The following is a 57,671-nucleotide window of genomic DNA, read 5'->3' as shown; positions in this document are numbered from 1 at the left end:
CTGGACGAGACGGTGCGCCGGGCGCTACCGGGTCTGCTGGCGCCCGCGGCGCGGCTGCTCGATCTGGCCGGCCCCGATCCCGACGATCCGCCGGGGCTCGCCGGGCTCCTCGATCTGCTGGCCCACCCGGCGATGGTGCTGCGCAGCGGGCCGGGCACGCCGGAACCGGTCGTCGAGCATCTCAACGAGGCGGCGCTGCGCAGCAGCGACATGGTGCCGGACCCGGCCGGCCGCCCGCTGGCCCAGGTCTTCCCGTCCGTCCACGCCGATCTGGTGCGGCTGGTCGCGGACGCGCGCGAGCACGCGACCCCGCAGCGCACGGTCCAGCTGCCGCACGAACACCGGCCCGGCCGCCCGGCGCCCCTGCTCGACGTACGGGTGCTGCCGCTGTCCGCCGACCGGGCGCTCGTGCTCTGGGACGTCACCACGGACCCGGGCCCGGCGGTCGTACGGGTCGCGCGGCGGCTGGAGAACGTCGCGACGTTCGAGGACGACCTCAGCACCGGCGAGTCGCGGTGGAGCGACCAGGCGTACACGATCTTCGGCGTGCCACGGGGCGATACCCCGCTCCCGCTGCGCCGGCTGGGCGGACGGCTGCATCCCGAGGACGCGGTACGTCTCGAGGAGCTGCTCGGGGCGCTGAGGGAGCGTCTGGAGGGGGCGCACACTGTCGTACGGGTGACCCGCGACGACGGCGCGCTCAGGCATGTGCGGATCGCCGCCGAGCCCCTCCTGACCTGCGGCGTCCTCACCGGTATCACCGGCATCTACCAGGACGTGTCCGCCCAGCACCACACCGAGGTCGCGCTGAGCGCCACCTTCGACCAGCTGACGACCGTGCAGGCGGAGGCCGCGATCCGCCGCCGGCTGGTGCTGGAGCTGCAGCAGGCCATCGTCCCGGAGGTGCCGACCTTCGAGAAACTGCCGGGCCTGCAGGTCGCCGCGCGGTACCGGCCGGCGGCGGAGGAGTACCAGATCGGCGGCGACTGGTACGACGTGATGCCGCTGGAGGGCGGCGAGGTCCTGATGGCGGTCGGGGACATCGCGGGGCACGGCATCGACGCCGCGACCGGCATGATCGCGCTGCGCAACACACTGCGCGGACTGGCCGTCACGGGGCACTCCCCCGGCCGGCTCATGGCGTGGCTGAACGAGGTCACGCTGCACACCGACGGGCAGCCCACCGCGACGGCGGTGTGCGCGCTGTACGACCCGGACACGCGTTCGCTGCGCTGGGCCAGCGCGGGTCATCTGCCACTGCTCCTGCTGCGCGAGGGGCATGCGGAGCTGCTGGATCCGCCGCGGAACATCCTGCTGGGTGCCGTACCCGGCGCCGAGTACCAGGAGACGGTGACGCGGCTGCTCCCGGGGGACACACTGCTGCTCTACACGGACGGGTTCATCGAGTCGCACCACATGGGGCTGGACCAGAGCCTGGCGCTGCTGGGCCGGGAGGCGGAGCGGCTGGGCTCGGGCGAGATCGGCGAGCAGGCCGACCGGCTGCTCGGGGCCGTGACCGGCGACACGGACGACGACACCAGCCTTGTCGTGGTACGCGTGCTGTGACCCCGGTACGCGTGCTGTGACCCGGATCCGGCCCCACCGGCTCACCGGCTCACCGGCCCAGCCGGTTCCTCATCCTCGCCAGCAGGTCCCCCGCGTCCACGGGCTTCGACACATGATCGTCGGCGCCGGCGGCCAGCGTCTTGATCCGGTCGCCCGGCATGGCCTTGGCCGTGACCGCGATGACCGGCACATCGGCGTACCGCGGCATGCGCCGGATCGCGGCGGTCGCGGAGTACCCGTCCATGCCGGGCATCATCACGTCCATGATGATCAGGTCGACGTCGTCGTGCTCGGTCAGCAGCTCGATGCCGCGCCGGCCGTCCTCGGCGCGGAGCACGCGCATGCCGGCGCCTTCGAGGATCTCGGTGAGCGCGAAGACGTTGCGGGGATCGTCGTCCACGACGAGGACCAGGCGTCCGGCGAGCACGTCGTCGCCGGGCCGGCGGCCATCGGCTCTGCGCGCCCGTCCTTCGGTTCCGGCCTCGGACACGGCGACGGCGCCGCTGCTCACCGGCAGGAAGAGCGTGAAGCAGCTGCCCTCGCCGAGCGCGCTGTGCGCGGTGATCGCGCCGCCGAGGAGCTGGGCGACCTCGCGGCTGATGGACAGGCCGAGGCCGGTACCGCCGTAGCGGCGGGCCGTCGGCCCCTCGCCCTGCCGGAAGGCACCGAAGATGATCTCCAGATGCTCGTCGGCGATGCCGATACCGGTGTCGGTGACCCGGAACGCGATCGAGGGACGGCCGCGCAGGGCGGGCGTCAGCTCGTCGTCCGCGGCGTTCTCGACGCGCAGCTCGACCCAGCCCTGCTCGGTGAACTTGAGCGCGTTGGAGAGCAGGTTGCGCAATATCTGGCGCAGCCGCGACTCGTCGGTGGTGAGCTCGTCGGGCAGGTCGGGGGCCGTGACCACCCGCAGCTCCAGGCCGCGTTCGCTCGCCACCGGCTGGAAGGCCGCGTCGACGTAGTCCAGCAGCTGGTGCAGCGGGAAGGCGGCCGGGTGGACGGCCATCTTCCCGGCCTCGACCTTCGACAGATCGAGGATGTCGTTGATCAGCTGCAGCAGGTCGGAGCCCGCGGAGTGGATCACCTCGGCATAGTCGACCTGCTTCTCGGTGAGGTTGCCCTCGGGGTTCTGGGCGAGCAACTGGGCCAGTATCAGCAGGCTGTTGAGCGGTGTGCGCAGCTCGTGGCTCATGTTGGCCAGGAACTCCGACTTGTACATCGAGGTGCGGGAGAGCTGCTGGGCGCGGGTCTCGAGCTCCTGGCGGGCGCGTTCGATCTCGAGGTTCTTGGCCTCGATGTCGCGGTTGCGTTCCGCGAGGAGCGCCGCCTTCTCCTCCAGTTCGGCGTTGGAGCGCTGGAGCTCCTCCTGCCGCACGCTCAGTTCGGCGGTGAGCCGCTGGGACTGCTCGAGGAGTTCGTCGGTACGGGCGTGCGCGATGAGCGAGCTGACGTTGACGCCGAGGGTCTCGATGAACTGGTCGAGGAAATCGCGGTGGATGGCGGTGAAGGGGTGCAGCGACGCCAGCTCCAGGGCGCCGATGGCCTGGTCCTCGACGACGACGGGCAGGACGAGGAGCGCCGCCGGGTCGGCTTCGCCCACGCCGGAGGAGACGGTGGCGTAGCCGGGCGGTACGTCCTCGATCGCGATCGTGCGGCGGCTCAGCGTGGCCTGGCCGACCAGGGACTGGCCGAGGCGGAAGCTGCGGGGCGCGGTGTCGGGCGCTCCGTACGAGGCGATCATGTCGAGCCGGGTGCCTTCGGCGTCCGTCCGGGCGAGGAGGAAGGCTCCGTACTGCGCGGAGACCAGCGGCGGCACCTCGTCCATGATCAGCCGTGCCGCGGCGGTGACCTCGCGGGTGCCCTGGAGGAGTCCGGAGATCCGGGCGAGGTTGGTCTTGAGCCAGTCCTGCTCCTCGTTGGCGCGGGTGGTGGCGCGCAGGGACTCGACCATGGAGTTGATGTTGTCCTTGAGGTCGCCGACCTCGCCGGGCGCCTCGACCGTGATGGATCGCGTCAGGTCGCCCTGGGCGACCGCGCTGGTGACCTCGGCGATGGCGCGCACCTGGCGGGTGAGGTTGCCCGCGAGCTCGTTGACGTTCTGGGTGAGCCGCCGCCAGGTGCCGGAGACTCCCTCCACCTCGGCCTGGCCGCCGAGCCGGCCCTCGCGGCCGACCTCGCGGGCGACCCGCGTGACCTCGGCCGCGAAGGACGACAGCTGGTCGACCATCGTGTTGATGGTGGTCTTGAGCTCCAGGATCTCGCCGCGGGCGTCGACGTCGATCTTGCGGGTCAGATCGCCCCCGGCGACCGCGGTGGTCACCTGCGCGATGTTGCGCACCTGGTTGGTGAGGTTGTCCGCCATGGAGTTGACGTTGTCGGTCAGGTCCTGCCAGGTGCCCGACACACCCCGTACGGTGGCCTGTCCGCCGAGGTTGCCCTCGGTGCCGACGTCGCGGGCGACGCGGGTGACCTCCTCCGCGAACGACGACAGCTGGTCGACCATCGTGTTGATGGTCTCCTTGAGCTCGAGGATCTCGCCGCGGGCGTCCACGCGGATCTTCTGGGTGAGGTCGCCGCGGGCGACGGCGGTGGCGACCTTGGCGATCGAGCGCACCTGCGACGTCAGGTTGTCGGCCATCGTGTTGACGCCGGTGGTGAGCTCCTGCCAGACGCCGCCGGCCCTCGGCACCCGGGCGTGGCCCCCGAGGAGCCCCTGTCCGCCCACCTCGTTGGCCACGCGGGTGACCTCGGACGTGACCTGGGCCAGCTGGTCGATCATGCCGTTGTAGACGCCCGCGATCTCTCCGAGGAGCCCTTCGGCGTCGTCGGGCAGGCGCGTGCGGAAGTCGCCGTCCCGTACTGCGGTGAGCCCGGCGAGCAGTTTCCGGAGCCCCGCCTCGCTGAGCTGCACCGGCGGGCGCCCGGTGTCTTCGAGGGTGCGGACCGAAGGTGACTCTTTCATCGCTGACCTCGCGCTCTGCGGGCGTCCGGGCCCCGGGCCAGAGGAACCTCTCGCCGGGCGGGCGAGGGGCGGCCATGCCCCCACTGTCGCACGTGACCGTCCCGCATGGCGTGGTGCCCGGCACCTGCCTGACGGCGCCGGCAGGCCGCCTCCGGCACAGGCCTGTCGGACGGGCGGGCGCCACCCACGACGAGCGGTTCCGGCGGTGAGCCGCCAGACTCGAAGTGGCCCCCAAATGGAACAAATGCATCAAATCGCACCAAGCGGTAAAGTGCCGTGCGGGGAGCCCGACGGTCCGCCTCAGCGGGCAGCGCCCGCCATCCGTCGAAGGAGCGCCCATGTCCCCGCTCACTCGCCCCGTCCGCACCCATGGCACCGACCCCCCGGCCGCAGCCCCGCCCACGGCCCCGTCGGCGGCACCGCCGACGGCCGCGCGCTCGGCCCTGTCCGGGCTGCCGGAGATACCGGACCTGAGGACCATAGGCGCGATGGATGCGCGGGCACTGTCGTCCTCGCTCTTCAGACGGCTCCGGACGCTGGAGGAGGGCACACCCGATTACTCGTACGTGCGCAACACCCTCGTCGAGCTGAACCTCAGCCTGGTGAAGTACGCGGCGACCCGGTTCCGCAACCGCCGGGAGTCCATGGAGGACATCGTCCAGGTCGGGACGATCGGCCTGATCAAGGCCATAGACCGCTTCGACGTGCAGCGCGAGGTCGAGTTCCGGTCCTTCGCACTGCCCACGATCGTCGGCGAGATCAAGCGATTCTTCCGGGACACCAGCTGGGCGGTCCGGGTACCCCGCCGGCTGCAGGAGCTGAGGATCGACATCGCCAAGGCGGTCGACAGCCTGGAGCAGCAGCTGGGGCGCGCCCCGACGACGGCGGAGCTCGCCGAGGGCCTGGGCATCAGCGAGGACGAGCTCGAGGAGGGCCGCCAGGCCGCGAACGTCTACGCGGCACGCTCGCTCGACGCCCCGGTGGAGAGCGACGAGCCTCACGGCAGGGCCACCCCCCAGCTCGGCGAGGAGGACCCGGCACTCGACGTCGTCGAATGCCTGGAGTCGCTGAAGCCGCTGATAGCCACCCTCCCCGAGCGTGAGCGCCTGATCCTCTCCCTGCGGTTCTGCGACGAGCTCACCCAGTCGGAGATCGGCGCCCGCCTCGGCATCTCCCAGATGCACGTCTCGCGGCTGCTGGCCCGCACGCTGGACGTACTGCGGGCAGGCCTGCTGGAGGACCCCGAACCGGCCCTCGAGCCGCACGCCGCACAGGACGAGCACGCCGGACAGGGCGAGCCGGGTCCCGGCGGGGACACTCCCGGTGCAGCGGCCGCTACCGCGCCCCCGGCACCCGCGACGGGGCCCGCGGGACGCTGAGCGGCGGCGCCACCTCGATCCATACGGCCTTGCCGGCCCCCCGTCGCGTCGACCCCCAGGTGCGCGCCAGCCGCTCCACCACGACGAGTCCGTTGCCGCCGGGCTGCCCCGCGGGCCCCCGGGGGCGCGGACTCGGCGCTACGGGACTGGGGTCGGTGACCTCGATGCGCAGCCGTTCCGGGGTGCAGTTCAGCATCAGCTCCTGCGGCCCTCCGGCGTGCAGGCAGGCGTTGGTGACCAGCTCGGAGACGAGGAGCAGGACGTCGTCGACCACGGCCTGGCCGTCCTCGTCACCGGCGGGCAGCCACCGCCAGTCCAGGAGGCACTGACGGCAGAAGTCGCGGCACCGGCCGACCACGCCCCGGGTGCCGTACAGGGCGAGCCGGCGGGTCTGCCCCTGCGTGGGGAGTCCGTCGATCATGGCGCGCTCCGTCATAGCTGCGCTCCGTCACTCCTGCCTGCGCTCGTCACTCGCCGAGCTCCTTCGCTCGCCGGGTCTGGTCGCTCGCCGGCTCCGTCACTCCTGCGGCCGGCCGGTCAGCGCCTCGTCGAGGCTGTCGTACAGCCGGAAGACAGCGGCGGCTCCGGTGATGTCGAACATGCGGGCCACCGGCGGCCGAAGGGTTGCGAGCTCCAGTCCGACGCCGGCCTCCTGCGCGTCGAGCCGCCCGTGCAACAGCACGTTCAACCCCGTGGAGTCGCAGAACGTCAGGTCCTTGCAGTCCACCACGATGCGCGTGGCGGCCGTGCTCAGGCCCTCCGTCAGAGCGTCGCGCAGTACGCCGGCCGAGTCGTGGTCGAGCTCACCGCCGACAGCCAGGACCAGGGTGTCGCCCTCGACCCTGACATCGACGGTGAAACGTGCGCCGCCGGTCACTCCACCCTCCGGCTTCCCGTCAATCCCGGACATCATGCAGACTCTTTTCGTTTTGTCGGCGATGCAGTGAATGACCGTGCCTCACGGCTTCTGACACCTTCCGGTCGGGTTCCGGTCAGGCCGGAGACCCGGGCCAGAGCGCCAGTATGAGCATGACGGCACGCCCCCAAGGCAGCACGAGCAGTGAACCGGGATTTTTCGGGCACTCGGATGTCAGGAGGTGCCGACATGATCCCGCTTCTCGTGGTGCTGCTGGTCATCCTGATCCTCTTCGGAGCCGGATTCGCGGTGGACGTCCTCTGGTGGCTCGGGCTGGCCCTGCTGATCGTGTGGATCATCGGATTCTTCTCGACCCGTGCGGGCCCCGGAGGCGGGCGGACGCGCTGGTACCGGTGGTAGGGCGGGCAATCATGGCCATGACCGCCGCCCTCCCCGGCGTGTACGAGTCGTACTGGATGGCCTCGGCCGCGCTCCCTGCCCGTCCCCCGCTCACCGAGGACACGGAAGCGGACGTCGCCGTGGTCGGGGCCGGCATCGCCGGGCTCTGCACGGCCTGGGAACTGGCCCGCAAGGGGCGGAGCGTGGTGGTCCTGGAGGCGTCCCGGGCAGCCGCGGGGGTCACCGGGCACACGACGGCGAAACTGACGGCGCTGCACACCCTGGTGTACGACCGCCTGCGCCATGCCCGCGGCCCGGACGCCGCGCGCCTGTACGCGCGTTCGCAGTCCGACGCGATCGAGCACGCCGTGGCGGTCGCCGGCGAACTCGGCGCCGACTGCGATCTGGAGCGGGTCCCCGCGTTCACGTACTGCGCGGACCCGGAGCGGCTCGACGGGATACGGGCCGAGGCGGAGGCGGCACGCGAGGCGGGCCTCGAGGCGTCCTTCGTCACCGAGACCGGTCTGCCGTACCCCGTCGCGGGCGCGGTCAGGGTCGAGAACCAGGCGCAGTTCCATCCCCGCAGGTACCTGCTCGCGCTGGAGCGGGACCTCGAGGCACACGGCGGGAGGATCTACGAGGGCACCCGCGTCCTGCGTCTCGACGAGGGCGCGCCCTGCGTGCTCGGCACCGAGTCGGGGGCCAGGGTCAGCGCCTGGGACGTCGTCGTCGCCACCCACTACCCGGTCTTCGACCGGGCGTTGCTCTTCGGTCGCCTCTCCGTCCATCGCGATCTCGTCGTCGCCGGGCCCCTGGCGCCCGAGCGGGATCCGGGCGGCATGTACATCACGCAGGAGGAGAACACGCGTTCTGTGCGCACCGCCCCCCTTGGGGACGGACAGCGGCTGCTGATCGTCACCGGCGAGCTCGCCAGACCCGGGACGGGCGACACGGACCAGCGCTTTCGGAACCTGGCCGACTGGGCACAGGAGCGTTTCCCCGGTGTGGAGATCACTCACCGCTGGGCGGCACAGGACAGTGATCCCACGGACACCGTGGCGCTGGTCGGCCCCCTGCATCCCGGCGCCGCACACGTGCACGTGGCGACCGGGTTCGGCGGGTGGGGCATGAGCGGCGGCATCATGGCCGGCCGGCTCCTTGCGGACCTCATCACCGGTGAACGGCCGCCGTGGGCGGGACTGTACGACCCGCGCCGCATGCTGAGCCTGCTGCGCGAGGCACCGGCCTTCGTCCGCCACCAGCTGGAGACCGGCCGTCACTTCATCGGCGACCGGCTGCGGGCGGTGTCCGTAGAGTCCGTCGACGACATCGCTCCGGGCAGCGGGGCCGTGGTGCAGCACGGCGGGCGGCGCTCTGCCGTGTACCGCGACGAGGACGGGACGCTGCACGCCGTGTCCGCGCGCTGCACGCACCTCGGCTGCCTCGTGGACTTCAACTCGGCGGAACGGTCCTGGGACTGTCCCTGCCACGGATCGCGCTTCGGCATCGACGGCGAGGTGCTCCAGGGACCCGCGAACCGGCCGCTCGGCAGCCGCGAGGTGCCACCTTCCCGGCCGTGAACGACTCCCATGAACGACTCCCCGACGGCGTCGTGAACGGCCGGGCTTCTACGCTCGGTCGCTCCCGGCGGCTTGGCGGTGCCGGTGGTCCCGGTCGGTCCTGCCGCCGTCCTGAGCGATCTTGCCGTCCTGGGGGTCCTCGTCGCCCTTGCCGTCCCGGCCGTCGGCTCCCCTGCGCACCGGAAGCCCGAGCAGCAGCCCCAGGGTGATCCACACATAGGTGTTGCTGCCGAGGAAGCCGTCGATGCCGGACGCGCCGTCGTACCAGATCCACACCACGCTGCTGCACAGCACCACGTACACCGTGCCCGCCGTGGCGAGGAGCCGTCGGCGGGCGGGGGTGCCCGGGGCGTGGCGCAGTCCCGCGTCGGCGAGGACCGCGAAGGACGGCAGCAGCCAGACGAGGTGGTGCACCCAGGTGATCGGGCTGACCAGGCAGGCGGCGAGGCCGGTGAGGGCGAAGGCGGCCATGATGTCGCCGCCCGCGACGGCGCGGTACGCGCGCCAGGCCCATACGCACAGGACCGCCACCGCCGCCAACGCCCAGACGGCGCGGTCCGGTTCGGCCGGTGCGGCGAGCCGGGCGAGGACCCCCTGCAGCGACTGGTTGGACACATAGGCGAGCTGGCCGATGCGGTCGGTGTCGCGCAGCGCCTCGGTCCAGTAGAAGCGTGAGGCGCCGGGCGCGGCCCATGCGGCGAGCGCCGTCGCACCGGCGGCGACGGCCGTCGCGACGGCCGCGGCACGGGGCCGCCGCGCGAGCACCAGCAGGCCGATGAAGAGCGCGGGCGTGAGCTTCACGGCTGCCGCGAGGCCGATGCCGACGCCCGCCCACCGCGCCCAGCGCGCGCGTCGGCCGCCGCTCGACGCGCCCGTCAGCAGCCAGGCGTCGCCCAGCACGAGGGCCAGCAGCAGCAGATTGACCTGCCCGAAGCTGAACGTGTCCCGCACCGGCTCGAGCAGCGCCATCAGGCACCCGAGCACGGCGAACCCGAACCACCCGTACCCGCCGTGCCGCCGCAGTATCGGCGCCGCGAGTACGTACAGCACGGCCAGGGCCGCGGCGATGTTGAGCAGCAGCCCGAGGGCGATGGCGGTGCGCAGACCGAGCAGCGCCATGGGCAGCATGGCGACCGCCGCGAACGGCGGATAGGTGAAGCCGTACGTGGTGCCCGGGACCCGGTAGTCGTAGATGGTGCCGCCGTGGTGGACCCACTGGCCGACCGCGCCGTAGTACACGCGCAGGTCGAACCAGTCGCGGTGCAGGGGCACGGTGGCGAGGAAGACGCCGACGGCGGTGGCGAGCACCAGCACCAGCAGGCGGCGCCCGCTCTCGGTGCGCGGGGCTCGCAGGCCGAGGGCACCCCTTCCGCGGGCCGTCCCGGGGGTGTCGTGTCCGTGCGTGCTCATATCGACGGTTCCGGCTCCCGGTGCCCGGGCAGCCCGGCCGGCTGCCGTGCGGACTGGTGGACCTGCCAGAGGACGACCACCGCGAGCGCGCCCCCGGACACGGCCAGCGCCAGCTGCCCCCTGTCGACGGGGCCGCCGCCCGGCAGGGCCGCCAGCGCCAGCACCCCGCTGACGGCGGCCACCCGGCGCCGTACGGAACTGCTGGGCGCCGCAGCGGCGATGAGGAACAGCCCCCACAGGACGTACCAGGGCCGGATAGCGGGTCCGAGGACGGCGATGGCGGCCAGGCTGAGCCCGACGGCGTAGACGGGGGCGGGCCGCGGGCGGCGCAGCCATATGACGAGCAGGGCGATGAGGGTTGCCGCGATGCCGATCGCGTGCCAGGCCGGCGCGGCGAAGCGGGCGAGGTCGCTGCCGGCATGGTCCAGGAGGTCGCCGGTGAGGCGCCCGAGCACGGTGGTGAGGGCCCAGTTCTGCGCCGACACGGGGGTCTTCAGTGCGCCGATCCAGCCGTATCCCGTGCCGGCCACGGCCGTTGCCGCGACCGTGGTCGCGAGCGCGGCCGCCGCGGTGGTCGACGCGGCCCGCAGCACCCGGTGCCGCCCGGTGCGGCCGCGCACCCGCAGGGCGACGACGGCGAGCAGGCCGAGCGCCGCGGGGGCCTTGACCAGGGCGGCGAGCGTCACGAGTACGGCGCCCAGGATGTACCACCGGCCGCTGGCGGCGACGAGCCCGACGCCGAGCAGCCCCAGCATGACGGCGTCGTTGTGCGCCCCGGCCACCAGATGCAGCAGGACCAGCGGGTTGAGCGCGCCGAGCCACAGTGCGGCGGCCGGGTCGGTACCGCAGTGCCGGGCCAGCCTGGGCAGCGCCGCCGCCATCAGCGCCACACCGAGCAGCGCGACGAACCGCATGCCCATCACCCCGGCGGGCACCTCCGCGCGGGTGAGCACGGCCGTGACCTTGGCCAGGACGAGGAAGACGGGGCCGTAGGGCGCCCCGGTGTGCCGCCAGACGGGCGCCACCTCGGACACCAGCGGCCCGCCGAGCCGGGCGGGCCCGTACGCGTACACGTCGATGTGTGCGTCCACCATCGCGCCCTGCGCGAGATAGCTGTACACGTCCCGGCTGAACAGGGGCGGCGCCAGCACGAGCGGGGCGGCCCACAGGGCGAGCACCATCAGCAGCGCGCGGGGCGACGGCGGCTCGGGGCCGCGTACCTCACGCCCCATCAGCGCCCATGCGGCGATCAGCAGGACGACCCCGAAGTACACGCCGACCAGCCCCAGCGCCGCGCCGGCCGCCGAGAGCGACAGCGCGTCATGGACCGGCAGCGCCCCGGCCGTCTTGCCGCCGGCAGCGAGGGCGGTGGAACCGATCAGTCCCAGCAACCGGCAACGGCGGAAGTCGACGGAGGCGGGTAGGAGCGGCACCCGGGCAGCCTGACAACGGCGGGTGACCACGAGGCAGCGGGCGCCTCTCGGTTCGGCGGCTGCGAGGTGTCCGGCCTGTTACGGAGACGGAACCGGCCAGGAGAACACGGATCCGGCCGGGAGAACGCCGGACCGCGTGCGCGGAGGTCCCCGGACCGGATCACCAGAGGAGGTGGAGGGCCTCCGGCGAGCGGTGGATCATCGTCGGCCGCATGGTGACCGGCCGCTCCTCCGCGAGCCTCAGGTCCGGGAACCGGAGCGTGAACTGCTCGAGCGTGATGCGCACCTGTTCCCGGGCGAGCTGGGATCCCGGGCAGGCGTGCGCGCCGAGTCCGAAGGCGAGATGGCGTCCGGGTGTGCGCGTGATGTCGAAGACGTCGGGCCGCGCGTGCCGCTGCACGTCGCGGTTGGCGGAGCCGAAGGCCACGAACAGGGAGGTACCGGCGGGCAGTCGCGTCCCCGCCAGAGTGACCGGCCGTGTCGTGATCCGGCGGAAGCCCTGCAGCGCGGTGTCGTACCGCGCGGCCTCCTCGACGGCGGCCGGAATGCGCTCGGGCTCCGCACACAGCAGCCGCCACTGGTCCGGGTGGCGCAACAGGTGCAGCAACGCGGTGCCGATGAGGGCGGTGGTGGTGAGATGCCCGGCGAGCAGGAAGTTCTGCAGATGGGCAACGAGTTCGTGACGCTGGTCGAGGGTGAGTTCGCCAGGACGCGCGTCGGGGGCAACGGACGCTATGAGCTCGGAGGCCACGTCCTGCCGGGGGCCGGCGTGGCGGTCGCGCACGAAGGCGTCCAGCTTGTGCTGCATGGCGACCACGTCGCGGGCGGCGGCGACCTGTTCGTCCTCCGGGAGCGGCCGGAAGAGCAACTCCTCGGCGCGGTAGCCGCCGTGCACCACCGCCGGTACGTCCTCGGGTTCCAGGCCGACGATCCGGCCGATCACGTCCCCGGGCAGCCGCTGCGCGTACGCCGTCATCAGCTCGACGTGCCCGTCCTTGGCGAAGCCGTCGACGAGGGCGGCGGCGCGCTCGACGGCGTACGGCAGCACGGCCTCGACCCGCGCGGGCGACAGGCCCCGGGTGAGGGGCGCCCGCAGCTGCCGGTGCAGTTCTCCGTCCGCGGTGACGACGACGGGGCGGCCGCCGAAACCCCCGCCGAGCACGGCGAGCGCGGCGGGAGACGGCATGACGTCGGGGCGCAGGGCGTTGGCCGACGAGAAGTCGTCCGGCCGCAGCAGTACCTCCCGCACGTCCTCGTCGCGCGCGACGAGCCAGGAATCGAGCTCGGCGACATACGTGAGCCCCTCCGCCCGCCTCGCCCTCGCGTAACCCGGATACGGATCGCGCTGCAACACGTCGAGGCTCTCGTGCAGTTGACGGTCCACGGCTGTCCCTCCGGGTGCGAATACCAGTACGGGGGCGAACGGTCCGGGTCATCCTGCCCGGGGCGGCGCCTCGGCCGGAAGGCGGTATCCGGACGCCCGACGGGTGCGCCGACAGCCCCCGGGGGCTGTCGGCGCTCGCGGCGTTCCGGGTGTCACCGCGCCTACGATCGCGCAATGGCCCTCATCCGCATCGAACGGGTTTCGCCCCTCTCCGTCGCCGAGGCATGGCATCGCCTCACCGACTGGAGACGCCATGCGGACGTGGTCCCGCTGACCCGCGTCACCGTCACCACACCGCCGCCCACGCGCGACGGCACCGTCTTCGTGGCCCGCACCGGCATCGGGCCGGCTGCGTTCGACGACCCGATGGAGGTGACGCTCTGGGAGCCTCCGGACCCCGCCGAGCCCGGCCGGCCCGCCCGCTGCCGCCTGGACAAGCGCGGCACGTTCGTCACCGGCTGGGCCGAGATCGAGGTCCACCCGAGCGAGGCGGGCTCCCGGGTCGTGTGGCGCGAGGAACTGCGGGTGCGCCGGCTACCGCAGTTCCTCGACCCGCCGCTGGCCGCGTCCGCGCGCCTGCTGTTCGGCCGGGCGGCGGACGGCCTGCTGCGCCGCGCCTGAGTACGGAGGGAATCACGCCGTGCCGAGCACGGGGGGAATCACTTCTCCGACAGCAGCGGCGGATTCGCGAACTGAACCAGTTCCAGGGCCTGTTCGGGGAACCAGTCACCCGCGTTCGGGTCCACCATCCCGCGCTCCGGATCCTCCGGGCCTGCCGTCCCGCGCAGGCACAGGCCGTCCGACTCGCCCGGGATCTTGATCCACAGCCGGGCGTCCTGGAGGGGGTCGCCGGTGCGCAGTGTCGGGCGAGCGCCGAGGCCCCGGCCGGGCGGGTTGCACCAGTCCTGCGCGTCCGTGTACTTGCCGGCGGGCGGAGTCCACGCTCCTTGGCCGTTGCGGCTGGAGTCCGTGACGAAGTGCTTCATACGGGATGCGGGCGTGTCCACGTTCTCGTCGAGCCACGCCTCGGCGTCCGCGTGCGACCACCACTGGTTGGGGCACGCGGCGCTGTCGCCGCCCTCCGCGACATAGGCCAGGCAGGACGAGATCAGCTTGCCGTACCAGGAGTTGGCGTCTTCGCTGTTGTAGTTGGAGGCGTTGGTGAAGAAGCCGGTGGCACGCGTGACGCCGCCCTTGACCAGGCGCGGCACGATGGAGTTCACCGAGTGCCAGCCCGGGTGCCCGGTGTCCAGGTAGACGCGGGTGCCGGTCAGCGGCTCGAGCGTGTCGACCGCGTAGTTGACCTCGGCATACCGGGCGGCGGTCAGGGAGCCCTCCGCGTCGTCCTGGCCGCAGTCGGCGGGCAGCAGGGCCAGCGAGTCCGGCTCGAGGATCACGATGGCCTCGCGGCGGCCGATGCCGCGTGCGACCGCGTCGATCCATGCCTTGTACTCGGCGGTGTTCGCGGCCCCGCCCGCCGAGTAGTTGGCGCAGTCCCGTCCGGGGACGTTGTAGAGCGCGAACACGGGGGTGGCGTCGTCGCGGTCGGCGTCGCGCACGACGTCGCGGGCGAGCCCCTCCACCTCGGCCGGGCTCTGGTCCCCGAACCACACCGCCTGCGGCGTGCCGGCCATCGCCACGATACCCGCCGCCTCGCGGTCCCGGCCGGCGCGGACCAGGTCCAGGGCCTGGGCGTAGGCGTCGGGGTTGGCGTCGGGTACGTAGAGGTGGGGGCCCCGGGATTCGGCTGACTGTTCGGTCGCAGTGGTGGCCGATTCCGCCGCTGTGGCCGGTGCGGCGGCGACCGGTCCGGCGGTCAGCAGGGAGGCCACGACGACCGACAGGGCGGCCAGCGCGGCTGGGACGCATTTCGTGCGTCTGATGGGTCTCATGGGGACTCCTGGTTCGCAACAGGTCACGAGGGATTTATGGGAGCGCTCCCACACGAGGGTCAAGGGAAGGTCATGTTCGCGTCAATAGGCGTGCATCAACAGAAACGTGTGAGGTACACCGGCACAGGGCGGGAGAGGGGTCCGCCAGCCCTTCGCGAGGGACCCTACCGACGGCTCAGGCGACCGAACCCATGCGCCGCGCCGTCGCCTGTGGCCCGTCGCGGTGAATCGGCGCATGCGCCCCGGTCAGCGAAACACCGCTGCCGCCGCGCCGGTTCGCGACGATCTCCGAGGCGATGGACAGGGCGGTCTCCTCCGGCGTACGCGCGCCGAGATCCAGCCCTATGGGCGAGTGCAGGCGGGCGAGCTCGAGCTCGGTGACGCCGACCTCGCGCAGACGTTCATTGCGGTCGAGATGCGTACGCCGCGAGCCCATCGCGCCGACGTATGCGACCGGCAGGCGCAGCGCCAGTTGCAGCAGCGGGACGTCGAATTTCGCCTCATGGGTCAGTACGCACAGCACCGTACGGCCGTCGACCTGCGTCGACTCCAGGTACGTGTGAGGCCACTCGACGACGACCTCGTCGGCCTCCGGGAAGCGGGCCGGGGTGGCGAAGACCGGACGGGCGTCGCACACGGTCACGTGGTAGCCCAGGAACTTGCCGATACGGGCCAGCGCCGACGCGAAGTCGATGGCGCCGAACACGATCATCCGGGGCGGCGGAACGGACGACTCGACAAGCAGCGTGATCGGTGCTCCGCATCGAGAGCCCTGCTCTCCGATCTCCAGCGTGCCTGTGCGGCCCGCGTCGAGGCAGGCACGGGCCTCTTCGGCCGCGGTGCGGTCCAGCTCGGGGTGCCCGCCGAGCCCGCCCTGGTACGAGCCGTCGCCCCGGACGAGCAGGGCGCGGCCGAGGAGTCCGGCGGGCCCCTTGGCGACCCGGGCGACCGCCGCCACCTCTCCTGCCGCGGCGGCGGACAGCGCGGACGCGAACAGCTCCCGGGCGGGAGAGTCCGCGTGTACCGGGGTGACAAGGATGTCGATGACGCCGCCGCAGGTCAGGCCGACGGCGAAGGCGTCGGCGTCGCTGTAGCCGAAGCGCTCCAGGACGGTCTCGCCGTCCTGCAGTGCCCGTTGGCACAGCTCGTACACCGCACCCTCGACGCAGCCGCCGGAGACCGAGCCGATCGCCGTGCCGTCCGCGTCGACGGCGAGCGCGGCCCCTGGCTGGCGGGGGGCGCTGCCGCCGACGGCCACGACGGTGGCGACGGCGAAGTCGCGGCCCTGCGCGAGCCAGCGGTTCAGCTCCTCGGCGATGTCGAACATTCCGGTCTCCTGTTCCCATTGTGGGCAGGCGCCCCGCCCCACTGTTGTGGGCAGGCGCCCCGCCACCCACCCGTTGTGGGCAGGCGTTCCGCAGGGCTGGGGCACCTCCCAGCGGTAGCTGGGGGAGGGTGGGCACAACCCACGACGGCGGGTTCCCTTGGGATGTACAGGTGCCCCGCGTCGAGGTTGCCCAAGCGAGTGAGGCGTGACCCGCCGTCGGGGTGCCGCTGCGCCCACCCGTGCCGCCCCAGCGGCACGATTGCCCGCAGCGTGGGGGCCGGCGCGCCTACGCCATCCCCATCAGATGCTCCGGCCGAACCGGCGTCCGTTCAAGCGCCAGCCCCGTCGCCGCCCGGATCGCCGCCAGAACCGCCGGCGTCGACGACAGCGTCGGCGCCTCGCCGACACCCCGCAGCCCGTACGGCGCGTGGTCGTCGGCGAGCTCGAGCACGTCGACGGGGATGGTCGGGGTGTCGAGGATCGTGGGGATCAGGTAGTCCGTGAAGGAGGGGTTCCTGACCTTCGCGGTCCGCGGGTCGACGAGGATCTCCTCCATGACCGCCATACCCAGGCCCTGGGTGGTGCCACCCTGGATCTGGCCGACGACGGACAGCGGGTTGAGGGCCTTGCCGACGTCCTGGGCGCAGGCCAGTTCGATGACCTTGACGAGCCCCAGCTCCGTATCGACCTCGACGACCGCCCGGTGCGCCGCGAACGAGTACTGGACGTGTCCGAAGCCCTGCCCGGTGCGCGGGTCGAAGGGTTCGGTCGGCCGGTGCCGCCACACCTCCTCGACCTCGACGGCCTCGTCCTCCAGGACGTCCGCCAGATCGGCGAGCGCCTCGCCTCCGTCGGTGACGACCTTGCCGCTCTCCAGCAGGAGTTCGGCGGTGGCCCAGGCCGGGTGGTACGACCCGAACTTGCGGCGGCCGATCTCCAGGACCTTCTCGCGGACGAGCTCGCATGCGTATCTGACGGCGCCGCCGGTGACGTACGTCTGCCGGGACGCGGACGTCGAACCCGCGCTGCCCACCTGGGTGTCGGCCGGCTGGATCGTCACCTGGGTGACGCCCAGCTCGGTGCGGGCGATCTGCGCGTGGACGGTGACACCGCCCTGCCCGACCTCGGCCATCGCGGTGTGCACGGTGGCGACGGGCTCGCCGCCCACCACCTCCATGCGCACCCGCGCGGTGGAGTAGTCGTCGAAGCCCTCGGAGAAGCCGACGTTCTTGATGCCGACCGCGTAGCCGACGCCACGTACGACGCCTTCGCCGTGGGTCGTGTTGGACAGGCCGCCGGGCAGCTGGCGGACGTCGGCGCCCTCGGTGGTCTCCCACTGGCGCTCGGGCGGCATCGGCATCGCCTTGACGCGGCGCAGGAGCTCGGCGACGGGCGCCGGGGAGTCGACGACCTGCCCGGTCGGCATGACAGACCCCTGCTCCATGGCGTTCAGCTGCCTGAACTCCACCGGGTCCATGCCGAGCTTCGCCGCGAGCTTGTCCATCTGCGCCTCGTAGGCGAAGCACGCCTGGACCGCTCCGAAGCCGCGCATGGCGCCGCAGGGCGGGTTGTTGGTGTAGAGGGCGACGGTCTCGATGTCGACGTTGTCGACGACGTACGGGCCGGCGCCCAGCGAGGCCGCGTTGCCGACGACCGCCGGGGACGAGGAGGCGTAGGCGCCGCCGTCGAGGACGATGCGCGCCTTCAGGTGGGTCAGCTTGCCGTCGCGGGTGGCCCCGTGCTCGTACCAGAGCTTTGCCGGGTGGCGGTGGACATGCCCGAAGAAGGACTCGAACCGGTTGTAGACGATCTTGACCGGTTTGCCCGTGCGCAGTGCCAGCAGGCACGCGTGGATCTGCATCGACAGATCCTCACGGCCGCCGAACGCACCGCCGACGCCGGCCAGCGTCATGCGGACCTTGTCCTCGGGCAGACCGAGGACGGGCGCGATCTGGCGGAGGTCGGCGTGCAGCCACTGGGTGGCGATGTACAGGTCGACGCCGCCGTCCTCGGCGGGCACCGCTAGCCCGGACTCGGGTCCGAGGAAGGCCTGGTCCTGCATCCCGAAGACGTACTCGCCCGCCACGATCACGTCCGCACGCGCCCGGGCCGCCTCGACGTCGCCGCGCACGATCGGCTGGCGGTGGACGATGTTCGGGTGCGGGACGTGGGGCGCGTGGTGGTCGTCGCGGCCCGGGTGGAGCAGCGGCGCGTCGGGCGAAACGGCCGACGCCTCATCGGTGACGACGGGCAGCTCGCGGTACTCGACCCTGATCTTGGCGGCGGCCCGGCGCGCGGTCTCCGGATGGTCCGCGGCGACGATCGCGACCGGCTCGCCGTGGTGGCGTACGCGGCCGTCGGCGAGCACCGGGGTGTCCTGGATCTCCAGGCCGTAGTTCCGTACGTCCGTGGGCAGGTCGTCGTACGTCATGACGGCGTACACACCGGGCTGGGCGAGCGCCTGGCTCGTGTCGATCGACACGATCTCGGCGTGCGCGACCGGGGAGCGCAGAATGTGGCCCCACAACATGTCCTCGTGCCACATGTCGGAGGAGTACGCGAACTCGCCGGTGACCTTGAGGGTGCCGTCCGGACGGAGCGTGGACTCGCCGATGCCGCCCGTGGTCCGGGTGCCCTGCGTGAGGTTGGCGGGCGTACCGCTGGTTCCCATGGTCAGGCCCCCTCGGACTGCCGGGCGGCCGCGAGGCGGACCGCGTCCAGGATCTTCTCGTAGCCGGTGCAGCGACAGAGGTTGCCCGACAGCGCCTCGCGGATGTCCGCGTCGGACGGGTTCGGATTGCGCTCCAGCATCTCGTCGGCGGCGACCAGCAGCCCTGGCGTGCAGAAGCCGCACTGCACGGCGCCTGCGTCGATGAACGCCTGCTGGACGGGGGCGAGTTCCGCACCCTCGCCGGTCGCGGAGTCGGTCGGCCGGGCCTGCCACCGCCGGGCCGCGTCCAGTGACGTCCCGGGCGCACCGGACGTACCGCGGGAACCAGCACCCGTGGCAGGGCCGTCCCCGTCCGAGCGCTGCTTGGCGTGGTCGGCGAGCCCTTCGACCGTCACGACGTCCCGGCCCTCCACCTGCCCCGCCGCGACCAGGCACGCGCACACCGGCACCCCGTCCAGGCGGACCGTGCACGAACCGCACTCGCCCTGCTCGCAGGCGTTCTTGGAGCCGGGCAGGCCGAGACGCTCACGCAGCACGTACAGCAGGCTCTCGCCCTCCCACACGTCGTCGGCCTCCTGCCGGCGGCCGTTCACGCGAAACGTCACTCGCATCACGCAGCTCCCTCGGTTGTGCGGGCGGTGCCGCGGTACGACTCCCAGGTCCAGGTCAGGGTGCGGCGGGCCATGACGCCGACCGCGTGGCGGCGGTAGCTCGCGGTGCCGCGGACGTCGTCGATCGGGTTGCAGGCGGCCGCGCACAGGTCGGCGAACTGCTTGGCGACCGAGGGGGTGATGATCTTGCCGTTGTCCCAGAAGCCGCCCTCGTCGAGCGCCGCGTTCAGGAACTCCTCGGCGGCCTTGGCGCGGATGGGGGTGGGCGCGGCGGAGCCGATGCCCGTACGGACGGTCCTGGTCTCGGGGTGCAGCGCGAGGCCGAACGCGCACACGGCGATGACCATGGCGTTGCGCGTGCCGACCTTCGAGAACTGCTGCGGCCCGTCGGCCTTCCTGATGTGGATCGCCCGGATGAGCTCGTCGGGGGCGAGCGCGTTGCGCTTCACACCGGTGTAGAACTCGTCGATCGGGATCAGCCGGGAGCCGCGCACCGACTCGGCCTCGACCTCGGCGCCCGCGGCGAGCAGCGCCGGGTGCGCGTCTCCGGCGGGCGAGGCGGTGCCGAGGTTGCCGCCGACGCCGCCGCGATTGCGGATCTGCGGCGATGCCACCGTGTGCGAGGCGAGGGCCAGGCCCGGTAGCTCGGCCCGCAGGTGCTCCATGATCCGCGTGTACGGGACGGAGGCGCCGAGCCGTACGGTGTCCTCGCCGGTCTCCCACTCGCTCAGCTCGCCGATGCGGTTCAGGTCAAGCAGGTACTCGGGCCGCCGGTGGTCGAAGTTGATCTCGACCATCACGTCGGTGCCACCCGCGATCGGGACGGCCGTGGGGTGCTCCGCCTTCGCGGCGAGCGCCTCCTCCCAGCTCCCGGGGCGAAGGAAGTCCATGGTGGCTCTCTTCCACGAATCTACGAATCTACGAATCTACGAATCTACGAATGCAGCTCGTTCATGTGGTGTTCACGCGGATCAAGGTCAGTACACAGCGCTGTACTCCGCCGGGGTCAGTCACGGAAACCATGAAGGAGTTGGCTGACCAGAGCACCGCTCTTGTAGATTCGTATGAACGGCGATCCCCGGTAACGCCGTCGTCTTCGTCAGGAAACGACGACCACGACAACCCACCGGAACCGAACCACACGCACCATCGAGAAAGATCGGCGGCGACAAGGAACATGCGCCTGCGCGCACTGCTGGACACCGACGCGCTGGGGCTGCGGCTGCTCGGCGGCGAGAGCGAGCTCGACCGCACCGTACGCGGTGTGATGACCACGGACCTGCGGGACCCCAGCCGCTATCTCTCCGGTGGCGAGCTGGTGCTCACCGGCCTGGCGTGGCGGCGCGGCGCCGAGGACTCCGAGCCGTTCGTACGGATCCTCACCACCGCCGGCGTCGCGGCGCTGGCGGCCGGCGAGGCCGAGCTGGGCGCCGTCCCGGACGACCTCGTCGAGGCCTGCGCGCGCCACCGCCTGCCGCTCTTCTCGGTCAACGAGTCCGTGGCCTTCGCCACGATCACCGAGCACGTCGTACGCCAGGTCTCCGGCGAGCGCGCGGGCGACCTGGCGGCCGTGGTGGACCGGCACCGCCGTCTGATGACGCCGGGCCCCGGCGGCGGCGGCCCGAACGCGGTGCTCGACCTGCTCCGCTCCGACCTGGACCTGCGCGCCTGGGTGCTCTCGCCCACCGGGCGGGCGATCGCCGGCTCGGACAACGGCGGAGCGGCGTCCGCACCGGAGGTGCGCGCCAGGCTCGCGGCCGAGCACCTGGCCGCGGTCCGCACCGGGCGGCGGGGCCCCTACCGGGTGACGGTGGGCACCACGACGTACTCGCTGTTCCCCGTCGGGGGCTCGGGCCACCGCCCGACGACGGCCTCAGGCGCGGCGGGCTCGCGCGATGTGCGCGAGACCGTGCTGTCGGACTGGCTGCTCGCCGTCGAGGCCGATGCCGGGGACTGGCCCGATGAGCGGCTCGACCTGCTGCACGGCGTCACCCAGCTGATCGCGGTGGAGCGGGACCGGCGGGACGCGGCGCGCACGGTACGGCGCCGGCTCGCCCAGGAGGTCTTCGAGCTGGTGCAGGCCGGGGCGGCACCGGCCGAGATCGCGGCGCGCCTGCGCGTCGCCGCGCCCGTGCTGCTGCCCGGACTCGGCGTCGCGCCGCACTGGCAGGTGGTCGTGGCGGGTGTCGAGTGGGAGGGCGCTGACGTCGAGGGCGGCCCGGTCGCGCAGGCGCTGCTGGAGGAGATCCTCGTCGACCCCCTGTCGGCCGGGCCCGAGCCGTCCGACCGTATCGCCGTCGCGCACACGGGTACGGAGGCGATCGCGCTGGTGCCGCTGCCCTCGGTGGCCGCCGAGCACGACGACGGGGGTACCTCCCATGCCCTCAAGGCCATGGGGGAGGAGTCGGGGCTGGCCGCGGAGACTCTGCTGGAGGCCGTGCGGGAGCCGCTGACGGCGGGCCTCGCCGGCGACGGGCGGCTCACGCTCGGCGTCAGCGCCGCCGTGCACTCGGCGGAGGGGCTGCGCGGCGCCCTGGAGGAGGCCCGGCACGCCCGTCGTGTCGCGGCCGCCCGCCCCGGGCGAGTGTGCGCGGCCGGCCACCAGGAACTGGCATCCCACGTCCTCCTCCTGCCGTTCGTGCCGGACGACGTGCGCCGCGCGTTCACGGCCCGCCTGCTCGACCCGCTGCGCGACTACGACCGGCGCCACCGCGCGGAGCTCATCCCCACGCTGGAGGCGTTCCTCGACTGCGACGGCTCCTGGACCCGCTGCGCCACGCGTCTGCACCTGCACGTCAACACGCTGCGTTATCGGATAGGGCGAATCGAGCAGTTGACGGGGCGTGACCTGTCCCGCCTCGAGGACAAGTTGGACTTCTTCCTGGCGCTGCGCATGAGTTGAGGACGGAGAGTTGACGGGTACACGGTCCGACCGGTGCCCGTCAATCCACGACCGGCCCCCATACTTTGTGAAATCCTTCACCCACCCCCTTGGCCGGGCACTCGGATTCATGCTGAGATGCCGCCACGACTCAACAGCTCAATGGTGTGCTCGGGGAGGGCAACGTGGCGCATACCGCCATGTCTGGTATCGGAACGACTGCCGGGGACGATCCACTCCAGACCGCGGTATGGCGGCTGCGCTCACGCGCCTGCTGGACCGATGCGGCCGCACTGCTCGAACCACGCGCCGGTGACGACGTCGAAGCCGCGCTGCAGCGGGTCGCGCTCCTGGTGGAACAGTGCCTCTACACCGAGCAGGGGTGGGCCGAGGCCGAGGACGCACTGCGCACGGCGGAGGCGCTCGCCCGCGACGACGACGAGCGGGGGGCGGCCGCGTGCGAGCGCGGGCACCTCGCGTACGCCGCGACCCTGCTCGGCGTACGCGACCGGGCCGACGAGGCGCGGGCCGCGCTGGGGCGCGCCGCGGCGCTCATCGCCCCCGGCGCGCCGGCGCGGGCGCTCCTGGACTTCCGGCGCGGCCTGATCGCCGAGAACCTGGCGGGCTCCCCGCAGTCCGCCCGGGCCGCCTACCGCCGCGCCCATGCGGGGGCCACCGCGCACGGCGACACGCTGCTGCTCTCCTTCACCTGGCGCCATCTGGCCGGACTGGCCCTGCACGAAGGCGAACTGGCCGAGGCCCGCCACGGCTTCGCCGAGTCCCTCCGCATCCGCGAGGAACTCGGCTACCTGGTCGGCACGGCTCCCGCGCTCGCATCGCTGGCCGACGCGGAGACAGAACCGGAGGCCTCCCGGCTGCGCGCGGAGGCGAAGCGCCTCTTCCGGCTGCTCGGCGGCGTCCCGACCTGGCTGGCAGGCGGGCTGACGCCGCCGGCTCAATCGAGCCCGTCCGGCGCTTGAGGACGAGCCCGAAGGGCGATACGGGGGTTCAGGGGGCGGAGCCGCCTGGTTACGGGAAGGGGCGGGGTGGGGGAAATCACCCCCCTCAGGACCCACCCGCGAAATGCTCCCGCACCAGGGACTGGACCACGGCCAGGTCCTGTGCGACCAGAGCGTCAAGCAGAGCCGTATGCTCCGCCGCGTCGGCGACAAGATCGGCGCGGCCCCGCGGTGACCGGCCGTCCACCGACGGCCACTGGGCACGACGGTGCAGATCGTCAGCGATCTGCACCAGCTGGCGGTTGCCGGCCAGCGCGAGCACGGCCCGATGGAAGGCCCGGTCCGACTCCGCGTACCCGGCGAAGTTGCCACCGACCGCCGCCGCGACCGTCGCATCGGCCAGCGGACGCAACTCCGCCCAGCGCGCCGCAGGCACGGTCCGGGCGAGCCGCAGCATCACCGGCACCTCGATCAGGGCCCGGATCTCGGCGAGTTCGGCCAGTTCCTCGGCGGTACGCCGGGTGACGCGGAACCCCCGGTTCGGTACGACCTCCACGGCGCCCTCGAGAGCGAGCTGCTGCATCGCCTCGCGCACCGGAGTCGCGGAGACCCCGAAGCGCTCGCCGAGGACCGGCGCCGAGTAGACCTCGCCTGGGTTGAGGTCGCCCTCGACGAGGGCGGTGCGCAACGCGTCGAGAACCTGTCCGCGCACGGACGACCGCTGCACCACCCGCGGCGCGGGCGCGCCCACCGCGGAGGGGGCGTCCAGCGCCGTGCGGGGCGCGGGCATGGGCGGTTCGCTGTGCGTGTGTTCGCCTCGGGCCGCGTCGCCGTCCCCGGAGGGGCCGGGCTGCGCCGAGGCACGCGCTGTCGTCGCCTCATCGGTGAGGGGTCCACGCTCCGCCTGCCGGGGCGACGGGACGGCGGGGCGCCCGGATGAGATACCGGGGCCGGGCGGCAACGGAGCGGAGGACGCCGTCACGTGCTCCGTCGAGGGGGACGCCGTCGCGGCAGGCCAGGCCCTGGGCGCAGCCGTCCCCTGGGCGCCCTCGGCAGAGTCGGCGGACAACCCGGTGTGGTCATGCCTGTCGCGCGCGTCGGCCTGCTCCACGAGGTCCTCCTGTTCCTCTTCCTACGGGGCTCCGCTGATCCGGCCGGCCCAGGACGGGCCGATCCGGTCCCTCCGGGCCCGCCGGTACGTCTCCTGACAGAGCGAACGGAACGGGTAACACCCACGCACCTTAGGACGAGCGGGCGCCAGTTCAAACTGCGATCACATCGGGTAAGGTAAGGCTTACCTGCTAACGATCGATGTGGTGGTGCCCCGCATGTCTCTTGTCGCCCCGCCCGCACAGGCCGGAAGCACCTCTCACCGCGGCACCGTGCACCCGGCGCGTTCGGCCGTCGCCGATGCGTACGCCCGGCTGACCGAGGTCTTCCCAGGGCTGGAGATCAGGGAGCTGCGGCCGGACGAGCCGACCCCGCGGGACGGCGGCTGGGTGTCCGCCGCCCGGCTCGCGGAGGGCGGCGCCGCCCTCGACGACTACCTCGCCTGGGACAACGCCCAGGTCCTGCGGGACTACGGACAGCAGGCACGCCCGGACGTCGTCGCCAGCTTCGGGCTGCACCGTTACGCCTGGCCCGCCAGCCTGCTCGTCACCGTGCCGTGGTTCCTGCACCGCCGCGTGCCCCGCTACCCCGTCGAGCACGTCGCCTTCCAGCGCACCCTCGGCCGGATGGCCGTCCGGACCGGCGACTTCGCCTGCCTCCCCGGCGACCCGGCGGCCGCACTGCCCGGCGCCCGCGTCGTCCCGGACGAGGAGGCCCTGCGCGCCGAGGTGCGTGCGGCGGTCGCCGGGCATCTGGAGCCGGTGCTCGCGGGCTTCGGGCCGCGCATGCGCCGCCGGGGCCGTGCCCTGTGGGGCATGGCGACCGACGAGGTGGTCGAGGGCCTCTGGTACATCGGACATCTGCTCGGCGAGGAGCAGCGCGCCATGACGGAGCTGGAGCAGCTGCTGCCGGGTGCCACCAAGCCGTACGTGGGGTCGGCCGCGTTCCGGGAGCTGACCGGACCGAACGGCGAGCCGCTGCCGACCCGCGACCGCGCCAGCTGCTGCCTCTTCTACACGCTGCGCCCGGAGGACACCTGCGTCACATGCCCGCGCACCTGCGATGCGGACCGCATCAGCAGGCTGAGCGCCACGGCGACCAGCTGACGCCACCCGGACCCGCCCGCGAGCCCCGGCCCGCACGCCCGCACCGGCACAAGTCCACCCCCTACCGCAACCGGTTCTGGATGAACCACTCTTTCCGGTGGAGCCGATTCGAACTCAATTCCCTTGTTTCAAGCGGTAGTTCGAGGAGAACCTGGATCTTCGCGGCCCCTTGCCCACCAATGGCGTTCTCTTGCCTCGAAACCCTCTGAGGGTCATCGGGATTGAGCCACTATGGCGCCCGAAATGCCGTACCGCGATGCAAGGGACCCCAGATGAGACTGACCGACATATCGCTGGACTGGCTGCTTCCGGGCGCCGTACTGACCCTGGGCATGCTGGCGGCGGTGGCGGTGCTCGCGCGCAACAGGCGCGCCGGGGCGAACACGTCCGCCGACGACTCGTGGGAGCGCAGCGAGGAGCGCCGCAGGCGCAAGGAGGCCGTCTACGGCACCGCCTCCTATGTGCTGCTGTTCTGCTGCGCCGCAGTCGCCGCCGCCCTTTCCTTCCACGGCCTGGTCGGCTTCGGCCGGCAGAACCTGAACCTCACCGGCGGCTGGGAGTACCTGGTCCCGTTCGGTCTCGACGGTGCGGCGATGTTCTCCTCCGTTCTCGCGGTGCGCGAGGCCAGCCACGGCGACGCCGCGCTCGGTTCGCGTCTGCTCGTGTGGACGTTCGCGGGCGCGGCCGCCTGGTTCAACTGGGTGCACGCCCCGCGCGGCCTGGACCACGCGGGTGCGCCGCACTTCTTCGCGGGCATGTCGCTGTCGGCGGCCGTCCTGTTCGACCGCGCACTGAAGCAGACCCGCCGCGCGGCGCTGCGCGAACAGGGCCTGGTGCCGCGCCCGCTGCCGCAGATCCGGGTCGTACGGTGGCTGCGGGCACCCCGTGAGACCTTCGCCGCATGGTCGTTGATGCTGCTGGAAGGCGTACGCACCCTGGACGAGGCGGTCGACGAGGTGCGCGAGGACCGGCGGCAGAAGCAGCAGGAGCGGGTGCGGCGGCGCGATCAGGAGAAGCTGGACCGGGCGAGGTTCAGGGCGCTCAGCCGGGGGCCCCTGGGGCTGAGCGCGCGCGGCGGCCGCCAGGTCGAGCTGCAGGCGGGGTCCGCGGGCGGGGCGCCGGCCGAGGTCGGCGCGGAACCTGCCATATTCCCGCCGGAGCAACGGCCTTCGCCCATCCCCTCGCGGTCCTCCCTGCAGCCCGTCAGGAGCGGTACTGATCCGGTCACGGTCGACCTCACCGCCGAGGACGACACGATGACCCTGCCGCGGCTCGACTCCCTCGAGCGGAAGCTCAAGGATCTCGAGCAGCAGTTCGGCTGAGCGTCTGGGACGGCGGTGTCACGGCATCACACCGCACCGCCGTCCAGCTCGAACCACACCGCCTTCCCCACGCCGTGCCTGTGCACGCCCCACGCGTCCGCGAGGGACTCCACCAGTAAGAGCCCCCTGCCGTGCGTACTGGTACCGTCACCGGCCTCCGGCGCCCGCAGTTGGGGTATGCGCCCCACGAAGTCCCTGACCTCCACCCGGAGCCGTCGGCCGACGGTGGCGGTGAGCACCGCCTCATGATCGGTGTGGACCAGCGCGTTGGTGACGAGTTCGGTGGTGAGCAGTTCAGCGGTCTCCGATGTCCCCGGTCTTCCCCAGTGCCGCAGCAGCTCCCGCAGGGCGCGCCGCGCCTCGGGTACCGCTTTCAGGTCGGACCGTCCGATTCTGCGTCTGAGGAGTGTCTGCTCGTGCGGTCGCGTCGGATCCCCCGTCTCCCCGTCGGTCGCCGTCTCGGCCGTGCTCGTCGGGGAGGCCCCGGCCGCGCCGGGACCCCCCTCTCGTACCTGCCTCGTCATGACCCCCGCCCGTACGACAGCTGTCGGTTCCCTCCAGGTCGAACGCCTACACGGGAATGCATGCCCCACGGGACGGACGGCACGCATGTCCATGCGTCGATCACCTGCGAGCCACGGTGTCGGCCGCGCCACTCTTCACGCTCCGCGTTCATCGATGAGCGGGCGGGGCGCTCACCGACGTCCACGAGGGGGCCAGACTGCGCGACGAGAGCCCCGGCAGGTCAGTCCAGGGCTCTCAACGGCGTCATCACGTCGTCACCTCAGAGGCTCGCCTGATGCCCCGTATCCTCCAAGGCATCCTGTCCCGGGTCGATGTGATGTGGCGTCACGAATTGCACACTCAGTCGCCCAGCGACGTCACGGGCGCCTCTGTACGTCTCCCCCACCGTCACGCGCATGCCGACGTCCAGCAGCATCTTGCGGCATTCTTCGACGTCGCCCCGGGCTTTGGCCTGCCTCCAGGAGTCCGCGTACGTGACGCCTGTTCGAACCTCCTCCGTGCGGGCCGGGATGATCGGCTGCGCCTCCAGTCGCTCCAGCTTGTCCGAGCGGCCCTGAAGCTGCCTGGCGACGGCGTCAGCGGCTGGGCCCCGCAGAGTGGTCAACCGCGCGGCCAGGGCGTCGACATCGAACCTCAGCTCTTTGATTTCCGCCGTGTGGTCCACGCCTGGAATGGTGATGATCTCCACGAGCTCCATTGCCCCGAACATGTCTAGGAACTGCTCTTGGACGTACGCGTCTACGGGCTCCGCCGTGACATACGCGGGCTTCCCGCAGGTGCGTCCGTGGGCTCGCGCAGCGCACCGGTACTGGCGCTTAGCCACCTTCCGGTTGGGGCCGGGTGCCATCCAGCCTTGGTACAGCCTGCCTTCGCAGGTGCCGCAGAAGAGGATGCCTAGCAGCGGGTGAGCGTCGCTCTTGTTGCGCTCTCCGGCCGGCTCCCGGGTGTCCATCTCCGCCTGCAGGCGACGCCACGTCTCGTCGTCGACAAGCGGTTCCCCCGCCAAGACGGGCTCTCCCACCTCGTCACGGACCGGCTCACCATCGAGCATCATCCACCCGCGGAGCGACGGCTGGCGAAGCAGGGAGCTGACCATTCCGGGGTTCCAGCGCGCGTTGGGGTCTATCTCGCGGGGCGGAGTAGCCACCATACGTCGGTGATTGGCCGGAGTGAGGCCGGGATGGTTGTTGTTCAGCCACGCCGCAATTACGTGGTAGCTCTTCTTCTTCAGAACGAGCGACACCATGTCGTCAACGATGGCTGCCGTCTCGTCGTGGCGTCCCAGCCACCACCCTTCATTCTCTTCCGGATGCGGTACGGGAATACGTCCGAAGGGAACTCGTCCACCCGACCAACGGCCAACATTGCGAAGATATTCGGCAGCTCCGGACGTGCGCTCCTGGATTGCGAGTACCTCCATCTGCGCCGCGAACGCGAGGATCATCAGAATCAGTTCTGACATGGGCGACGTCATGTCGAGTTCCAGGCGCCCCCCGCCCGGTCCTTCGGCAAAGATCAGCCGCTTCTTATGGTCCCGTGCCCAGCCCGCAAGCCACGCCATATCCCGCATACTGCGAACAGCACGGTCCAGGCGCCACCATGCGATGGCGTCGTATTCGTCAGGGCGCTCCAGCCAAGGGCCAAGCCCCGGACGGTCTTTGGGCGCCACCTTTGCCGCACTGACGTCGAGGTCGTCAGCCCAGTCGATTACCGTCCCCCCGATCGCATCCGCCATGACGTTGATCGCAACCTCCTGCCGATCGAACGACGTTGACGTGTCGGTTAGCCGACTGAGGCGCCTAGCGCCCAGTACGCGAGTCTGCATAGCTGCGAGCGTACCTACGCAGGTATCCCATGCAGGCGTTTCATACTGGATCCATTCCTTGCCGCGCAGCGCTTGCCCGACCCGGGACTTGATCCTCTCGGCGCACTCCGTGACCTTCGCGTGCGTCGCGCCGCACACGGGCCGGGTTACGCCTCCCACACGGCGGCGGCCGTACGGTCATCGGCGTAGCCCTTCACCCTGACCTGGGTGTCGGCGAGGAACGCGGCGAGTCCCGGCGGTTCGCCGTCCGCCCAGCGCGCCCTGAGGTGTTCGGCGAGGCGGGGTTCCCCGCGCAGGGGTTCGGCGAGGCCTCCGGTGCACAGCAGCAGCGTGTCACCCGGGCGGGCTACGGAGGCGCGGAACCGGAAGGGTTCGCGGGGCGGCTCGGGCGGGCTGTCGTAGGGGCTCGGCGGGGTGGTGATGCCCAGGTCCATGGTGAGCCGGTCGCCGTCCGGGGTCTCGTGCGGTGCGTCGGCGGGCGACTGCGGGGACGGCGAACCTCCCCCGGACTCCGGCCGGGGGGACCCCCATCCGACCACGGCGGCGCCCGTCGTCTCCGTCTCGCCGACGTGCGGCTCGATGTCCTGCCACTCGCCGCCGCGCAGCCGGAACAGACCGCCGCCGCCGACACCGAAGAAGACGCGCGTACGGCACTCGGGGTCGGCCGGGATCAGCAGGCAGCGCAGCGTCGCCGCGTACTCCTCGGGCTGGAGTCCGAGTTCGGTCGCGCTGGCGCGGAGCTTGCCGAGGCTGCGGTCGATGAGCCGGTGCAGCCCCGACTTGAGGTCGCCGCGGCGGGCGGCCCGGATGTCCTCGGCGAGCCGGACGTGGCTGCGTCCCACAGCCCGCCCGATCCAGTGGCAGGCGTCGGCCGCGGCCCGGTGCGCACCCGGCGTGGCGCGCGCGCCGGTGGCCATCGCGATCAGCACGAGCGCGTTCTCGCCCGTACCGAAGCGGGCGGTGAGCAGCGAGTCGCGGCGCGGCTCGCCCCGGAAGCGCGCGGAGTCGCCGCGCACCGAGGCGGCGCGCAGCGTGGAAGAGCCGTACCGGGCGCCGTCCAGGACGGTGTCGGCGACGAGGTCGTCGAGGTCGTCCGGATCGGCGGGCGGCAGCGCGGTGGGCTCGGCCTCGTAGGTGGGCGGGCCGTCGCCCACGTGGATCACGGTGGGGGGCGGCCCGGCAGGGACGGTGCCGGAGACTTCGGGGGCCGGTACGGGGGCTTCGCGGGGCGGGGGCTGGTGCGGCAACCGCGGGGAACGTATGTACGAGGAAGTCGGTTGTGGGGGTCCCGGGTCGGGTCGCTCTCCGGGCATCCTGGCGGCGGGAACGGACGCCGCGGCCCCGGGCGGTGCCGTCTGCCGCCCCGCCGGGACGTCCTTCGGCTCCGGCCACCCGGCGCCGTCCTCCGCCGGTTGTGCCTCGGCGCCCGGTCCGCGCGCGTCGGACAACTCGTCCGGCAACTCGTCCGGCACGGTGGGCATCCACGGTGCGTCCGACGGCGTGCCGGACCCCACCGTGCCCGCCGCCGAGACGAAGCGGTCCTCGAGGGTGTCGGCCGCGGCCGTGGGGCCCGTGTCCCCGGTGGAGTCGTCGTACAACTGCCCCCACCAGTCGTCCTCGTGACCGGTGTGCCTCTCCCCCTGATGGCTCATGCCCTTATTGTCCACAGCACGGGCTGTACGAAAACGGGGCATCCGGAAAATCCCGTACGCCCCCTGGCGCAAAGCCGCCGGACGGCCCCACCCCCCACGGGAGAACCGCCCGGCGGCGCCGGTGTGACCTGGGGCTACCGCACGTCGTAGGCCCTGGTCACGATCTGGGTGACGGAATTGCCGTTGGCGTCCGTCAGTTCGGCCTTCAGGGTGACCGGCTTCCCTGATGCGCCCGCGTGATTCACGGTCGCGGTCCAGGTGCCGTCCTCCTCGGCGGTCTTCGCCTCGGTCCAGGTCTGGCCGCCGTCGTAGGAGTACGACAGCTCGGCCGACGTGATGGCCCCGGGCGTGTAGCCCGCGTGGCCGGTGACGCCGAGGGTGATCCGCTGGCCGTCCTCGGCCGGCAGCGTCTTCATGCCGTCCTCGGGCAGTTCGTAGCGCGGGAAGAGGATCGGCAGCCCCTGTGAGTAGACGCTCTCGTCGAGCTTCGAGCGGAACTCCCAGGTCGTCTGCGTCATGGTGGAGCGCTTCCAGACGCGGCCGGGGGTGCCGAACTTGGCCGTGGTCAGGGTCATTTCATACGCGGCCTCTTCGGCCGGGACCTGCCAGACACCGGACGGGAAGGGGCTTGCCTCGGCCTCCTCGCCGTCGATCCGCAGCCGGATCGACCCGACGTCGCCGAAGCTGCCCTGCAGACCGGCGTGCTCGCTGTCGCCCCAGAAGGCGGGCGCGATGCCGATCAGGTTGCCCTGGCGTTCGGCGGCGAGCTCCTGCTTCCCCGTGTCGTCGAGCGGCGCGGTGGGCGCGAGGACCCCGCCGTACCAGCTCTCGGTGCGGCGCTCCCCCGCCTCGTACGTGTGCTGCGTGCCCAGCATGAACTCGCCCCAGGGGAAGCTGCTGCACACATACTGCGAGAACGCGGTGTCCCCCGCCGTGTAGTACTCGGTACGCGTGCCGGGCACGGCGACCAGGTCGTACACCGGGGTCACGAGGACATCCGCGTCGGGGCGGTGCGCGGTGACACCGTCCAGGTAGTCCGTGGCGACGCCCATCGCGTGGTACGTGGCCTCGGTGCGGCCGAGCTTGGAGTCGCGCACCCGGTAGGTGCGGTCGGAGTTGAGAGGTGCTTCCTCGGGGAAGGCGAGGTTGTAGACGTACGGACTGGCCGCCGTGCCCTGCCACGTGACGGTGACCGGGCCGGAGGCCAGCCGTTCGAGCACGGCCTGGGCCTCGTCCGCCGGGAGCGCCAGGACGGGCAGGGCGCCGTTGGTGAAGCCGACGGACGGGTACCAGCGGACCGTGGAAGAGTGGTGTCCGATGACGGCGATGGCTCCGGCCGTCTTGGCGTTCTGCGCCTGCTGGTAGAGGTACGTGTCGTCGTCCGCCACCTCGACCAGCGCGATCTTGCCCTTGACGTTCGCGGCGGCGAACTCGGCCGCCGTGCCGCTGCCCGCATCGACGACCTCGGCCGAGCCGGTGCCGTCGAGGTTGACCGAGCCCGTGCTCGCGGTGACCGGGTGCAGCTCCGGGCCGCCCTCGATCGAGAAGGAGTCGATCTGCGGGGCGTAGCGGCGCCAGTAGCTGCCGAACTCGAAGTCGCCGTCGTGGGCGCGGCCTTCGACGGCTGCGTAGTAGCCCTTGACCTGCCGGCTGCCGCTCATGGAGCCGGCGTGCAGCCAGATGTCGTCCCAGGAGCGGGAGAAGGCGAGGGTGGCGGTGCGGTCCTCGGTCGGCTGGTCGGTCTGCACCGTCAGCCGGTGCGCCTCGCGGGCGTCGAGGACGACGGTGGTGTCCTTGGTCAGCTCGAACTGCGGACGGGCGAGGTAGGCGAGGGAGTTCACGAGGGTTCCGTCGCTGTCCGAGGTCGCGACGAAGGCGGAGAGGAAGTAGCTGCCGGGGCGGAGCTCGTACGTCTGGTCGGCGGCGCCCTCGTTGTAGCGGCGCTCGCCGGTGGCGTCGTCCGTGCCGATCACATCGAGGGACGAGACACCGGAGGCGGGTTCACCGAGCCGGTCCACGAGCTTGACGCGGAGGCTGACGGTCTCCGGCTGGACGTACAGCGAGAAGGGCGTGGAGACGGTGACACCGTCGGCCTCCGCGATCACCCGGCCGGTGACGTCCCCGTACTGGCTGCGCGCCAGGTGCGCGGACGGGTCCAGGGTCAGCGGGACCTTGACGGTCTCGCCGGCCGGCACGGTGACGGAGTGCTGCCCGAGCCTGGCCACGGACGAGGCGACCTTCGATCCGTCGTTGCCGGTGACTCCTGCGACGGAGAGGTCCAGGGTGACGGGCTCGTCCGAGGTGTTGGTGTAGGGGACGTCGACGGTGGTGCGGTCGCTGCTGCTCTGCGGCCAGTCGAACGTGCCGCCCTGGACGGCAGGGGCGCCGAGGACGGTCTGGTCGATGGCGGCCTTGACGTCGAGGCGTCCGCCGCCGGTCTCGCGTACGTCGCCGGGGATGCCGCTGTCGGCGGAGGAGACCAGCGCGGCCTTGAGCTGCTGCGGGCTCCAGTCGGGGTGGCGCTGCTTGAGGATCGCGGCGGCGCCCGCGACGTGCGGGGTCGCCATCGACGTACCGGACATCGACCGGTAGGCGTACACGCCGCGTCCGCCGGCCGCCGCCGCGGAGATGGCGACGCCGGGAGCGGCGATCTCGGGCTTGAGGGTGTGCGTGTACGGCGCCGGGCCGGGGCTGGAGAAGGAGGCGGTGGAGTCGTCGCGGTCGACGGCGCCGACGGTCAGCACACTGGGCGTGCAGCCGGGCGACGAGACCATGTTGAGGGCGGGGCCGGAGTTCCCGGCCGCCACCACGAACAACGTGTCGGAGCTGCTGGCGAGTTCCTCGGCCGCCATGCTCATCGGGTCCGTGCAGTCGGTGGGCTCGGAGCTGCCGAGGCTCATCGAGACGACGTCGGCCTTCTGGTCGACGGCCCACTGCATGCCGGCGATGATCCAGGACGTCTCGCCGTAGCCGTAGTCGTCGAGGACCTTCCCGGCGAGCAGCCGGGTGCCGGGCGCGACGCCCTTCTTCTTGCCGTCGCTCGCCGCGCCGGAGCCGCCCACCGTGGACGTGGTGTGGGTGCCGTGGCCCTGGAGGTCGTCGGTGGTGTCCGAGTCGGTGAAGTTCTTGGCCTCGGCGATACGGTTCTTCAGATCCGGGTGGTCCGCGTCGACCCCGGTGTCGAGGACGGCGACCGTCGTGCCCTCGCCGTCATAACCGGCGGCCCATGCCTCAGGAGCGTTGACCTGCTTCGTCGAGCGGTCGAGGGTGGCCTCCACCTTGGCGTCCAGCCACAGCTTCTTCAGGTCGCCGGCCGCGCGGGAGCGGGAGTTCGTGACGTCGGCCCAGAAGTCGGCCGCCTTCTCCTTGTCGGCCTTCAGCGCGACACCGCCGACTGCGGCCAGGACCCGCTTGCGCTCGGCGCCGCGCGGGGCCGCGGGCGCGCTGCGAGCGACGTCGACGGACGTGTCGTACGTCGCGATGAGCGGCACCTGGTCGGTGTGCGCGTCGTCGTAGCCCTGACGCACCAGGCCGGTGACATTGAAGAGCTGCTCGTCGGCCTTGCCGGAGGCGATCGCGGGGATGGCGGACTCGGGATAGACGTACAGGTCGTCGCCCGACTGGCGGGTCTGTACGAGGGGTTGGGTGCCGTCCTCGCGCGGCAGCACCGTGGCGGTGCTGCGGCCTTCCTTGTCCGTGATGACGACGACCCGGTCGCCGGTGACCAGGGTGACGGTGGCCTGTCGGGTCCCGTCACCCTGCCCTGCCGCCGCCGGGCTGCCGACCAGGGGTCTCGTCTCGTCGGCCGCGCCGTCCCGGGGTTGTGCCCCTGACGGTGCGACCGCCGTGACGGCCAGCACTGCGGTGATCGCCGCCGTCACTGCCGTACGCCGTATCGAGCGCATCGCTCTCCCAAATCTTCCGAATCCGCCCAGGTCAGGCATGTCAAATCCGCAATACACGGCGGGTGTTGGTACTGCGGTGGCGCCACCTTGGCAGAGGGACGGGTGGTGCGGCGATGATGTCCGTGGGCGGGTTTGCGCCGTGGCTGTTTCCCGCCACCGCGCCCGCCGGAGTCGATACCTGGGGAGGGGCATCGCCGCATGCTGGCTGTGATAGGTCTGGACGAGATGCACGAATCGGCGTACCGCGCACTCGTGTCGGTGGGGGCGGCCGAAGTGCCCGATCTCGCACGGCGGTTGACGCTGGGCGAGTACGACACGGAGCGCGCGCTGCGCCGCCTGGAGCGCCACGGCCTGGCCGCGCAGTCGTCGGCACGGCCGGGACGCTGGGTGGCGGCGCCACCCGGAGTCGCGCTCGGTGCGCTCCTCACCCAGCAGCGGCACGAACTGGAGAAGGCGGAGCTGGCGGCGGCGCTGCTCGCCGAGGAGTACCGCGCCCAGGCCGCCGAGCCCGCGGTGCACGATCTGGTGGAGGTGGTCATCGGCGCGGCGGCCGTATCGCAGCGCTTCCTGCAGTTGCAGCTCGGCGCGAGCGAGGAGGTCTGTGCGCTCGTGACCGGCAAACCGATCGCGGTCTCCGGCGTGGACAACGACGCGGAGGAACAGGCCGCCAACCGGGGTGTCTCCTACCGCGTGGTGATCGAGCGGGAGGTGCTGTCCCTGCCCACCGGGCTCACCGAGCTGTCAGCCGCGCTCGGCCGCGACGAGCAGGTACGGGTCGTGGAGGGGGTGCCGACGAAGCTGGTCATCGCCGACCGGTCGACCGCGATGGTGCCGCTCACCTCACGGGCCGCCGAGCCCGCCGCGGTCGTGGTCCACGCGAGCGGGCTGCTGGAGTCGCTGACCGGCCTGTTCGAGGTGGTGTGGCGGGAGGCGCTGCCGCTGCGCCTGGGCGAGGACGGCGAGGCGACCGAGGAGAAGCCGGACGCGCCCGACGGCACCGACCTGGAGATCCTCTCGCTGCTGCTGGCCGGACTGACCGATGCGAGCGTCGCCAAACAGCTCGACCTGGGCCTGCGCACGGTGCAGCGTCGGGTGAAGCGGCTGATGGAGCTGGCGGGCGTGACCACCCGGCTGCAGCTGGGCTGGCACGCGTACGAGCGGGGGTGGGTGGCACGGCATGCGCGGGTGACGCAGGACTGACCGGCGCCGACTGACCGGCGCTGACCGAAACCGACCGAATCGGCTCGGGTGCGGGATCACGCGGACGCGACACGACGAGCGAGACCTGCAGGTCCGTCCGGTCTCCGGCACGCTGGGCAGATGGGAGTCTGGGAGCTCCTGCTGGTCGGCGTCGTGATGCTGCTCGGCCTGTGGGGAGTGCTGGTGCCCGGGGTGCCGGGATCGTGGCTGGTGTGGGCCGCGTTGCTGTGGTGGGCGTTGCTGGATCCCACGGGCCTCGCCTGGGCCGTGCTCGTGGGCGCGACCCTGGTACTGCTGGTGTCCCAGGCCGTCCGCTGGCAGCTGCCGCCCCGCCGGCTCGTCCGGCGGGGCGGCACACACCGGATCGCGGTGTGGGCGGGGGCGGGAGCCCTCGTCGGGTTCGTCGTGGTGCCGGTGATCGGCGCCGTCCCCGGCTTCGTCGGCGGGATCTATCTGTCGGAGCGGCTGCGGCTCGGCCGGCACGGCGACGCACTGTCCGCCACGCGTACGGCGATGCGGTCGGGCGGCTGGAGCGTACTGACGGAACTCTTCGCGTGCCTGCTGATCCTGGGCGCGTGGATCGGGGCGGTCATCTGGGGCTGAGGCTCGGGGCGGTCGTCTGGGGCCGAGGGCTCGGGGCGTAGGTCCATGAGCCGATGCGGGGCCGCCTGGGCGCGTGTTTGGCTGAGGCCATGACCGAATTCAGCTTCAGCGAGGCCGAGCGCACGTATCTGCGGTCACAGCGGCTGGGCCGCATGGCCACGGTCGACCCCGGTGGGCAGCCGCAGGCGAACCCCGTCGGGTTCTTCCCCCAGGACGACGGCACGATCCTGATCGGCGGCTACGCAATGGGTACGACCAAGAAGTGGCGGAACCTGCAGGCGAACCCCAAGGTGGCACTCGTGGTCGACGACATCGCGAGCCTCAATCCGTGGCGCGTGCGGGGCGTGGAGATCCGGGGCGAGGCGGAGCTGCTGACGGGACCGCACCACCTGGGATCTCACCTCAGCGAGGAGCTCATCCGCATCCACCCGAAGAGGGTGCACAGCTGGGGGCTGGACGGACCGGCAGGCTGAGACGTGACCGCTGGGCCGCCGCCTGAGACGTGACCGTCACATACCGCTGCCCGTCAAGTCCCGCTCGGCCCCGAGGTGTTGGCAGGCGTACGTGCGCCATGGCCGCCATGCGTCCGGTACCGGCTCATCGGCCAGGGCCACGTCCGGGTCGCCGAGGGCGCGCATCCGGATGAGGGCGACGGTGCGGGCGTCCATGCCGGGCAGGGCGAGCAGCGCCCGGGCGGCGTCGTCCCGGTCGGCGCCGGCGTCGAGACGGACGGTTCCGTCGGCGAGGGCGGAGGCCAGCGCGCCCAGGGTGCCGCCCTCCGCCCCGGCGAGTACGCCCGGTTCGGGGAACACATGGGTGAGCGTGCCTGAGGGTGTGTCGAGCACCTTGCCGTACTGCTGCACGAGCCGCTCGGCCTCTCCCCGCCCGGCCAGCGTACGCACGGCGAACTCCGCGGGATCCGCGGCACCGGGCGAGCGCAGCCCCGGCCGCGCGGCGACCAGGGGGCCGAGCCGGGGGTCTGCGCCGAGCCGCTCGTCGACGGCGTACGGGTCGGCGTCCAGGTCGAACAGGCGCCGCAGCCGCTGCACGGCGGTGGTCAGATCCCGGAGGTCGGTCAGGTGCAGCCGCGCCGGGAGCCAGCCGCCGCGGGCGGCGACGGCCCTGCGCCCGGGGATCCTCTCGTCGACGGCCACGACGCCGGTGCCGTACGGCAGGCGCAGGGTGCGCCGGTAGACCCGCGCACCGGGGCTTCCCGAGACCTCCTCCACACCCGGGACAATCTCGCGTGCGAGCGTGTCGAACACGGCTCCTGCCTGGTACGGGCCGCGGTAGGCGAGCCGCAGTGGAACGCCCGCGGAGGGCGTGGCCGCCTGTCGTACGGATGTGCCGCGGCGGCGGCCCTCGGCACGCAGCTCGGTCGGTGTGGCGGCGTAGGCGCCGCGGATCGTGTCGTTGAACTGCCGGATGCTGGCGAAGCCCGCGGCGAAGGCGATCTCGGTGACCGGCAGCCCGGTGGTCTGGAGCAGGACCCGCGCCGTGTGCGCCCGCTGTGCGCGGGCGAGCGCGACGGGGCCCGCACCGACCTCGGCGGTGAGCTGGCGCTGCACCTGGCGGGCGCTGTAGCCGAGGTGCTCGGCGAGCCCGCCGACGCCCTCGCGGTCGACGACGCCGTCGGCGATCAGCCGCATCGCGCGGCCGACCACGTCGGCGCGCACGTTCCACTCGGCGGAGCCGGGCACCGCGTCCGGGCGGCAGCGTCTGCAGGCCCGGAATCCGGCGCTCTGGGCGGCGGCCGCGGTGGCGTAGAAGCGGACGTTCTGCCGCTTCGGCGTCACGGCGGGGCAGCTCGGGCGGCAGTAGATCCCGGTCGTCTCGACGGCGAAGAAGAACTCCCCGTCGAAGCGGCCGTCGCGGCTGCACACCGCCTCGTACCTGGTTTCTTCATCGGTCACGTCATCCAGTGTGGGGGCGGCCGGCCGCGGGCGGCTGGCGGGAATCGGACGTGACGTTCTGCCTCCCGGGGGCAGGGCGCGGACGGCGCGCCCTGCCCCCAGCGGCGAGGCTCAGCGCAGGCGCCCCCGCTTCGCCTCCATCGCCGCGCGCCCCTCCGCCCCCTTCCGTTTCCAGTCGCGGCGGATCTCGGCGCGCAGCCGTGCGTCCGTCCTGGCGGCGATGCGCTGGTTCTCGCGCAGCAGCTTGCGGTAGCTGTCGAGGCGGCGCTCGGACAGCGTGCCGTCCTCGAGGGCCGCGAGCACGGCGCAGCCGGGTTCGGCGATGTGCGCGCAGTCGTGGAACCGGCAGTTCCCGGCGAGTTCCTCGATCTCCGTGAACACCTGCCCGACGCCGGCCTCGGCGTCCCACAGGCCCACGCCGCGCAGCCCTGGTGTATCGATGAGGACCCCGCCGCCCGGCAGCACGAGCAGATTGCGGGTGGTCGTGGTGTGCCGGCCCTTGCCGTCGGCGTCGCGGATGGCCTGCACCTCCATCACGTCGTCGCCGAGGAGCGCGTTGGCGAGCGTCGACTTGCCCGCACCCGACTGCCCGAGCAGCACACTCGTGCCGCCCGAGACCACGGCGGCGAGCACCTCGACGCCGTCGCCGGTCGCGGAGCTGACCGGCAGCACCTGCACCCCCGGAGCGGTGGCCTCCACGTCCTGGACGAGATACGCGAGCGTCACCGGGTCCGGCACCAGGTCGGCCTTGGTGAGGACAACGAGGGGCTGGGCGCCGGACTCCCAGGAGAGTGCCGGCTCATGCAGCAGTGCCTCACCGCTCGAACAGGACATGGCAAGCGCCAGGAACCGCTCGATCCGCCCGAGGTCCAGTTCGGCCGCGAGCGACACGCAGATGATGTTGTGATCGATGTTGGTGGCCAGCACCTGGCCCTCGGACCGCTTCGACGACGTCGAGCGCACGAAGGCGGTGCGGCGCGGCAGCAGTGTCCGCACGTACCGCGGGTCGCTGCCTTCAGGGTCCACGGCGACCCAGTCCCCCGTGCACACCACCTTCATCGGGTCACGGGGAACGACGAACTCGGTGTCGGCGCGGACGATGCCGGCCGGGGTGACGACGTCGCACAGGCCACGGTCGACCCGCACGACACGACCGGGCAGGAGACCCTGCCCGGCATACGGAGCGAACTCCGCTTCCCATCCCTCGTCCCACCCGTAGGAGGCCAGAGGGTGCGACGAAGCGGAAGAAGCCGAAAGAGAAGAGAGATTCAAGGGAAACCCTTCACAGGGCGGCCCCGGCCGCGCGCACTCGCAGGCGCGAAGAAGACAGGAAAGATCAGCCGGAGACCACGGAGGTGGAGTGGATGAACTTCTGGTTGCGGGCAGCGCCCATCACAAAGACAGCCATCGGTCACACCTCCCGTTCCTCACTCGGCCGACTGCGGCGGCCAACAGCCGCCGCGAGAAAGCACGCCCAACATAGAGGCGCGCACGCTCAGGCGCCACCGCATTTCCGTCCGTGTCGCCTGCACGGCCTCGCCTGCGGGCGATGTCGTACCGGGCACGGAATGATTGCGGCTTGGGCTTCCCGGCACGATGGCGCCAGGGCTGCGCCAGCATGACGGCCCATGAGCAGAGACCGCTACGTCGACTTCCTGCGCGCGTGGGCGATCATGCTGGTGGTCCTCGGCCACTGGCTGATCACAGCCCTGGTCCGGGAGCCCGGTGGAAAGATCGCCGCCCCGGAGCTGTTGGCGACCGTTCCCTGGACCCAGTGGTTGACCCTCGCGTTCCAGATCATGCCGCTGTTCTTCTTGGCCGGGGGCCATGGCGCGGGCGGTTCCTGGTCGCGCGCCATGGCGGCTGGGGATACGGCCGCCGGGTGGCTGGGGCGGCGGGCGCTGCGGCTGCTTCTTCCGGCGGGCGTCTACAGCGGTCTGGTGCTTCTCGCCGTCGGTATCTGTTCGGTGGCCGGCGTGGACGCGGGCACGCTTGCGCTGGTGGGATGGGCGATGGCGATGCAGTTCTGGTTCCTTCCGGTGTATCTGCTGCTCAGCGCCCTGACGCCGCCGCTGTATGCGGCGCACCGGCGCTGGGGACTCCTCGCCCCGCTGTCGACGGGGGCATGTGCCCTGGCAGTCGACGTGCTCGTGGTGACGGTGCACGCGCCGTATGTCGGACTGCTCAACTACGTGCTCGTGTGGGGTGTCGCCTATCAACTGGGCTTCTGCTGGCGGGACGGTCTGCTGACCAGGCGTCGGCTCGTGCCGCTGGTGATGGCGGCGGGCGGCGGGGCGGCCTTTGCCGCGCTCGTGGCCCTGGGGCCGTTCCCGGTCAGCCTGATCCTGGTAACCGGGCAAACTCCCAGCAACACCAATCCGCCGTCGGCTGCGATGCTGGCGTGGGTTGTGGCCCAGGTCGGGCTGTGCCTCCTCGCCGCGCCGCCGGTGCGGCAACTGCTGGACCGGGATCGGGTATGGCGCGTGGTCCACCCCGTGAGCGCGGCCGGCATGACGCTGTATCTGTGGCACATGCTGCCGGTGCTGGCCGTCGCCGCCGCGTTCTACCTGACCGGCCTCGCGCCCGAGCCGGCCCTCGGGTCCGCTGCATGGTGGGGGCTGCGAGTGCCGTGGCTGCTGGTGCTCGGCGTCGTCCTGGCCGGCGTCGTGTCCGCGCTCGGGCCACTGGAACGCGGGCTGGTCGTGCTGTACGAACGGACCAGCCCGAACGCCGGCCTGCGCCACGCCTGGCCGCTGTGGCTCGGCCTGGCCATGAACGTCGCCGCTCTGGGCCGCTTGGCCGTGCAGGGCTTCGCGCCGGGCGGCCGGCTCCCCGTGCTGCCGGCGATCGGCCTGGCGCTGGGCACGGCGCTGGTGATGCTTACTCGGTGGACGGCGGCACGCCGGCTCGAGCAGCCCGAGGCGGTTCGGGCTCCGGACCGTGTGTGAAGGCGGCCAGTCGAACGTCACGTCCTCACGGAGGAGGGGCAGCGACCGCCGTCGGACACCTGGACGACGGACTCGACATGCCGCTCCGTAGCGATGGTGTCGCCGTCGGCCACGGTGATCGGGGACGCCTCGACGGTCACGTCCTTGCTGATCACCAGCTCGATGCACGGCTGTCGGAGATGTTCATGGCCGTGGACGAGCGCTCGACACCCGGTTGACCCGGCTGCGGCCTGGGAACAGCGGAAACGTGTGTCAGAGTGGAGGAGTGAGACAGGAGAGGGTGCCTGTCATGTCCACATATTTCGAACCTCGCAGTTCGGCCACGGCCCACTCCGTCACCGTCTACCGACGGAACGAAGAGTACGCGGACCTGTTCGACCAAGCCCCGGTGATCTTCGCTGCGCTCAGTGGCCCGAGACATCTGCTGGAGGCGGCGAACTCAGCGTTCTTCGAGACTGTCGGGTGCGACCGCGGCCGCGTCGGCGAGCCGATCGCAGAGGTGGTTCCGGAACTGGCTCCGCAGGGTGTCCTCGACCGGTTCGATGAGGTCTACCGCACCGGCGTCGCCTACCGGGCCCGAGACGGGCGGCTCCTGCTGGGCGGGCCGGACAGGCAGCGGGAAGGGTTCTTCGATTTCACCTACGAGCCCCGCCGGGATGCGGTCGGCCGGACAGACGGGGTCGTGGTGATCGCGGTCGAGACCACCGCTTACCACCACGCCCATCTACTGGCCGCCGAGCAGCGCGTGCTGCTGGAGCAGATCGCACGCGACGCCCCGCTGGACGAGATCCTTTTCCGCATGGCCACGGCCATCGAGGCACTCTCCCCGGACATGATCGTCTCGGTACTGCTCGTCGACGCCGACGGACAGCGCCTGCGGCACGGCACCGCCCCGCGCCTGCCCGACTTCTACAACGAGGCGATCGACGGGACGCCCATCGCTGAGGGCGCCGGCTCGTGCGGCACGGCCGCCTACCGGCGCCGGCCGGTGACCGTCACCGACATCGCCACCGATCCCCTGTGGCAGGACTACCGCGAATTGGCGTCGCGGGCCGGGGTAGCGGCGTGCTGGTCCACGCCGATCCAGGACGCGGACGGCCGGCTGCTGGGCACCTTCGCGATGTACCACCGCACCCCCAAGGCTCCCGCGGACAACGATGTGGCGCTCAGCGCGGCGTTCGCCCGCATTGCCGCACTGGCCGTCGAACGCCACTCCGCGGTGGAGGCGAGCCACGCCGCCCAGGAGCGCGAGAGGGCAGCCCATGAGGATCTGGCGTTCCTGCTGGAAGCCAGCACCGCCATCACACGCGAGACACACTATTCCGACAGCTTGCAGCGCATGGCGCGACTGACCGTTCCGGCTCTGGCGCCGCTGTGTTCCGTCCACGTGGTCGAGCACGGCCGGGCGCAGCGTATCGCCATCGCTGCGTCGACCAGGGACGGGGAAGAGCTCCTCTCTTCCCGCGCACTGCGTGACGAGGTCGACGCCGCGGTTGCCCGCGTACTGACCTCCGGCACCACCGAGACCGCCCACACCGGCGGCCGCCGCGAGCAGCTCGGCGTCACAGGTTACGTGTGCGTGCCACTGGCCATCCGGGGCCGCGCCTTCGGTGTGCTGACTCTCCTGGCCACCGACCTGCCCCTGGGCGACCGCACGACCGCCCTGGCGCAGGAACTCGCCCGCCGGGCTGCTTCGAGTGCCGACAACGCCCACCAGTTCACCGACCGCGTCCGGCTGGCCCGCGATCTGCAGGCATGCCTGCTGCCTCCCGAATTGCCCAGGATTCCCGGCGCCACCCTGGCGGCCTCGTACCATCCGGCAGGTGCAGGACTCGACGTCGGCGGCGACTTCTACGACGTCTTCCCGCTGCCCGACGACCGCTGGGCGCTCATGATCGGCGATGTGTCCGGGCGCGGCGCGCTGGCCGCCACGACCACCGGCATCGTCCGCCACACCGCACGCGCCGCCGCCCGTCTCCTGAACGACCCGGCGGCGGTGGTCGCCGCCATCAACGACGCGTTGATGGGGAGCACCGCCGATGAGGACCAGTTCGTTTCGCTCGCTTACGGTGAGCTGCGGCACACCCCGTCCCACCTCGCGCTGAACCTGATCCGAGCCGGCCACGTCCCGCCGCTCGTGCGCCGCACCGACGGCACGGTCATGGAACTCGCCGAACCAGGCCTGCTGTTGGGCATCAATCCCGACCCCGGCTTCTGTCCGTGCGGCATCGAACTGCACCCTGGCGACAGCCTGGTCCTGGTCACCGACGGCATCACCGAGGCTCGTTCGGCCGACGGCGAGTTCTTCGGAGAGGACCGCTTGGCCGACGCGCTTGCCGCCGTCCGGACCACCACGCCCACCGCCGCCGCCCTCATCGAGTCCGTCACCGCCGCAGTCACCACGTTCGCAGGCAATGCCACCCTCGACGACCAGGCCGCACTGGTTGTCACCGCCACCTGATGGTCCATCGAGGTCCAGGGCGATGCCGACGAGCTGTTTGTGGGACGGCATCACGGTGTCGCGCCCACTGAGGCCCTCGAGGCCGCGCTCACAGGGCCGCACCGGCCCTGATGAGCAAGACCCCACATGCCGTGGATCGGTTCGCCGAGAAACGGCACTCCGGCTACGGGGCGGACGCCGGGAACTACGAGGCGTTCTCGGCCTCGGCTCGCCCTCACCGCATGGCGGCTGCTCGACGACTGAGGAAGATCCGCCTGGTCACGACCGTGTGGCGGTTCCGCACCCCGCGTCGCCGGCCTCCCGCATGCGCGCGTCCATCGACGTGCTCCGGTCGTACGGGTCGACCTCGCGGCCGTCTCCCGAACCGGTGGCCGCTCGTTCGGCGCCGAACTCGGGGGTGAGGTAGCCGGTGAAGGTGTCGCAGCCGCCGTTGGTGATGTCCGCCTTGTAGGAGACGAGGGAGAACGTCCCCGGCTCGATGACCACCTTCGCCGGATCGTCCCAGCTCATCACGACCTCGCGGCGCACGATGGTGCGCACGACCTCGTCGCTTCCCGCCGCAGCGCGGACGACCGGATAGACGTAGGTGACATCGGTGGTCACCTCGACCGCACCGCGCGTACCTTCCTGGAACGTGATCCGTCCTCGTGTCTTGATCACGTCCCCGGCAGGCCGCACCTTCGTCTTCTCGAACCGGCTGAACAGCAGCAGCGGATCGTTCTCGCGGCTGGGCGTGCGGAACGCGGTGGCCAGGTAGTCCTGGACATCCTGCTGATGCGGATTGAGCAACGCGATCGCCGTCTTCGGCCGCTCCCCGCGCAGCACACCGGAATCCAGACTGGACGCGGCAAGAAAGTCCCGCGTCCGGTCGAGCGCCTGCGCGACCTGCTGCTTGCTCATCCAGCCGGTCGCCCGTGCCTCGGGCACGTGGATCCCTGCCGTCCCGTCGCTCCACCGCTCCGCGGGCGAGCCCCTGAACGGCTTCTCGACCGTGGGCAGTTGGGACGCCTCCGTCGCCGGCGGCTGATCCGGGCGTTCCGACTCCGCGGCGAGCGGCGTACTCTCGCCGCCTCCGCCTCCGAACCAGCCGGCCACCCGCCCCGGATCCAGCGCCACGACCAGCAAGCCGACCGCGACCAGCAGACCGACCACGTACCAGCCCTTGCCCCGTCGCCGCCGGGCCGGCTGGTACGTCCGCCACCCCTCCGGCGGGCCGGTCTCCTCCCGCAGCCGCCGCGCCACCATCCGGGCCCGCGCCGACGGCTCCTCGGGCGCGCCCCGAGTCCCGGCCCCGGCCTCCTTCAGGAAGCGCTCCCACTCCTCGTCCGATATGGAGGCCCCACCGTCGCCCACGTTGCGCTCCCGTCCCTTCTCAGGTAACCGGCCCCTCCCCAGGGCCGGTTGTTGTCCGTGCATCCTGCATCATCACAAGCTCAGCAGCACCATCAGGGGACCCAGGTCCCGGTATGACCTGCCCGGGAACCCCGCCGGCTCAGCGCGTCACACCGGTCATCCGCCGGAACCGTCCCGGGTCGGGGTGACCGTCCCCAACGGGCGTGCGAGGCCCCTGCCCTTGGCCGGGCGCGAGGCAGCGGAGCGCGCCTGGAGGCGTTCACGGTCGGTGTCCGGGAAGGACGCGGTCAGCAGCGGCCCGTCCAGCGTCGGCCGGTCGACAACGCCGCCATTGCGGTAGACCACGAAGTCGTCGGGCAGCAGGCCCCCGCCCTTGTCGCGGTAGGGCACGTCGTCGGACTGCACCATCCCGGCCGTGCCGTACACCCCGAGGAGGGGGACTTTAGACCATGTGGACACGGTCTTGGCCAGTTGGCCCTTCTGCTGGTTGCGTGCCAGGCCGGTGGTCAGGCCGGGTCACGTACCAATTACCTCGTCGGCGCTATGCGGCTCTGTGCGCGGCTGCTGGTTGAGCTTGTGGCGCTCGATGGAGGATCGCCGGTAGACCTCCTTACGGGCCCGCATGATGTTGCCCAGGGGGGCGTGCTCGGCGGTGACCCGCCAGGGCGTGAAGGACAGTGAGTCCATCCTCTCCAGATTCTCCGGACCGGAGATGTCCTGCTGCGGCAGCCGCAGCTTGGCCACGGTGACGGACGGCGAGAGCTGCTCGGGCCACTCCACGGTGGTGTCCTCCACCGGCATCCGCTCCAGGTCGGTGCAGAGCTGTACCTGGATGTCGAAGGCGTAGGGCCGCTCCTGCAGCTCGGCCTGCAGGGCCGGTCGGAACACCTCCGCCGCCGAGGCCGGGTCGATGTCGCGCCGGACCACCGCGGCGGCGGAGAGCGGATCGGGGGTGATGCGTACCTTGGCGATGTAGTCCCCGTGCCGGACGGCGCCCATCGTCCAGTAGCTCGACAGCAGCACGTTTGCCGGAGGGGTCTTCGACAGGCGCAGGAAGGCCAGGAACTCGTCCCACGCCCAGTTGTCCTGGTCCAGCGTTCCCTTTCCGGTCACGAATTCGGTGAAGAAACGATGTGCGCCGGGTCGGCCCTGGGAGAAGTAGGCCGGCGCGTTCAGGAACAGTTCCTGGATGAACAGGTAGTGCTCGACTGTGTTGCAGAAGAAGATCGGTCCGTTGATGTTGGCGTAGTCGAATGTGCCCGTGTCCGGTTCGTCTTCCAACAGGGTCGGGCCGGGGATGTCGAACATCTTCAGGGCCAGTCCGGTGGCGGCGCCCAGTCGCGCGTCGGCTCCGGCGTGGGGCGAGCCGTTGGAGAAGCGGATGAGCGCGTCGTGGGTTCCCGGGGTCGCGTAGATGCCTTGGGCGTATTCGGGGGGCAGCCCGGCCAGAATCTCCACTTCCCCTCGGGCCAGCCCGTAGCCCTTGGCATGGGCGTCGCGAAGGGCCCGTCCGGTGCCACCGGCCTCGACCGACTCGGCGATGTAGCTCTCGGTTTTTTCGATCACCGTCTGCACGTGGCGGTCGAAGTCCGGGTCGTCGTCTTCGACGTCAGGCGTGTAGCGGACGAACTGTGCTGCCATGACTTCGACCTCTCCTCGGAGAGCGTGATCAGACCTCAGGGGTGGGAATCGCCGTCAGTCCTCCAGTTCGGCAAGCCAGCGCAAGGCACGCAGCCCCGGCACGAAGCAATACTCACCGCCCCGGGTGACCACGAAGCTGGGCAGGTTCTGCAGGCGACGCCGGACCGGCTTCTCCGGGATGGTGACGCTGCCTGTTCCGCCGTGATGCCCGGCTACCGGGTCCTTCTCGCCGGGGTAGCCGATGAAGTTGCCGTCGTTGACCCACTCGGCCTTGATGAACTCGAACTGCCGTTCCAGATGGGCTCCGAGGAAGACTCCGACCAGGCCCCGGTCGGCGCCGTCGTCCTCCAGCACACCCTCGGGCAGCGGCGGGCCGTAGGTGGTGCCACGGCGGATGAGGCGGTGCATCCGTGCGTCGCCGATGATGGTGGCATCGCGGGGGTTGGTGCGCCGGATGTGCGCACCGGCGGGACACCGGTACCCCCGATCGTCGTTCGCCCGGTACAGGAAGTTGTTGACGCGGTGCGGATCGGCCGCCAGCTCCGGATCATCGCGCTCCGGCGTCAGCGTCAGCGGTGCTCCGCTGGGCCAGCGCCCGACCATCTTGGCCGCCAGGAGGGCCTCCTCCTCGGCGCTGGAGGTGTTCGCGCGCAGGTACTGCCGCCAGGCCGCCACGTTGGTGTGGATCTTGCGAACGGCCGCGTAGGTCCCGTTGTGCCCCAGCACATCGGGGCTGGGCATGGGCGGCAGGCTGCCGGTTTCGTCGGGGTAGCCGAGGATGAACTCGCCGGCCTTGATGGGGGCTTCCTGCGGGTTGGAGCCGGGCAGTCCGACGCCCTCGATGTTCGGATGGCTGATGCCGTCACGGAAGCCGAAGGTGGTACGCCCGGTCGGGAGCTGGCGGACCTCCTGCTGCCAGATCACCTGGACACCGGGCGTGTCCTCGTAGGCGACACGGGCCCGCTCCAGCTCCTTGTCCAGCTGCGCCGTATCCGAGGAGAGGGCGCTCAACGCGATGTGGACATCGCCCGTTCCGAACGGTGCCTCCCAGTGGGCCGGTGCACTCTCGCCCACGTCGCCGATCAGCTCCGCCCGAGCGGCCATGCCCTCACGAAACGCCCGCGGGAAGCTGTCCAGCGACTCCTGGGGGACCCCCAGGGCCCTCAGCCCCTGGTAGGTGAGCGCCACAGCCACCCAGGCATCCTGGCTCCGGTCCGCGCTGGGCAGGCCACCCGAGGTCACCGGGAGGAGCCGGCGCAGCAGGGCGCGGCCGGCGTGGCGGTCGTCGACGCGCAGGAAGACGAACTTTCCCTCGTAGGGCACGGGCCGTGGACGCAGGGCCCCGCTCTGGACGTCGTCGATCTCGACGCGCACGCCGGCCGCGCTGCTGCTGTCCGCGGTGTTCATGATCGCTTGTGCCTCCACATCGGTCTCTGCCTGGACAGCCCTGCAATGGCCGATTCGCACCAGCCGACGCGGTCCACCGATGGTGGGTGGGCTCCGAGGGTTGGCTGTGTCCGGGTTCTAGGCCGAGGCTTCCTCCAGCAGCTTCTGGAAGGCCGGCGTGGCCACCAACTCCGCGTTGGCCGGGTTCTCCAGCGCCGCCCGGAACTCGGGGGTGTCCAGCACCTCCTGGAACGCGTCATCCACGCGCTGGTCCTTGTAGATCTGCTGAACGGTCAGGTCGGGATAGGCGCTGACGAAGACGCCCGCGGGCTCCTGGTGGGCGACGAACCAGTCCTTCACCGCTGGATCGGTGACGCCGGGGAACCCTTCGCTGTGCGAGAAGACCTTGTCGAAGCGGGCCCCGACCACCGTCTGGGCGAAGTCGTCGATGTACGTGTCCCAGGAGCCGTCGAAGACGCTGGCGAACATGAACCGGGTGTCATTGTCGAAGATCACGTGCCGTGCATCATGCAGGGTGCCGATCTGGCGCACCGCTGCATGGACGCGTTCGTCGTCCGCCGCGGCGGAGAGCATGGCGAGATCCTCACGCAGTGCGTCGGCCTCGCCCGGCTTGATCTTGGTAAAGACGGTGAACTCGCTGCAGACCCCATCCGACCTGCCCGGGCGCTCGGGGTGAGCTGATTGGGCTGCACCTGTCGTCGCAGTCATCGTGAGATTCTCCTGCCACGGATCGGTGCGAGGGTCGCCAGGCGCCCGAACATGGGGCACCATCGCCCTCACATATCAATCCTCACTGCGGATGCACTGCCTCGCATCCCGGGCCCTGGGCATTGTGGTCACCTGAGGCGGATTCCCGGGAAACTCCGGCACTGCGGGGTCCAGCCCGATCCCTCCCGTCCCGAGAAGCTCCCGAGGACAGATCCGGCCGGGCGCAGGACGATGGAAACGGTGGGACGTGCCGAGTACGTCGTCGTCGCCATTCTCGGGCAGCCACTTCCGCACGGCCGTGAAGACAGTGGCGCAGCCGATCGCACACCAACCCGTTGCGCCGTCGAGGCGGTCGGGGCAGCCTCTCGCGCCAAGCCCTACTCAACTGGATCGCCACCCTGACTCCACACGGAGGCAACCATGGGCGCAGTTCTCGGTGACGTACTGGGTTTCGCGGCCGCCGTCGCGGTCAGCCCGCTCCCCATCATCGCCATCATCCTCATACTCGCCACGCCTCGGGGACGTCTCAACGGAGTCCTCTTCACCGTCGGCTGGATTGTGGGACTCTCGGCACTGGGCGCGGTGATGTTGGCGATCGCTTCCCCCGCAGGTGCCTCCGCCCACAATCACCCGGCCACCTGGGTGGGAGCCCTCAAGCTGGCCCTGGGCGTGTTTCTCGTTCTCTTCGGCGCCCGGCAATGGCACCGGCGCCCGAAGGACTCCTCGCAAGCCCAGCTGCCGAAGTGGATGGGCGCGATCGACCGTCTCACGCCGGTCAAGGTCTTCGCACTCGGACTGGCCCTGGCCGCGCTCAACGCCAAGAACGCCCCCCTCACCATCGCCGCGGGCGCCGCGATCGGCTCAGCCGGAATACCGGTCGGACAGCAGATCGCATCGCTGGCGATCTTCGTCCTCATCGCCACCCTCGGCCTGCTGGCCCCACTGGGAGTCTTCCTCCTCGGGGGAGAGCGAGCCAAGACCACGCTCGGCAACTGGAAAGACTGGGCCGCGCGACACAACGTCGCCGTCATGGCGGTCCTGTTCTTCGTCCTCGGGTTGAAACTGCTCGGAGACGGCATAGGCATCCTCACCTCCTGACAGGTTCACCCACGCCTGACGGTGTGGTCCGAAACCTCGGTAATGCGGTTCCATCCGGCGGATACGGAGAGGTCCTCGTCGACCGCGATGCCGTCGCTTCCGGCGTGGCGGCTGGCGGCTGGCGGCTGGCGGCTGGCGGCTGGCGGCCAGCCTTGGCCACCTTGCGACATGTGCTGCGGCTGGTACACCCACGCCATCGTCACCGTGCTACCCAAGGGTGCGCGGCAGCGGTACGCCGGAGCGATCGGGGCGATGCGGCCGGCCGATGGACAGGCCGAGTGGGAGGCGGCACGCCCGAACGCCGGAACGGCGAAGCTCCGCGGACTGCCACACTCAGGCGGTTAGCATCACGGCATGATCACGGCCCGGCCGCCATTCGGAGCACGACGCACCTGCCGCCGTGCGGGTGCGCTGCGCCTGTGCTGGCTGGGCGTGCTGCTCCTCGGCGTGCTCTATGCCCACGGCATCGGTGTGGAGGGCGGGTCGGGGCACCTCTCCCCCGAGACGGTGACCTCGTCGGTCGCCGTCGCCCGGACCGTCGACCGGACCCCGTCGCCGGGTGTCGCATCCGCCCACGACGCCGATGCGGCCGGTGAGGATGCGTCCGGTGACGATGCGTCCGGTGACCCCGACGGCACGGGCCACCGTCACGGCGAGGGTTCTTCGCATCCGGGAGGCGAGTGCCTCTCGGTGCAGCCGCAGGACGGTCCGTGCCTCGCCGCTCCCGCCATGTCCTGCACCCTGGACTCGGCCGCGGCGCACGGCCGGCGGGCCACGAGCGGTACCGGGTTGCCCGACGGTGCCTGGCGGGGCTCCCACGGTCCGCCGTGTTCAGGTGGGACGGCAGTCCTCCGGATCTAGATCCGACGGCTTCCCCTGCCCGTACGACCGTTGCTCACCCGTACGACCGCCGACGCACCCGTACGGCCTCGACACCCGAGCCCTCCCTCTTCCCGCACCACCCGCGGACCGTCGCACGAGCCGCAGCCGTGTGAAGAGGCGGCTTGCCCTGCCCTCAGGCGCCCTCAGGCGCCCCAGGTGCCCTCAGCCCAGCCGCAATTCCCGCAGCGCCATCGCGTCTGCCGACGAGAGCGAAACGATGCACTCTCTGATCACCACCGCCGTAGAACCGGCATCCGCAGACCCCGCACCCACAGACCCCGCACCCGTAGACCCCACCGCCCCGGCCTCAACCGATGCGAACCGCGCCGCCGTCGGACGGATGTCGAGCGCGGCCTTCGCGCACACCACCCCCTCCTCCCTCGTCGGAAACACCCCCCTCCTCCGTATCGCCCGGCCGTTCGTCCCGGACGGCCACGGTTTCTGGGCGAAGCTCGAGGGCTTCAACCCGGGAGGGATGAAGGACCGTGCCGCACTGCACATGGTGGAACGCGCCCGTGCCCGCGGCGACCTGCGGCCGGGCTGCCGGATCGTCGAGTCGACCAGCGGCACGCTGGGGCTCGGCCTTGCCCTGGCCGGCATGGTCCACGGACATCCCGTCACCCTCGTCACCGATCCCGGTCTCGAACCGCCCATGACGCGGCTGCTCAACGCCTACGGTGCCGAGGTCGACCTCGTCGCCGAGCCCCATCCGAAGGGCGGGTGGCAGCGAGCCCGCCTCGACCGGGTGGCCGAACTCCTCGCCGAACACCCCGGTTCCTGGTGCCCCGACCAGTACAACAACCCTGACAACAGGGCCGCGTACACCTCCCTGGCCCTCGAACTCGCCGCCCAGCTAGGCCATATCGACGTCCTCGTGTGCAGCGTCGGCACCGGCGGCCACTCGGCCGGGCTCTCGCGGGTGCTGCGACAGCTCTACCCGGGCCTGCGCGTCATCGGCGTCGACACCGTCGGCTCGACGATCTTCGGCCAGCCCGCGCGGCCACGCCTGATGCGCGGCCTGGGGTCGAGCATCCATCCCCGCAACGTCGCCTACGGGATCTTCAGCGAGGTGCACTGGGTCGCGCCCGCCGAGGCCGTCTGGGCCTGCCGCCGGCTGGCCGCCGCGCACTACGCCACCGGCGGCTGGAGCGTCGGTGCGGTCGCCCTCGTGGCCGGCTGGGCGGCCCGGACCCTGCCGGCCGGCACCCGGGTCGCGGCCGTCTTCCCGGACGGGCCGGAGCGTTATCTCTCGACGGTGTACGACGACGAGTACTGCGCGGCACACGGGCTGCTCGGGGCCGCGCCCGCCCCGGAACCCGACGAGATTCCCCGGACCGACGGCCACGAGGTCACCCGCTGGACCCGGTGCGCGACGGTCGTCGACCCACTGTCGGTCACCGCCTCCGACGCGGCCCCGGATGCCGAGGGGGCCAAGTGAAAGTGACGCTCCAGCAGTTCAGGACGTACGAGCGCAGTGTGCGGCTGCTGATGGTGAATCAGTTCACGATCAATCTGGGCTTCTACATGCTGATGCCCTATCTGGCCGCGCATCTGTCGGGCTCGCTCGGTCTCGCCGGATGGGCCGTCGGACTGGTCCTCGGCGTACGGAACTTCACACAGCAGGGGATGTTCCTGGCGGGCGGGGCCCTGGCCGACCGGCTCGGGTACAAGCCCATGATCGTCGCCGGGTGCGTGCTGCGTACGGCCGCGTTCGCGGCACTGGGGCTCGTGCACTCGCTGCCCGCCCTGGTGGGGGCCTGCGCGGCAACCGGGCTGGCCGGGGCGCTGTTCAACCCGGCGGTCAGGGCCTACGTGGCGGCGGACGCCGGCGGGCGGCGGGTGGAGGCCTTCGCACTCTTCAACGTCTTCTACCAGGCCGGGATCCTCGTCGGACCGCTGGTCGGCATGGCGCTGACGGCGGTGGACTTCCGCGCCACCTGCCTCGTGGCCTCGGGCGTCTTCGCGCTGCTGAGCGTCGTCCAGATCAGGGAACTGCCGCCGCGAAGGGCCGCGGACGGCCGCAGTACGCAGAGCGGCACCACGCACAACGGGAGCGCGAAGGATGTGGTCGACGCCCCGGCGGCGGCCGGCATGGCTGCTCAGGTGCGGACCGTGGTGTCCAACCGGCCCTTCCTCCTCTTCTCGGCCGCCATGATCGGCTCGTATGTCCTCTCCTTCCAGGTGTATCTCGCGCTGCCCCTGGAGGCCCGCCGGCTCGGTGGCGACGGCGCTGCCGGTACGGCGGCCACGGCACTGCTGTTCGCGGTGTCGGGGCTCAGCACCATCCTGTTCCAGACCCGGGTGACGGCGTGGTGCAGGCAGCGGACGGACCCCGGGCGGGCCCTGGCATGGGGCCTCGCCACGATGGGCGCGGCGTTCCTGCCCCTGCTGGTGGTGGCGCCGCTGCCCGTGCCGGACTCCGTCCCGGGGCGGTGGCTGCTGGCGAGCGTGCCGCCGTCACTGTCGGCCCTGCTGCTGGCCCTCGGCACGATGATCGCGTACCCGTTCGAGATGGACACCATCGTCCGTCTCTCCGGGGACCGTCTCGTCGCCACCCACTACGGGCTCTACAACACCATCTGCGGAATCGGCATCACCCTCGGCAACCTGCTGACCGGCGCCGCGCTGGACGGGGCCCGCGCGGCGGGCCTCCCGGCGCTGCCCTGGCTCGTGCTGTTCGCGCTCGGCGTCGCGTGCGCGGGGGGCCTGCACGGCCTGCACCGCAGCGGCCGGCTCGCCGCGCACGCCCGTCGCGAGGCGGTCACCGTGTAGACCGCTGGGCCCTGTCGGTGCTACGCCGAGATGCTGTCCATGAAGGAACTCACGGAGAACACCGCGCGCCCCGGCCCGGCGGGACCGTAGCCGGGCGGGGGCGTCAGGCCGTACTCCTCCATCGTCGCGGCGTACGCCTCCAGCAGGCGGATGTGGTACTCGAGCGGCGCGCCCTGCGGGTTGGCCTTGCCCAGCGGGGTCGTCGGCTCGGGGCACCACGTGGTGAACCGGGGGGTGATGCCGTGCGACATGAAGAAGCGCAGGCCCTCGGTGGTGGAGGCGATGGCCTCGTCGACCGTGGTGAAGCCGAACGGCTCGGCCATCTCCACGCCCGCCACGAAGTTGGGGATGACGTTGCGGGCGCCGAAGACGTCGGCGGAGTCCAGGATGCGGCGGTGCCACTCGTCGCGGCCGATGTAGCGCTCCTTGCCCGGGCAGTACAGCTCGAACAGGCGGCGGTCCCACACCTCGAAGTTGGGGTGGTAGATCTGCACGCCGTAGTCCTTGAAGCGCTGGACGTCGGCCTTCGGCAGGGCCTGGGCGACGACCTTGCCGATCCAGCGGCCGGGGAAGCGCTCCTCGATGGCCTTGGCGTAGTGCCCGTAGAAGTCGGCCTCGTCACGCCCGCCGATGTGCGAGGTGATGGCGCCTCCGGTGAGGGTGTACGCCGTGGAGGCCTTGGCCGTGTCGTACTTGTCGATGATGGCCAGCGCCTCCAGTACCTCCTCGACGTCCTTCACGCCGGTGTAGGGGCGGCCGGCCGCCTTGTGCTGGCGCCAGTTGTGGTTGATGTCGCAGTACTGGCACTCCTCCTTGGCGCCGAAGTACTGGCAGACCCGGAAGACCGTCAGATAGATGAGGTAGCCCCACTGGATGGTGGGGGCGACCTCCATGACGGACTTGCCGTTCTCGAGGGTGTGCCGGTAGTAGTCCGGCATCGGCGGCAGCCCGACGTCGGCGATCCGCGCTCCGTCGAGGTAGAGGCCGAGCATCCCGTCGTCGTCCGCCGCGACACGGTACGGCGACGCAGGGTTCACCCGTACCGACACCACCGTGCGGCGCAGGTCGTACGGGCCGCCCGTGAGGACGATCTCCTCGGGCGGGCGGCGCAGCGCGGCGGCGCCCAGCTCGGGCAGCGTGCCGTGGTCGAAGGAGAAGATGAAGTACGACTTCGGCTTGACGTCGCCGGACGCCTCGTTTGCCGTGTCGCTGAGCGCGGACTCGTCGAAGGCGATGCCGCCGCGGAGCAGGTCCTCCTTGAAGACGGCCTCCCGCGGCACGTGCGGAAACCGGTCCAGCAGGTCCTCGACCAGCGCGGTGCGGCTGTCGGCGGTACGGCTGCCCATGTCTCTCCTCAGCTCGTGAGTCCCCGTCTGCTCGGGTCCTCACGTTACGCGGCGGCGGCCCGGGGGCGTCGTCAGGGGTTCTTCGCCGGCACACCGGGAGGAGAGGTTCGAGCGCCCCTGGGCGACGATCCGCTCGTGGTGTGCGGTGGCGTGGCGCAGGGCTCGGCACGCCGGCACCAGGCGGCTGACGGCTGACGGCTGACGGCTGACGGCTGACGGCTGACGGCTGACGGCTGACGGCTGACGGCTGACGGCTCGTCATCTCGGCGCATCGAATCCACGCATGAGAGCTTCTGCGCCTCTATCAGAAACGCGGTAAGAAAGAAAGGACCGGCGATCCTCCGCCGTGTCGCCACATCTGGGGACGGCATCAGCTGACCGTCTTTCACCGCCTACGAGGCACCCGGATTACATGAGGGGCTGACCGGGAGAGTGACAGTTCGGGGCGAGTCACCCAGGCAGTCCAAAATACAATCGGACACCCCCGATTTTGCTGGCCCTTGACGGGAGACCAGGCAATGAGAAGGGCGCGTGACACGCCCTCAACATGCGTCCGGTCGGCCCTTTCCTGATCACACCTTGGCCCTGCCCGAGATGACAGCCAAAAACGCGCTCAGTACGTTCATTCACGGGTCGGCTTTTCTCGCCGATGCCGACATCTCTGAGATCAAGGAGAAAGCGAAATGAAGAAGCGCACCGTCGCCGTGACAACCGCCGCCGTTGGCGTCGCGGCCCTGACGCTGACCGGAATGACCTACGCCTCCGCCACCGGTACTCCCCAGGCCGCCCCGCAGGCCGCGCCCGTCTCCGCCCCCGTCTCCGCCCCCTTCGGCGGCGACACCGGCGGGAAGGGCGGGGAAGGGAAGGGCGAGGAAGAGGGGAAGGAGTACGGCAACAAGGGCGGCTACGAGAACAAGGGCGGCTACGAGAACAAGGGTGGCTACGAGAACAAGGGCCACGGCAAGAAGGAGAAGCGCCGCGAGAAGGGCAAGATCATCGTCAACGGGCAGAAGTACCCGGCCCACAAGTGGCAGTGCACCCCCGTCACCAGCGTCCAGGTCCACGGCCACAAGCACGACGGCCCCGTCGCCGCCAAGACCTTCAACGTCGAGAACCTCAGCAACAAGATCGTCGAGTTCTTCGACACCGTCAACTGCAGCGACACTCCGGAGGCCATTCTCTCGCCCAAGTCCTCCCAGTTCGTGGTCGACGCAAACGTCGAAGGCGATGTGATCGTGGGCAGCTTCAAGGTGATCGACGGCAAGTACGGCAACAAGGGCTACGACGACGACTACGACGACGACTACGACGAGGACTACGACTACTGAAACCAGCCGAAAGGGCAATCCACGAAGAAGCAGTGACACAGAAGGGCAACACCGCCGCCCACGCGGCATTGGAAACCCCGGCCCGCCGGAATCGGGCCGGGGTTTCCGGCATGGATCACCCCGTCGAGAGCGCCCAGCTCCGGATGGCTCCAGCACTGTGCGGCCAATAACCCATACGCCTCACCACTTCACTATGCGATCAGCCACACATGATCGCAAAGACACGCAGAAGAAAATCCACGCCACCCGGACGCCACAGCATGCCCTGCACAGTTTCGAAGCCGTGAAACTCGCGGTCGACTTATCGGCTGACGGGGGCACTCGACTGCTCTATGCGGGTCAATTATCTGGTAATAGAACCGTCAATGCCGGGAAGCATGCCGCTCAGCAGTCACTGTTTCAGGAACCGTCCTCCTTTCGTGAGAGTGCCATGAGGCTTCTGTCGAAGATTTTTCGAAGGTCGAAGAACTCGCCTGACGCGGTACTGTCACGGCGACTCGAACAATGCATCGGAGGCGCTGGCTACTGGGCGACGAGAATGCCCAGGGAAGCTGTTCACCTGCTGCAACTGGTCCAGCTGCACAATGTTGTGGCGGCGTCGATCATTTTCACCACAGGACTCCTCGCGTGGCCCCTCATCTCCCACGCCTCGCCACTCACCGCACAGGTGATCCTCTCCGTACTCACCGGGATCTCCGCCCTCGTGATCGCTGTCCCGTACGTCACCGGGCTGAGTGAACGGACCGAAGAGAAGATCAAACTGTGCGGCTCCTACGCGACAATCTACGGCGAACTGCTGCGAGCACAACAAGGCCTCGACAACGGGTCCGCAGCACACAGAACACACACGGCTGAGCTCATCCGCCAGTACGAAAACGTCATGGCACGCAACGACGCCCTCCCTCTTTCCGGCCGCAGAGGTGCGGTACGGCTCCAGGTGACCGAAGGTCAGGGGTCCCGCGACATCGCACCTCGCCGCCCCGCGCCCCGCCGGCTCGACCCGCCCCGGTTCGACGAGGGCTGACTCCCCCAGCAAGATCCGTACGCCAGGCACGGGAGATAACCTGCACGGCGACGGCACATCGTGAACAGGGGAGGACTACAGTCCGTGACCGACACAGCGGGATACGACGGCGGCACCGTGACCAACTGGGCAGGCAACATCACCTTCACGCCGAACGAGGTGCACCGCCCCGGCTCCCTCGACGAGCTGCGTACCCTGGTGGCCGGCAGCCGGAAGGTGCGGGTCCTGGGCA

At 71.2% G+C, this 57,671-nt stretch carries 45 protein-coding genes (1 of these 45 running past the window's edge); 20 read left to right on the top strand and 25 right to left on the bottom strand.

Annotation, left to right across the window (positions count from 1 at the left end; genetic code table 11):
• Positions 1–1,566, top strand: partial view of a SpoIIE family protein phosphatase gene (locus ACWD4J_RS07780; protein WP_451394420.1) — the 3' portion only. Its footprint begins 1,077 nt before the window's first position; 1,566 of the gene's 2,643 nt are visible here — the last part of the coding sequence; its start codon lies beyond the left edge, outside the window; the stop codon is at positions 1,564–1,566.
• 49 nt (positions 1,567–1,615) lie between these two features.
• On the opposite strand, the gene ACWD4J_RS07775 is transcribed toward ACWD4J_RS07780, so the two are convergent.
• A complete protein-coding gene (locus tag ACWD4J_RS07775) occupies positions 1,616–4,528 on the bottom strand; it encodes a HAMP domain-containing protein (RefSeq protein ID WP_451394419.1) in 2,913 nt (970 codons plus the stop codon).
• A gap of 338 nt (positions 4,529–4,866) precedes the next feature.
• On the opposite strand from ACWD4J_RS07775, the gene ACWD4J_RS07770 reads away from it, so the two are divergent.
• Positions 4,867–5,907 carry a SigB/SigF/SigG family RNA polymerase sigma factor gene (locus tag ACWD4J_RS07770; protein ID WP_451394418.1) on the top strand — a complete coding sequence of 347 codons (1,041 nt, stop codon included), beginning with the start codon at positions 4,867–4,869 and terminating at the stop codon, positions 5,905–5,907.
• Here ACWD4J_RS07770 and ACWD4J_RS07765 read toward each other — a convergent pair.
• Complete coding sequence (locus tag ACWD4J_RS07765) at positions 5,864–6,343, bottom strand: ATP-binding protein (RefSeq protein WP_451394417.1); 480 nt, start codon at positions 6,341–6,343, stop codon at positions 5,864–5,866. The two genes, ACWD4J_RS07770 and ACWD4J_RS07765, sit on opposite strands and share 44 nt — an antisense overlap.
• An 81-nt stretch (positions 6,344–6,424) precedes the next feature.
• Entirely contained in the window at positions 6,425–6,820 is a 396-nt protein-coding gene (locus tag ACWD4J_RS07760) for an STAS domain-containing protein (RefSeq protein ID WP_451394416.1), read from the bottom strand.
• A gap of 192 nt (positions 6,821–7,012) precedes the next feature.
• On the opposite strand from ACWD4J_RS07760, the gene ACWD4J_RS07755 reads away from it, so the two are divergent.
• Both ACWD4J_RS07755 and ACWD4J_RS07750 read left to right on the top strand, forming a co-directional pair.
• Complete coding sequence (locus ACWD4J_RS07755) at positions 7,013–7,183, top strand: hydrophobic protein (protein ID WP_451394415.1); 171 nt, start codon at positions 7,013–7,015, stop codon at positions 7,181–7,183.
• A 17-nt stretch (positions 7,184–7,200) separates the two neighbouring features.
• Complete coding sequence (locus ACWD4J_RS07750; protein WP_451394414.1) at positions 7,201–8,742, top strand: FAD-dependent oxidoreductase; 1,542 nt, start codon at positions 7,201–7,203, stop codon at positions 8,740–8,742.
• 48 nt (positions 8,743–8,790) lie between these two features.
• Here ACWD4J_RS07750 and ACWD4J_RS07745 read toward each other — a convergent pair whose 3' ends face one another.
• From ACWD4J_RS07745 to ACWD4J_RS07735, 3 genes are all read right to left on the bottom strand, one after another.
• Positions 8,791–10,152, bottom strand: coding sequence for a glycosyltransferase 87 family protein (locus tag ACWD4J_RS07745; RefSeq protein WP_451394413.1), 1,362 nt, complete (start codon positions 10,150–10,152; stop codon positions 8,791–8,793).
• A complete protein-coding gene (gene mptB / locus ACWD4J_RS07740; RefSeq protein WP_451394412.1) occupies positions 10,149–11,585 on the bottom strand; it encodes a polyprenol phosphomannose-dependent alpha 1,6 mannosyltransferase MptB in 1,437 nt (478 codons plus the stop codon). The genes ACWD4J_RS07745 and mptB overlap by 4 nt, the downstream gene beginning before the upstream one ends.
• A 160-nt stretch (positions 11,586–11,745) precedes the next feature.
• Positions 11,746–12,969 carry a cytochrome P450 gene (locus ACWD4J_RS07735; RefSeq protein ID WP_451394411.1) on the bottom strand — a complete coding sequence of 408 codons (1,224 nt, stop codon included), beginning with the start codon at positions 12,967–12,969 and terminating at the stop codon, positions 11,746–11,748.
• A gap of 174 nt (positions 12,970–13,143) precedes the next feature.
• On the opposite strand from ACWD4J_RS07735, the gene ACWD4J_RS07730 reads away from it, so the two are divergent.
• Positions 13,144–13,590 carry an SRPBCC family protein gene (locus ACWD4J_RS07730; RefSeq protein WP_451394410.1) on the top strand — a complete coding sequence of 149 codons (447 nt, stop codon included), beginning with the start codon at positions 13,144–13,146 and terminating at the stop codon, positions 13,588–13,590.
• A 38-nt stretch (positions 13,591–13,628) separates the two neighbouring features.
• Here the strand turns inward: ACWD4J_RS07730 and ACWD4J_RS07725 are convergent, their stop codons facing one another.
• The 5 genes from ACWD4J_RS07725 to ACWD4J_RS07705 all read right to left on the bottom strand — a co-directional run bounded on the left by ACWD4J_RS07725 (position 13,629) and on the right by ACWD4J_RS07705 (position 20,360).
• On the bottom strand, positions 13,629–14,861 hold the full coding sequence (locus ACWD4J_RS07725) for a glycoside hydrolase family 6 protein (protein WP_451394409.1): 1,233 nt from the start codon (positions 14,859–14,861) through the stop codon (positions 13,629–13,631).
• Positions 14,862–15,036: 175 nt separating this feature from the next.
• A complete protein-coding gene (locus ACWD4J_RS07720) occupies positions 15,037–16,188 on the bottom strand; it encodes an XdhC family protein (RefSeq protein ID WP_451394408.1) in 1,152 nt (383 codons plus the stop codon).
• 286 nt (positions 16,189–16,474) lie between these two features.
• Positions 16,475–18,859 (bottom strand): xanthine dehydrogenase subunit D, encoded by a 2,385-nt coding sequence (gene pucD / locus ACWD4J_RS07715; RefSeq protein WP_451394407.1) that lies wholly within the window; start codon positions 18,857–18,859, stop codon positions 16,475–16,477.
• Positions 18,860–18,861: 2 nt separating this feature from the next.
• On the bottom strand, positions 18,862–19,470 hold the full coding sequence (locus ACWD4J_RS07710; RefSeq protein WP_451394406.1) for a (2Fe-2S)-binding protein: 609 nt from the start codon (positions 19,468–19,470) through the stop codon (positions 18,862–18,864).
• Entirely contained in the window at positions 19,470–20,360 is an 891-nt protein-coding gene (locus ACWD4J_RS07705) for an FAD binding domain-containing protein (RefSeq protein ID WP_451394405.1), read from the bottom strand. The genes ACWD4J_RS07710 and ACWD4J_RS07705 overlap by 1 nt, the downstream gene beginning before the upstream one ends.
• Positions 20,361–20,647: 287 nt before the next feature.
• Between ACWD4J_RS07705 and ACWD4J_RS07700 the strand changes: the two genes are divergently transcribed.
• Positions 20,648–22,372, top strand: a complete 1,725-nt coding sequence (locus ACWD4J_RS07700) for a PucR family transcriptional regulator (protein ID WP_451394404.1) — start codon at positions 20,648–20,650, stop codon at positions 22,370–22,372.
• Between the two features lie 164 nt (positions 22,373–22,536).
• A complete protein-coding gene (locus ACWD4J_RS07695) occupies positions 22,537–23,331 on the top strand; it encodes a hypothetical protein (protein WP_451394403.1) in 795 nt (264 codons plus the stop codon).
• A gap of 85 nt (positions 23,332–23,416) precedes the next feature.
• On the opposite strand, the gene ACWD4J_RS07690 is transcribed toward ACWD4J_RS07695, so the two are convergent.
• Positions 23,417–24,292, bottom strand: coding sequence for a GntR family transcriptional regulator (locus tag ACWD4J_RS07690; RefSeq protein WP_451394702.1), 876 nt, complete (start codon positions 24,290–24,292; stop codon positions 23,417–23,419).
• A 346-nt stretch (positions 24,293–24,638) separates the two neighbouring features.
• On the opposite strand from ACWD4J_RS07690, the gene ACWD4J_RS07685 reads away from it, so the two are divergent.
• Together ACWD4J_RS07685 and ACWD4J_RS07680 are read left to right on the top strand one after the other, a co-directional pair.
• Positions 24,639–25,526 (top strand): (2Fe-2S)-binding protein, encoded by an 888-nt coding sequence (locus tag ACWD4J_RS07685; RefSeq protein WP_451394402.1) that lies wholly within the window; start codon positions 24,639–24,641, stop codon positions 25,524–25,526.
• 272 nt (positions 25,527–25,798) lie between these two features.
• Positions 25,799–26,848, top strand: a complete 1,050-nt coding sequence (locus ACWD4J_RS07680) for a DUF2637 domain-containing protein (RefSeq protein ID WP_451394401.1) — start codon at positions 25,799–25,801, stop codon at positions 26,846–26,848.
• A gap of 26 nt (positions 26,849–26,874) precedes the next feature.
• Here ACWD4J_RS07680 and ACWD4J_RS07675 read toward each other — a convergent pair whose 3' ends face one another.
• The 4 genes from ACWD4J_RS07675 to ACWD4J_RS07660 form a co-directional block, all read right to left on the bottom strand.
• Positions 26,875–27,372: an ATP-binding protein gene (locus ACWD4J_RS07675; protein WP_451394400.1), complete on the bottom strand. Its 498-nt coding sequence runs from the start codon at positions 27,370–27,372 to the stop codon at positions 26,875–26,877.
• Between the two features lie 260 nt (positions 27,373–27,632).
• A complete protein-coding gene (locus ACWD4J_RS07670) occupies positions 27,633–29,198 on the bottom strand; it encodes a recombinase family protein (protein ID WP_451394399.1) in 1,566 nt (521 codons plus the stop codon).
• Positions 29,199–29,344: 146 nt separating this feature from the next.
• Positions 29,345–30,850, bottom strand: coding sequence for a protein phosphatase 2C domain-containing protein (locus ACWD4J_RS07665; RefSeq protein ID WP_451394398.1), 1,506 nt, complete (start codon positions 30,848–30,850; stop codon positions 29,345–29,347).
• A 134-nt stretch (positions 30,851–30,984) separates the two neighbouring features.
• A complete protein-coding gene (locus ACWD4J_RS07660; RefSeq protein WP_451394397.1) occupies positions 30,985–34,755 on the bottom strand; it encodes a S8 family peptidase in 3,771 nt (1,256 codons plus the stop codon).
• A gap of 198 nt (positions 34,756–34,953) precedes the next feature.
• Between ACWD4J_RS07660 and ACWD4J_RS07655 the strand changes: the two genes are divergently transcribed.
• The 3 genes from ACWD4J_RS07655 to ACWD4J_RS07645 all read left to right on the top strand — a co-directional run bounded on the left by ACWD4J_RS07655 (position 34,954) and on the right by ACWD4J_RS07645 (position 37,031).
• Positions 34,954–35,955 (top strand): helix-turn-helix domain-containing protein, encoded by a 1,002-nt coding sequence (locus tag ACWD4J_RS07655; RefSeq protein ID WP_451394396.1) that lies wholly within the window; start codon positions 34,954–34,956, stop codon positions 35,953–35,955.
• A 120-nt stretch (positions 35,956–36,075) separates the two neighbouring features.
• A complete protein-coding gene (locus ACWD4J_RS07650; RefSeq protein WP_451394395.1) occupies positions 36,076–36,558 on the top strand; it encodes a DUF456 domain-containing protein in 483 nt (160 codons plus the stop codon).
• Between the two features lie 89 nt (positions 36,559–36,647).
• Positions 36,648–37,031: a PPOX class F420-dependent oxidoreductase gene (locus ACWD4J_RS07645; RefSeq protein ID WP_451394394.1), complete on the top strand. Its 384-nt coding sequence runs from the start codon at positions 36,648–36,650 to the stop codon at positions 37,029–37,031.
• A 36-nt stretch (positions 37,032–37,067) separates the two neighbouring features.
• On the opposite strand, the gene ACWD4J_RS07640 is transcribed toward ACWD4J_RS07645, so the two are convergent.
• Positions 37,068–38,471 carry an AlkA N-terminal domain-containing protein gene (locus ACWD4J_RS07640; protein ID WP_451394393.1) on the bottom strand — a complete coding sequence of 468 codons (1,404 nt, stop codon included), beginning with the start codon at positions 38,469–38,471 and terminating at the stop codon, positions 37,068–37,070.
• 111 nt (positions 38,472–38,582) lie between these two features.
• Positions 38,583–39,743 (bottom strand): ribosome small subunit-dependent GTPase A, encoded by a 1,161-nt coding sequence (rsgA, locus tag ACWD4J_RS07635; protein WP_451394392.1) that lies wholly within the window; start codon positions 39,741–39,743, stop codon positions 38,583–38,585.
• 356 nt (positions 39,744–40,099) lie between these two features.
• On the opposite strand from rsgA, the gene ACWD4J_RS07630 reads away from it, so the two are divergent.
• The gene (locus tag ACWD4J_RS07630; RefSeq protein WP_451394391.1) at positions 40,100–41,419 is read left to right on the top strand and encodes an acyltransferase family protein; all 1,320 of its coding nucleotides are present in this window, start codon (positions 40,100–40,102) and stop codon (positions 41,417–41,419) included.
• 17 nt (positions 41,420–41,436) lie between these two features.
• On the opposite strand, the gene ACWD4J_RS07625 is transcribed toward ACWD4J_RS07630, so the two are convergent.
• Entirely contained in the window at positions 41,437–41,574 is a 138-nt protein-coding gene (locus ACWD4J_RS07625) for a hypothetical protein (protein WP_451394390.1), read from the bottom strand.
• A gap of 134 nt (positions 41,575–41,708) precedes the next feature.
• On the opposite strand from ACWD4J_RS07625, the gene ACWD4J_RS07620 reads away from it, so the two are divergent.
• Positions 41,709–43,880 carry a SpoIIE family protein phosphatase gene (locus ACWD4J_RS07620; RefSeq protein WP_451394389.1) on the top strand — a complete coding sequence of 724 codons (2,172 nt, stop codon included), beginning with the start codon at positions 41,709–41,711 and terminating at the stop codon, positions 43,878–43,880.
• Positions 43,881–44,138: 258 nt separating this feature from the next.
• Here ACWD4J_RS07620 and ACWD4J_RS07615 read toward each other — a convergent pair whose 3' ends face one another.
• The 5 genes from ACWD4J_RS07615 to ACWD4J_RS07595 form a co-directional block, all read right to left on the bottom strand.
• Positions 44,139–45,233, bottom strand: coding sequence for a hypothetical protein (locus ACWD4J_RS07615; protein ID WP_451394388.1), 1,095 nt, complete (start codon positions 45,231–45,233; stop codon positions 44,139–44,141).
• 156 nt (positions 45,234–45,389) lie between these two features.
• Positions 45,390–45,641, bottom strand: coding sequence for a hypothetical protein (locus ACWD4J_RS07610; protein WP_451394387.1), 252 nt, complete (start codon positions 45,639–45,641; stop codon positions 45,390–45,392).
• A gap of 108 nt (positions 45,642–45,749) precedes the next feature.
• Complete coding sequence (locus ACWD4J_RS07605; RefSeq protein ID WP_451394386.1) at positions 45,750–46,874, bottom strand: catalase family protein; 1,125 nt, start codon at positions 46,872–46,874, stop codon at positions 45,750–45,752.
• 54 nt (positions 46,875–46,928) lie between these two features.
• The gene (locus ACWD4J_RS07600) at positions 46,929–48,281 is read right to left on the bottom strand and encodes a Dyp-type peroxidase (protein WP_451394385.1); all 1,353 of its coding nucleotides are present in this window, start codon (positions 48,279–48,281) and stop codon (positions 46,929–46,931) included.
• A gap of 117 nt (positions 48,282–48,398) precedes the next feature.
• Positions 48,399–48,989: a hypothetical protein gene (locus ACWD4J_RS07595; protein ID WP_451394384.1), complete on the bottom strand. Its 591-nt coding sequence runs from the start codon at positions 48,987–48,989 to the stop codon at positions 48,399–48,401.
• Positions 48,990–49,409: 420 nt separating this feature from the next.
• Between ACWD4J_RS07595 and ACWD4J_RS07590 the strand changes: the two genes are divergently transcribed.
• The 4 genes from ACWD4J_RS07590 to ACWD4J_RS07575 all read left to right on the top strand — a co-directional run bounded on the left by ACWD4J_RS07590 (position 49,410) and on the right by ACWD4J_RS07575 (position 53,741).
• On the top strand, positions 49,410–50,087 hold the full coding sequence (locus ACWD4J_RS07590; protein WP_451394383.1) for a GAP family protein: 678 nt from the start codon (positions 49,410–49,412) through the stop codon (positions 50,085–50,087).
• A gap of 354 nt (positions 50,088–50,441) precedes the next feature.
• On the top strand, positions 50,442–50,948 hold the full coding sequence (locus ACWD4J_RS07585; protein ID WP_451394382.1) for a hypothetical protein: 507 nt from the start codon (positions 50,442–50,444) through the stop codon (positions 50,946–50,948).
• A 361-nt stretch (positions 50,949–51,309) separates the two neighbouring features.
• Positions 51,310–52,407 carry a PLP-dependent cysteine synthase family protein gene (locus ACWD4J_RS07580; RefSeq protein WP_451394701.1) on the top strand — a complete coding sequence of 366 codons (1,098 nt, stop codon included), beginning with the start codon at positions 51,310–51,312 and terminating at the stop codon, positions 52,405–52,407.
• The gene (locus tag ACWD4J_RS07575; RefSeq protein ID WP_451394381.1) at positions 52,404–53,741 is read left to right on the top strand and encodes an MFS transporter; all 1,338 of its coding nucleotides are present in this window, start codon (positions 52,404–52,406) and stop codon (positions 53,739–53,741) included. Before ACWD4J_RS07580 ends, ACWD4J_RS07575 begins: the two co-directional genes overlap by 4 nt.
• 20 nt (positions 53,742–53,761) lie before the next feature.
• Here ACWD4J_RS07575 and ACWD4J_RS07570 read toward each other — a convergent pair whose 3' ends face one another.
• Positions 53,762–55,087: a radical SAM protein gene (locus ACWD4J_RS07570; protein ID WP_451394380.1), complete on the bottom strand. Its 1,326-nt coding sequence runs from the start codon at positions 55,085–55,087 to the stop codon at positions 53,762–53,764.
• Between the two features lie 683 nt (positions 55,088–55,770).
• Between ACWD4J_RS07570 and ACWD4J_RS07565 the strand changes: the two genes are divergently transcribed.
• Positions 55,771–56,415, top strand: coding sequence for a hypothetical protein (locus tag ACWD4J_RS07565; protein WP_451394379.1), 645 nt, complete (start codon positions 55,771–55,773; stop codon positions 56,413–56,415).
• 193 nt (positions 56,416–56,608) lie between these two features.
• A complete protein-coding gene (locus ACWD4J_RS07560; RefSeq protein WP_451394378.1) occupies positions 56,609–57,439 on the top strand; it encodes a hypothetical protein in 831 nt (276 codons plus the stop codon).
• Positions 57,440–57,671: the final 232 nt, after the last annotated feature.

The sequence above is a fragment of the Streptomyces sp. NPDC002577 genome, from assembly GCF_053594815.1.
Note: the sequence above shows the minus strand (reverse complement) of the source record. Positions and strands in the feature narration are given on the sequence as shown.

Excerpts from the sequence above, each read along its gene's own strand:
- ACWD4J_RS07775 (WP_451394419.1), bottom strand. The coding sequence starts at position 4,528 with ATGAAAGAGTCACCTTCGGTCCGCACCCTCGAAGACACCGGGCGCCCG.
- ACWD4J_RS07770 (WP_451394418.1), top strand. The coding sequence starts at position 4,867 with ATGTCCCCGCTCACTCGCCCCGTCCGCACCCATGGCACCGACCCCCCG.
- ACWD4J_RS07765 (WP_451394417.1), bottom strand. The coding sequence starts at position 6,343 with ATGACGGAGCGCGCCATGATCGACGGACTCCCCACGCAGGGGCAGACC.
- ACWD4J_RS07760 (WP_451394416.1), bottom strand. The coding sequence starts at position 6,820 with ATGATGTCCGGGATTGACGGGAAGCCGGAGGGTGGAGTGACCGGCGGC.
- ACWD4J_RS07755 (WP_451394415.1), top strand. The coding sequence starts at position 7,013 with ATGATCCCGCTTCTCGTGGTGCTGCTGGTCATCCTGATCCTCTTCGGA.
- ACWD4J_RS07750 (WP_451394414.1), top strand. The coding sequence starts at position 7,201 with ATGACCGCCGCCCTCCCCGGCGTGTACGAGTCGTACTGGATGGCCTCG.
- ACWD4J_RS07745 (WP_451394413.1), bottom strand. The coding sequence starts at position 10,152 with ATGAGCACGCACGGACACGACACCCCCGGGACGGCCCGCGGAAGGGGT.
- ACWD4J_RS07730 (WP_451394410.1), top strand. The coding sequence starts at position 13,144 with ATGGCCCTCATCCGCATCGAACGGGTTTCGCCCCTCTCCGTCGCCGAG.
- ACWD4J_RS07725 (WP_451394409.1), bottom strand. The coding sequence starts at position 14,861 with ATGAGACCCATCAGACGCACGAAATGCGTCCCAGCCGCGCTGGCCGCC.
- ACWD4J_RS07720 (WP_451394408.1), bottom strand. The coding sequence starts at position 16,188 with ATGTTCGACATCGCCGAGGAGCTGAACCGCTGGCTCGCGCAGGGCCGC.
- pucD (WP_451394407.1), bottom strand. The coding sequence starts at position 18,859 with ATGGGAACCAGCGGTACGCCCGCCAACCTCACGCAGGGCACCCGGACC.
- ACWD4J_RS07710 (WP_451394406.1), bottom strand. The coding sequence starts at position 19,470 with ATGCGAGTGACGTTTCGCGTGAACGGCCGCCGGCAGGAGGCCGACGAC.
- ACWD4J_RS07705 (WP_451394405.1), bottom strand. The coding sequence starts at position 20,360 with ATGGACTTCCTTCGCCCCGGGAGCTGGGAGGAGGCGCTCGCCGCGAAG.
- ACWD4J_RS07700 (WP_451394404.1), top strand. The coding sequence starts at position 20,648 with ATGCGCCTGCGCGCACTGCTGGACACCGACGCGCTGGGGCTGCGGCTG.
- ACWD4J_RS07685 (WP_451394402.1), top strand. The coding sequence starts at position 24,639 with ATGTCTCTTGTCGCCCCGCCCGCACAGGCCGGAAGCACCTCTCACCGC.
- ACWD4J_RS07680 (WP_451394401.1), top strand. The coding sequence starts at position 25,799 with ATGAGACTGACCGACATATCGCTGGACTGGCTGCTTCCGGGCGCCGTA.
- ACWD4J_RS07675 (WP_451394400.1), bottom strand. The coding sequence starts at position 27,372 with ATGACGAGGCAGGTACGAGAGGGGGGTCCCGGCGCGGCCGGGGCCTCC.
- ACWD4J_RS07670 (WP_451394399.1), bottom strand. The coding sequence starts at position 29,198 with ATGCAGACTCGCGTACTGGGCGCTAGGCGCCTCAGTCGGCTAACCGAC.
- ACWD4J_RS07665 (WP_451394398.1), bottom strand. The coding sequence starts at position 30,850 with ATGAGCCATCAGGGGGAGAGGCACACCGGTCACGAGGACGACTGGTGG.
- ACWD4J_RS07660 (WP_451394397.1), bottom strand. The coding sequence starts at position 34,755 with ATGCGCTCGATACGGCGTACGGCAGTGACGGCGGCGATCACCGCAGTG.
- ACWD4J_RS07655 (WP_451394396.1), top strand. The coding sequence starts at position 34,954 with ATGCTGGCTGTGATAGGTCTGGACGAGATGCACGAATCGGCGTACCGC.
- ACWD4J_RS07650 (WP_451394395.1), top strand. The coding sequence starts at position 36,076 with ATGGGAGTCTGGGAGCTCCTGCTGGTCGGCGTCGTGATGCTGCTCGGC.
- ACWD4J_RS07645 (WP_451394394.1), top strand. The coding sequence starts at position 36,648 with ATGACCGAATTCAGCTTCAGCGAGGCCGAGCGCACGTATCTGCGGTCA.
- ACWD4J_RS07630 (WP_451394391.1), top strand. The coding sequence starts at position 40,100 with ATGAGCAGAGACCGCTACGTCGACTTCCTGCGCGCGTGGGCGATCATG.
- ACWD4J_RS07620 (WP_451394389.1), top strand. The coding sequence starts at position 41,709 with ATGTCCACATATTTCGAACCTCGCAGTTCGGCCACGGCCCACTCCGTC.
- ACWD4J_RS07610 (WP_451394387.1), bottom strand. The coding sequence starts at position 45,641 with ATGGTGCAGTCCGACGACGTGCCCTACCGCGACAAGGGCGGGGGCCTG.
- ACWD4J_RS07605 (WP_451394386.1), bottom strand. The coding sequence starts at position 46,874 with ATGGCAGCACAGTTCGTCCGCTACACGCCTGACGTCGAAGACGACGAC.
- ACWD4J_RS07600 (WP_451394385.1), bottom strand. The coding sequence starts at position 48,281 with ATGAACACCGCGGACAGCAGCAGCGCGGCCGGCGTGCGCGTCGAGATC.
- ACWD4J_RS07595 (WP_451394384.1), bottom strand. The coding sequence starts at position 48,989 with ATGACTGCGACGACAGGTGCAGCCCAATCAGCTCACCCCGAGCGCCCG.
- ACWD4J_RS07590 (WP_451394383.1), top strand. The coding sequence starts at position 49,410 with ATGGGCGCAGTTCTCGGTGACGTACTGGGTTTCGCGGCCGCCGTCGCG.
- ACWD4J_RS07585 (WP_451394382.1), top strand. The coding sequence starts at position 50,442 with ATGATCACGGCCCGGCCGCCATTCGGAGCACGACGCACCTGCCGCCGT.
- ACWD4J_RS07580 (WP_451394701.1), top strand. The coding sequence starts at position 51,310 with ATGTCGAGCGCGGCCTTCGCGCACACCACCCCCTCCTCCCTCGTCGGA.
- ACWD4J_RS07570 (WP_451394380.1), bottom strand. The coding sequence starts at position 55,087 with ATGGGCAGCCGTACCGCCGACAGCCGCACCGCGCTGGTCGAGGACCTG.
- ACWD4J_RS07565 (WP_451394379.1), top strand. The coding sequence starts at position 55,771 with ATGAAGAAGCGCACCGTCGCCGTGACAACCGCCGCCGTTGGCGTCGCG.
- ACWD4J_RS07560 (WP_451394378.1), top strand. The coding sequence starts at position 56,609 with ATGCGATCAGCCACACATGATCGCAAAGACACGCAGAAGAAAATCCAC.